Genomic DNA, 57,671 nt, shown 5'->3' on the forward strand with positions numbered 1-57,671 from the left:
AAATGATTTAACTTAAGCCAAAATACTACACGGTAAAGCAAATCAATAAACTTATAACCAAATAACTTAAGTAAACTTTTTATTTTCGTGCCAAACTAAGAAACTTAGACTCTGGATAATAGAGCGATCCCAAGCACCTATTGCCGGTAAATTCGCCTTGTTTTTATTAAAAATCCCAGACGAGTAAAATTTAATTATCATCATGATTTAACACGTTAGTAAATCACTCAATCAGAGTTCCGGTTAAGTAGTCAATTTAAAAAGTAAGAGTATGCGCCAGTTAAAAAATGAAACGTTAAAATGTAACCTTGTACAATTTAAGCAAACCACGCTTGGTCCTATCTATGTTTATGAAAACGCGCAATACCGTTGGTTAACACTTGACGAAAAACGTGAACAAGATGCTGTTATTCAGGGCGTAATGAGCAAAAGCAAATCAGAGCAAGTTTTGGTACCTGTAAATCAAAGCATGCTGCTGTTTTTATTAAAACCGGTAACCAATCTTAAAATGCTAAATTTAGGGTTGGGAACCGCGGGCGTAGAGCGAGTTATCTATTATCTTTTCAATAAAACAAAATTTTTAAATACTCTACACACCTTTAACACCGTTGAAATTAACCCAGATGTGGTTGAAATTGCACAAACACATTTTTATTTGCCAAAACCACACTCTGTATTTGTAGAGTCAGCAGAGCAATTTATTCAGCAATGTAAAATTAAATACGATGTGATCACCATCGACATATTCAGTGGAGAGTACCACCAACCATTTTTAAACAGCGCTCTTTTTTGGCAAAATATGACGCGCTGTTGCAATTCAAGCAGTCAAATAACACTCAACTTAAACCCTAAAACAGGTCAAGAGTTACAGCTGTTATTGGCCTTGTTAAGAAAGTACTTTAAAGCAATCGCACTTGTTGAATTTAATGAGTATAAAAACATTGTTATTGTTTTAAGCCCTAGCTCACTAAAACACATTAGCGTAGACAATATTCAAGATTCTGACGTTTTTAAACATCTTGCTCCTAATTTATATCAAGATATTAATCATATTTACCACATTGAATCTTTTTAATTAGCGACCGGGTTCATGCTTTTCATAGCAAGGCAAACTGGTTTCTAACTGTTCCCAATTCGCTTTTGATGTAACAAAATTATGAGATATAGGTTTTTCTGCAATATCTGAATCCAGTAAACCTAATCGAATACGAAAACGGCTTTTATCACTAGTATTTTCGCTATAAATAGGCGAACCACAGCAGGCACAAAAATACCGTGTTTTACCGGGTTTAAACGCGTATCCACTTAATGAGTCTTGCCCTTGAGTGATTAAAAACTCATCAGCGTTTACAAAACCATTTGTAGCAAACGCTGTTCCGCTATTTTTTCTACACAAAGAACAGTGACAGTGAATAATACTGGTAATATTGCCTGTAATTTTCACATTTACTTTTCCACACAAACAAGAGCCTAAATACATAACACTTCCTTATTAATTTCAAAAATAAGCACAGGCGTATGTTAACTATAAAGTTATTTGATATGAATAAGTTTTAGTTATTTACTGAGCGCGACTACAAAATTTATATAGCTTTTGCTTAAACTTAAGCGCGTTAAATTTTTTTGGTTTACAATAAATCAGTTATTGGTTATAAATAAACCGCAATTTGGTAATATAAAACTTAAGTCATTCAACAAAAAAATTATTACCAATAACCATTTTTTCCTGTTTATGCTATCAATAACAATTAAATAAAGAGCAAACAATGCGCTATAAAAACGTTCTTCTGCCAATGTGGTTAATCACGTTAGTAGCATGCAGCCAAAATCACCAACACCCTTCCACAAATCTATGGCTGTTAATCGATAATTTTGAAACGCAAACGCTAACATGGCAAAAAGCTGATACAGACAATCAAACCAATCCATACATAGCCAACCCACAAGTGACAAAAATTTCACGAGAGGCTGAATCCTCAAATCATTACTTATTAAAAAAACCAGCCGCCGAAGGCATTATTGGTAATCGAAAAGCACTCAGTTTTACTAAGCTACCAAAAGTAGTTGAAGTGGGAGAAACCTATACATTTTTTACGCGCATAAATGTAGAAACGTTTCCTAACAATCACGCTTTTGGCTTAAGTAACTTACAGCCCAATGAAATTAAAAAGCATGGTTACAATGCGTTTGAACCTACCTTACGTGTAACAGACAAAGCCGAGTCGAATGGATTTAAAAACGATGGCGCTTTAATGGTCAAAACAGATAAAGGTTACAGCAACATTCAAAACTACAACGCCGCCAAATCAGCAAAGCCCCTTAACACAAATCAATGGTACAGCATCTGGTATGTAGTGAATAACGCGCCTACAAAAATGCAAGGCCAACAATATAATGTGTATGTTCAAGGCGGTGAGTTTACAACACAAACACTCGTGTATAAAAATGCAAAATTTAGAATGAAACGTGAACAACCACTTATTTACTTTTTGGCAAACGCAAATACTGGTCCGGCTAAAAAGCCCTATGGTAACGGCGGTTTAAAATACGACGACTTATATATGAGCCGAGGCATCAATCTTTCAAACCCTGTTAGATAAAAAGCCTGTATAAGTAATAACTAACCTGAATTTTAGATATAGAATCTCTCAACTAAAGCTCATGTTAGTTAATACAAAACTGCATTTAAAAATACTTAAATGGTATGATACTTCACATTATTTGCTATTTAAGTTTTTAAAATGTATCGACTCTTTGAAAGAATGACCAACGCATTTCCTGAGGAAAAACCCATTCAGCCGCCTTCTACTTTATTTGCGTTTTGCCGCCATTACACCAAGGGCATGGAACTCTCGTTAGTGCTTATGTCGATAAGTGCTGCGCTGTTAGCTATTTTAGAAGTATCGTTGTTTAGTTATATGGGCCAATTGGTTGATTGGCTAAGTACCCATACCCCACAAACCCTATTTGTAGAGCAAAAAACTGAGCTGATAAAAATGGCTGTTATGCTGTTAGTCGTTTTGCCTATTGTGGTGTTTTTTCACGCCGCTATTTTGCATCAAGCCTTATTGGGTAATTACCCTATGTCGATTCGCTGGTCAGCGCATCGTTATTTACTACGCCAAAGTGTAAGCTTTTATCAAAATGAATTTGCAGGGCGCATTGCTACCAAAGTAATGCAAACGTCTTTAGCTGTTCGCGAGGCGGTAATGAAACTGCTTGATGTACTTATGTACATAGTGGTTTATTTTGGCGCTATGGTGTTTTTAGTTGCTGAAGCTGATTGGCGCTTGATGATCCCTTTGCTTGTATGGCTTGCTTTGTATGCTTCAATACAGGTTTACTTTGTGCCTAAACTTAAAAAAATTGCCAGCTCACAAGCCGATGCGCGATCAGAAATGACGGGCCGTATTGTTGATAGCTACACTAACATTTCAACTATTAAACTTTTTTCGTACACCCAACGCGAAGAGCAGTACGCCAAGCAAAGCATGGATGTATTTTTACAACCCGTATATAAACAAATGCGCTTAGTAACCAGCCTTAACTTTGCTATTAATACGCTTAACTATTTGTTGGTATTTAGTGTTGCCGCATTATCGCTTTATTTATGGTCAATGAGTGCAATTAGTGCTGGCGCTATAGCCGTTGCAGTTAGTTTATCGCTTAGGTTAAACGGTATGGCGCAGTGGATCATGTGGGAAATAAGCAGCCTGTTTGAAAATATTGGCACCGCAACCGATGGTATGAAAACATTATCAAACCCAATAAAAGTAGACGATAAACCAAACGCAAACACCCTTGAAGTAACCCAAGGCAGTATTGAGTTTAAAGATATACATTTTAATTATGGCAAAGCCGCCAACGAAACTAACCGTGGCCCGGTAATGAATGGGTTAAATCTTAATATTAAACCCGGTGAAAAAATAGGTTTAGTTGGCCGCTCTGGCGCAGGTAAATCAACGCTTGTTAACCTACTGCTGCGCTTTTATGATACCGACTCTGGCACAATTAAGATTGACGGGCAAAATATTACTGACGTAAGCCAAGAAAGTCTTCGCCGCTATATTGCTATGGTAACGCAAGACACTTCTCTGCTTCACCGCTCTGTTAAAGATAATATTTTATACGGTCGCCCCGACGCGACCGAAGCTGAAATGTTAAACGCCGCAAAACAAGCTAAAGCGCTCGATTTTATTAGCGATTTAGAAGACTCAAAAGGCAATAAAGGGTTTGAGGCACAGGTTGGCGAACGTGGTGTAACTTTATCAGGCGGTCAACGCCAACGTATTGCCATTGCACGTGTGTTGCTTAAAAATGCCCCTATTCTTATTTTAGACGAAGCGACCAGCGCACTTGATTCAGAAGTTGAAGCGGCTATTCAAGCAAGCCTTGATGATTTAATGACAGGAAAAACGGTTATCGCTATAGCGCATAGGCTGTCTACCATTGCACAAATGGATAGACTCATCGTGTTAGATAATGGTGACGTCGTTGAGCAAGGCTCACACGATGAACTCATTGCACAAGGGGGCATATATGCAGGCCTTTGGGCTCATCAAACAGGTGGATTTATTGGGGTAGAATAACACTTAATACAAAAAACCGACGTAGTAGTACTAACACTAAAACGTCGGTTTTTATTTATTAAGCTACTAAACGAAAACCTATTAGTACCAACATCACAATGTTGGCAATAAAGCTAATTAAAAAGAAATACGTACGCGGGCTTGGGTTTTTCTCTGTTGCAATAACATAGTATAAAATCATGTGAATTAAACGCGCAACGACATACACCCACACACACATTGCAAAAATTGCGCTTTGGTAATTAATTACAAATGCAAATAACACCGTGCCTATAAATAATGCGCTGTTTTCTAATGTATTTTGAAACGTACGGTGCGCTCTAAATATAAAGCTATCGTGCGATAAATCGTCGCTAATTTTACCCGGCACTGCACCGGGCTCCTTGGCTTTGCTAAAGGTCGCAACACCCCACTGCACCACCAGCATAATTAAGTAAAAATAAAATCCCAAATAAGCAGATAAAGACACGTCATTCATTGTTAAATCCTTTATTTTAAAACTAAGTAATTAAAGCTGCATTACTTGTGCAAATTAAATACCAAATAAAAGCTCTATCTATTCAGTAGCTTGCAATATGTTGGAAATTACTTTTGTAATAACTACATATTACCAAGTGCCATTTTACAACGGGCTTTTTAAGTTCTGAGGTTTAAAGTAATACACACAACGCCATGGTCAGTGGTTAAGTCGTCTCGCTCATATTCGGGGTTAATTAAATGCCTGTCGTACGTATTATGGTTACTTACTTCAAAAAAACTATCATCGTAGCTTGGGTCAAACTCGCACGACAGTAAAATATAATCAAGCACTGAGCTGCTTGTACCAAAGTAGTGAGTTGCTTTACGTGTTAGTGGTGCTGTTTGAGCAGTGTTTTCACCATCACTGTTACTCGCTTGCTGAGCATCATCAGCAGTAATTACTAGTTTTTCAAATAATGCCCACGAATCATACAAACAGTACTTAGCTAGGTAGGCTTTGGCATCCATTGCGGGCGCAAACCTTAATGTATTGGTTAGCAGGTGGTTAAGTACACCATCAGCAAGGTCGTTGTTAAAATCGCCCATTAATACCATGGGGTTTTGAGTCGCTTCTCGTCGGGTGATCATTTGTATCATGAGTAAAGTCGCTTCGCTGCCGCGTTGAATTGTTGAGCCCCAACTCCCTGCTACATTCGCTTTTAAAATATCGACAATGTTTTGCTCGGCTGTGACCGCTTTATTGTGCTCGTCTACCTCAAGCATGCCCCGCTTAGATTTAAAGTGTACAACATAGCAATCTGTATCTCCTAAGTGAGGTAACGTAACTGTGGCCCTGAGTACCTTACGACTAAATGAAAACGACTGTGTTAAACCAAGTGAGCATGCTAGTTCCTCATCATGCTCTACCGCTATTACATCAACAATCGGGTATTTAGAGGCAATACCAACAACAGGGTGCTTAAAAATAAAATCATCTATAACATGGGGTTTATCAACTACAGCAAAATGGTTATAACCTTGGTTTAGCATTAATTCTTTAAGTGACTCAATACTAAATATTTCCTGAAAACCAATTACATCGGGCTGCTGCTCGTTTATGTATTCGGTGATCCAGCGCTGTTTTCTTGCCCATTGCTCAGCGGTGTATATACGTTCAAATTCGTAGTAGGCGTTAGGTGGTTCAAGGTAGTTAAACAAATTAAAGGTCGCTATTTTAAGCTCGGTATTATTAATTACAGGCTCTGTGGGCAAGTTGACTGGGTCGTCGTTTATTTTATTTGGGTTATTGATAACTAAACACCTACATTTAATACTGCAACGATTATAACGCAGGAAGGCCGTATGTATAAGTCGTGAATTATTCTCATCTATAAATTTACTCCGTTTTTTTACGTTATACTCTTTGCCTAATTTATTAAATGTATTAGGTTTTATGAACTATTCACACTTTGGCAGCAAATTTACTCAACCCAATGGCATTACACAGCTAATGGAAGATCTTGGTAATGCTAAAAACAGTAACAACCCTAATTTAGTGATGCTTGGCGGAGGCAACCCCGCCTCTGTGCCACAAGTAAACACAGCGTTCATTAACGAGCTAAATCATTTAGTAAAAAATAATAAAATAGCGCAAATAATGGGCCTTTACGATGGCCCAACGGGTAACGATGAGTTTAGAGCAGCCCTTGCCAATCAGTTAACACAAGAATATGCGTGGAATTTAACAGCGAGCAATATTGCATTAGGAAATGGTAGCCAAGCTAACTTTTTTATTTTATTTAACCTATTTGCAGGCAAAATGGCTGATGGCAGCCATAAAAAAGTACTTTTTCCACTTGCGCCAGAATACGTAGGCTATGCCGACCAAGGTTTAACTGACGATATGTTTGTGGCCATTAAACCCGAAATAGAAATACTAAATACACCAAACGGCTCTAAACAGTTTAAATATGTAATTGATTTTGATGCGGCTAAGGCTGTACTTGCCAACGACAACAGCATAAGCGCATTATGTGTGTCGCGCCCTACCAACCCAACGGGTAACGTAATCACCGACGATGAAGTTCATCAACTAGACTTACTCGCAAAGCAATACAATATCCCACTTATTATTGATAACGCCTATGGCGACCCATTCCCTGGCTGTATTTATACCGATGCAAACCTAACCTGGAACTCAAACATTATATTGTGTATGTCACTTTCAAAACTGGGCTTGCCAGGCCTGCGCACCGGTATAGTGGTTGCCAATAACGAGATAATTAAAGCAATTAGCCGCGTTAATGGCGCTATGGTGTTATCACCTAATAGTTTTGGGCCAAGCATAGTCACCCGCTTAATCAAAGACAATGAACTACTGCCTCTGTGTAAAAATACCATTTTGCCTTTTTATAAAAATAAAGCACAGGTCGCTGTTAGCCTATTTGATGAAATATTTGCTGACTTACCGGTTTATATACATAAGGTAGAAGGCGCATTTTTTATGTGGCTATGGTTTAAAGATTTAAAAATAACTAGCGAACAGCTTTACCAAAAACTTAAAAAACAAGATGTGTATATAATTCCTGGCCACAACTTTTTTATAGGTATTGAAGATAGCTGGGAGCACAAACATCAATGCGTGCGTATTAATTACGCCACCGATGAAGCAACGCTCAAAAAAGGCCTAGAAGCAATTAAAACACTCATAATGTAAATACACATACAGTGTCATTATGAGTTTAATTGATGGCCTCATACTCGTTTAAAGTTTATGCAAACGCGTTCTATCCCCTTTAAATTTATATATAAATTGGTATCCTACTCGACCTTTTTTAGCATATGCTTACATAAAAGCACCCGTAAATAAGCGTCTTTAGCTGCACCGCACTTATTTTAAGTTGCGGCAATACACAACAGGCTTCGCGTATAATTATTGGTTTTAAACGTTAGGTGTAACTTTAAATAGCAACATGCAATAACACTATTAAGGTAAATTATGCGATTAGGTCCAGGATTACTCGTCACTGCTGCCTTTATTGGGCCAGGTACAATCACCACAGCCAGTGTGGCAGGCGCAAACTTTGGTTTTGCGCTTATTTGGACATTACTATTTTCAGTTATTGCCACTATATTACTGCAATCAATGGCGGCACGCCTTGGCGTTGCAACAGGCCAAGACTTAGCGCAAGCACTTAGGGCAAATATTCAAACCCCGCTATTTAAATCGTTAGCCATATTTTTGGTGATCAGCGCCATAGGTGTTGGCAGTGCAGCATACGAAGCGGGTAATTTAAGTGGCGCGAGTATGGGATTAATTGGCATATTTCCAAACGTTAATCCACAAATATGGACCCCTCTAATTGCTTTTTTAAGTGCTGGTTTACTTTATAGCGGCAAACATAAAGTGGTAGAAAACGCACTTATAGTATTAGTGATTTTAATGAGCTTGGTGTTTATATCTACATTGATCATGGCTTCACCATCACTGGGTGATATATTGTCAGGCTTTACGCCAAGCTTGCCTGAAGGCTCAATAACAACTGTTTTAGCGTTGGTTGGTACAACCATAGTGCCGTACAACCTATTTTTGCACTCTGGTGTTTTAGCAGCTAAGCACGACAGCAAAAGTGACTTACAAAAAGTAATTAAGCAAACCAATGTTGATACTGGCCTTTCAATTACTTTGGGCGGTGTAATCACATTAGCTATTTTATCTACCGCGTCGGTCGCTTTTTATGGAACAAACGCAGGGCAAATTAGCGCAGCAAACATGGCAGTACAACTAGAGCCCTTGCTCGGTGATGCAGCCCATTACTTTTTTGCTATAGGGTTGTTTGCCGCAGGGCTAACTAGCGCAATAACCGCGCCGCTTGCTGGGGCTTATGCCGTATGTGGTATGTTAGGTTGGTCAAATGATATGGCAAGCACTCGCTTTAAAAGCGTTGCTATTATCATCTTATTATTTGGTGCTGCGGTAGCATCTCTTGGGTTAGACCCTGTCGCGGTTATAATATTTGCCCAAGCGGCTAATGGTTTATTACTTCCTGTTATCACTATTTACTTAGTGTGGTTAGTAAATCAAAAATCAGTCATGGGGAAATTTACCAACTCGTTTATTTTAAACCTAGTTACTCTACCTGTGTTAATGCTTATTTTTGGCTTAAGTAGTTACAAACTCATTGGTTTAATTTTTTAATAAAGTATAAAAAGGGTTTTAAAAAGCCGCTGTTTACATTAAACAGCGGCTTTAGCTAAGTAACTAACCTTAAAAAACACTTAGTTTAACTTTGTGTTTTCAACTACTTTGATTAGTTGTGCAAATGCGTAACCGCCAATAGCGCCTGCAACCAACTGTAAATAAAAACCCCACCCTCTTGCGCCAGCAATAATGGTTATATTCATAATAGACTCAATCGCAATGAGCGCCGCCGCAAAGGCGGCTATACCCGCTAAAACAAACAGCCCAGTACTATGTGCTTTTAATTTTTTATTAATAAACCAAGTCACTAAAAAAGCAATAGTGAGTGCAAAAGCAATAATAGCGCCATAAGTAGGAAATAAACCTAACCAATCGTCGAGTGTTAAATTAACACGGTCAGCAAACTCTACCACTACACCTACATTAACTAATTGATTGACAACGTATTGACTATGAAACAAGCTAGCAAGCGTAAACGTTAGTAACCAAGCAACTAAAAATGAAGGGAGTATGCGTGTTAAAAACAACATGGTTTTCTCAATTTAAACTAAATAATTTTTCATACAGTAACAAAGGCTTGCGCGGTAAACAATGCATCTCGCTTTTTATACTATTCCTGCTCTTCTCGTTTAACGTCAATGCAAACAATGCATTACCTAAAAAACAATATACAACGCAAACACTCGCTACACAGCTAAACTCGCCTTGGAGTATGGTGCAACTGCCCGATGGTACATGGTTAATAACCGAACGCGACGGCCACGTAGTGGTTATTAAAAATAACGAGCAAAGTAGAATAAAATTACCACTTGAAGGTTTATACGTTGCAGGTCAAGGTGGTTTACTTGATATAGTACTCACACCGAATTTTGCTAAGTCCAAAGAAATTATTTTTACCTACGCCCAAGGCGATCTTGATGCAAACAGGCTCGTAATAGCTAAAGCCACCTTCAACGGTACACGTTTTACAACGCCAACCATCATTTACAACGTAGCCACAGATAAAGACACACCACAACATTACTCTGGTCGCGCCCTTATTCTCCCTGATAACACTTTACTGTTTTCAAGTGGCGATGGTTTTGACTACCGAGAGCAAGCACAAGTAGTAACCAGCCAGCTAGGCAAAACACTGCGCATTACAGCCAATGGCAAAACACCCAAAAATAACCCTTTTATTGACCACAAAAACTCAACAGCTCATGCGGTGTATTCGTATGGGCACCGTAACCTTCAAGGTTTAGTGTACGACTATGACACACAACAAATTGTAAGCCACGAACACGGACCCGCAGGTGGCGACGAGCTAAACTACTTAACGGCTGGAAATAATTACGGGTGGCCAGTCATTACAAACGGTGACGATTACTCGCAAGCGCGCATATCTCCATTTAGAGACTACCCGGGCATGCAAAAACCAAGCGTAGATTGGACGCCATCAATCGCCCCATCGGGTATGGCGTATTATGGCTCTAAACACGCCGCATTCCCTTCGCTTCAAAAACATGTGCTCATTACCACGCTTGTAGATAAAAAACTCTACAGCGTTAATTTAGCGAATGGTAAATTCACCCAGTCGCATGTATTTCCAGAAGCAACGGGACGATTAAGAGATGTATTTGTAACTACGCAAGGTAATGTAGCCATATTAACTGATGGGAAAGATGCTAAGCTGATGTTGTTTAAAGCCAATTAATTCACAAAGAGGATTTGAGGCGCTTCGCTTTTAGAGAAATATAATGGGTTATATTAGGACGCTTTTGCTATTTGCAGTTTGATGTCTGAAGTCAAGATTTGACCCCTTTATTTCTCCACTGTTATACGGCAGATTAAGCTTGGTTATACTAGCGAAGAATGAGCGCCAGCCAAGTATTAATGCGTCCATTCCATAAACAGCTTGTTATATTTTATTTGCTGCGCACTTTGTCTTTAAAAATGTTTTCAACATGCTCTACAGCACGTTTTATTTTTAATGAAAATTCATCATCTTCAGAGATATAGTACACAATTTTATCGTTTTCTATTTTGCGCTCTGCACTATTATCCACGGTTGCACCTGGACCAGCATATGCACCATTCATCCAGAAATGAAGCCAGATACCACCTCTTAATTTTCCAATAATATCTCTTATTTCATTGAAACTTTCAGCTGCGGCATTACCCCAAATAACCTTAGATTCAAGTTTTATAGTTTGTAGTTCAGCCCATTTATTCTCTAGAACGATGAAGCGATCTGAATATATTTGTTGTTCGGCTTCTAGCCGACGACCAGCTTCAACTTCTTCTTTTGGAAGGTGTAACATAGGATTTCGTACACCTTGGATGGCTTGTTCAACTTCATATGTAAGTAATATAGCTTTCTTAGCTACTTCATATTCACTTGTGCCTTTCAATTGTCTACGCCAAGTGGTTAATCCGATTATCCCAATAACAATCGCTGAAATTGTTCCAATAATCGTAAACACATCCTTAGTTATTGCCCAGTCAATTTTTGAAATAGTTAGACAAATACTCACAGTTTCTCCATAAAATATAACGCCCGCCTAACACGCAATGTGTTGGCATAGCTTTTTGCGTTGTTTGCCAAAAACATGACAACGTAACATTGTCGGAGTTTAGGCGCTTGTTATATAACCTTACTTTGTTTTATTTCTTGTTTCCATTAACGTGATACGAGCATTAACTTTTTTAATCGCATGAGCAACATAATAATAAAGAACAAAAAATGCTGATATACCTGTTATTAAAGCGGCTGGTATAGGCGGAATAGTTAGAGTAAGGATGAGCGCGATTGTGGAAATTCCAATGACAATAAGCCATGTGTGGGTTGCACTGAAAAGTTTTCGATTTTGTTGCTCGATAATTTTTATACTTTGATCTATATCCATAAACACAAACTCCTTGGGGTATATAACACCTACTTAAGCGGAAAAATATAGTTGGCTAAAATGTTGAACGGAGTGAAAACAGCCAACTGTATTTTCCGTTTGAAGTTCTTGTATGGATAATAACTCCATAAATTAATTATTATTCTAACCTAGTTCGGATAATGTGAGGCCCAAGCTTTGGCTGCAACCAAAGCCTTTTATACAGTAGTTCGATTGAGCGTAGGCTCCTCTATTGAGAGACCGGTAACAAGTTAGAACGCTGTATAAACTCCAAGCATTAAACTCGGATAGTCAACGGGGCCTCGAGCCCGAATAGCAAGGCAGAGTCAGCTTATTATGAATACAAACAATAATCAAAATGAAATTAACGTCGGTGTCGATACAGGTAAAACACAACTCGATATTTATATCAGGCCTTTAGACATTTATTTTACTGTAGAAAATAACCAAAGTGGCATTAAACACGCCATTCAAATCTTAAAAAAACACCCAGTAACGCGTGTTACTATTGAGGCGACTGGTCGTCTTGAACAGCCTTTTATTATAGCCTGCGCTGAGGCGAATATTCCCTTCGTTGTTGCTAATCCCGTGAACATAAAACGCTTCGCAGGCGCTATCGGACAAAAAGCTAAAACTGATAAACTTGATGCACAACTTATCGCTCACTTTGGTGAAGCAATTAAACCGCCTTTATCATCTTTAAAGCCAGAGCAAATGCGCTTGATGAGTGATTTACTCTCGAGAAGACGCCAGTTAATGGATATGCAAACGATGGAGAAAAATCGTTCTCAAATAATGCCAAAAACACTATCATCACTCATAAAACCTATCTTAACTGCACTGAAAAACAAATTAGATAAAGTCGATTTAAAACTTCAAAAACTGATTGAGGAATGTGACGAATACAAAGCAAAAAATGCCATTATCCAAAGTGTGCCTGGTGTTGGCAATGTGGTCGCATTTAACTTGCTTAGTGATATGCCTGAGTTAGGTTATGTGAACAACAAAGAGGCAGCTTCTTTAGTGGGTGTAGCCCCATTTAATCGTGAAAGTGGTGTGTATCAAGGTAAGCGAATGACACGCGGCGGCCGACCTAAAATTAGAACTGCCATGTATATGGCAATGATGTCAGCCATTCAGTGCAATTCTAAATTTAAAGACCTTTATCAACGGATGGTCAAAGCAGGAAAGCCTAAAAAAGTAGCTATAATTGCGTGCATACGAAAGCTGGTAGAAATCATAAATTCAATGGTGCGAGATGGTGTCATGTGGGATCCTAAATTGGTTTAAAATTAGGAATTGACACCATAGTCACTTGTTAGGCATTTATTTGCCAGCATTACCGCCTCTAATAACACCTTGGTTAATAATTTTTACTTTTACACCCTCAGAAACATGGAACGCATCTCCGCCATTACCTCCTGTACCACCTTCTCCAGCAGATATTTCACCTTCATTAAACACTTCAATATCTGAGTTTTTTCCACCAACGATAGCATTACCACCTTTACCTTCTAGTTCTTTTTTATCATTCATAAAAGTTCCCAATAAAGCAATTAAAGATACAAAAAATACAATTATAGGCTCCCATGTAAAATCATAAATAGCCCAACCCAAAGATAGCAAAGCAACGAGGATACTTAACCCTTTTATAATTACCGATTTCATAATCGAAGCTCCATGGATGCCTAACAACTTTGTATCCGACATTTGTCGCTTTATAAACCGACAAATGTCCAATTATTACTAATCATCTAATTTAACCAGCGAATAGACACATGTAAACAACTAGTTAACTATCATCTAAATATACTGGATGCGAGAAAACACCAAAATAGAAGAGAACAGTAATATTGGACAAGAAGTAATGGCCTAAAAAAAGGGGGAATCTCTATTATTAATCAGATAACTTAAACAAAAAAGCCGCTGTTTATTACAAACAGCGGCTTTCGAATTAAGATTTACAAACTTAAACTTGAATTTTATTGTTTACCAATCACTTCAAGTCCACCCATGTATGGGCGTAATACTTCTGGCACGACTACTGAACCATCGGCTTGTTGGTAGTTTTCTAGTATGGCTACGAGTGTACGGCCAACGGCTAAACCGGAACCATTTAGTGTATGTAGTAACTCTGGCTTTTTAGCACCTTCACGGCGAAAACGAGCTTGCATACGGCGCGCTTGGAAATCGACCATATTTGAACAAGACGAAATTTCGCGGTAGGTATCTTGCGCTGGTAACCATACTTCTAAGTCGTATGTTTTAGCTGCGCCAAAGCCCATGTCGCCCATACATAAAATTACTTTACGGTATGGTAGTTCTAATGCTTGTAAAATTTGCTCTGCGTGGCCTGTTAGCTCTTCAAGCGCTTGCATTGAATCTTCTGGTTTAACTAGTTGTACTAGTTCAACTTTATCAAACTGGTGCTGGCGAATTAAGCCGCGTGTATCGCGACCGTAGCTGCCCGCTTCACTTCTAAAACATGGTGTGTGCGCAGTTAAGCGAATCGGTAAATCGCTTTCGTCGTAAATCTCGTCGCGTGCGCTGTTAGTCAACGGTACTTCTGCTGTTGGGATTAAGCTAAAGCCAGCTTGTTGTTCACCGTCGTCGTTTACTAGGCCTAATGTATGGAATAAGTCGCCTGCAAACTTAGGTAATTGGCTTGTGCCGTATAGGCTTGCGCTGTTTACTAAGTACGGTACATACATTTCTGTATAGCCGTTTGTGTCTGTGTGGGTGTCTAGCATGTATTGCGTTAGTGCACGGTGCATACGTGCTACTTGGCCGCGCATTACTGTAAAACGTGCGCCACTAATTTTAACGCCCATTTCAAAATCTAGGCCGTTTAGGTCTTGCCCTACGTCCACGTGATCTTTTACTTCAAAGTCGTACTTTTTAGGCGTGCCCCAGGTAAGTATTTCAACGTTGTCGTCTTCATCAGCGCCTTCTGGTACTGATTCGTCTGGTAAATTTGGAATTGCTAAAGCAATGTCGTTAATCGCGTTGAGTACTTCGTCTTGCGCTTTTTTAGTTGCGTCTAATTCGCTGCCTAAGTTTGCCACTGCGTCTAATAGCGGCTGTGCGTCTTCGCCTTTCGCTTTTGCTTGGCCAATGGCTTTAGCACTGGCGTTACGTTGACTTTGAAGCTCTTGCGTTTTTACTTGTAATGTTTTGCGTTGCTCTTCAAGTTCTGTCACTTTTGCAACATCAAGCTCGTAGCCACGAGCCGCTAAGCGTGCTGCAGTTTGCTCAACGTCTTGTCGTAAATATTTAGAATCTAACATGTTAGTTTTTTAACCTTTTTGCATTACCAGCTGAAGGCCCAGCCAAGCCATAAAAATACAGACCATCACATTTAAGATGATATTGAGGGCCATTTTAATAAAGTGACCTTGTTGTAACAACAACAACGAGTCCATTGAGAATGTTGAAAAGGTGGTTAATGCACCTAAAAAGCCAATACCGATAAGGGTTTTAGCGGGGCTTACAGTGATAATTTGTTTATCTATCAAACCGTATAAAACGCCCATTAACAATGAACCCAGAATATTAACCGCCAACGTACCAAAAGGGAATCCCCTACCAAGGAGTTTTAGCATGGTTTCGCTAATAAAAAATCGTAAACAAGCCCCTGAGGCACCGCCAAGGGCGATCATCATATAAAGTTTAATCATTTTCGTATCGTTTAAGTGGGCTTTGCGCGTCGCGCTCTTTTAAGTAATCAAGTTTTTGTTTAATTTTTTGCTCAAGGCCGCGATCGGTTGGTAGGTAATATTCCTTGCCGTCCATTTCTGGCGGTAAGTATTTTTCACCGGCGGCAAAGGCGCCCTCTTCGTTATGCGCGTAGCGGTATTCGGCGCCATAACCTAAGTCTTTCATTAAGTTGGTTGGTGCATTGCGTAAATGCTCAGGCACTGGGTAACTTGGCTCATTTTTGGCATCAGCTTTTGCTTGATTAAACGCCATATAAACTGCATTACTTTTGGGTGCGCTGGCTAAATACAAAGTGGCTTGTGCAATGGCGCGTTCGCCCTCACTTGGGCCTACACGCTGAAATATATCCCATGCGTTTAACGCCACTTCCATCGCACGTGGGTCGGCGTTACCTATGTCTTCTGTGGCAATGGCAAGTAAGCGCCTTGCTACATAAAGTGGGTCGCCGCCACCGGCTAAAATACGGCAATACCAATACAGCGCACCATCCGGTGAGCTGCCTCGTACCGATTTATGAAAAGCCGAGATTAAATCGTAAAATTCATCGCCGCCTTTATCGTATTTAGCTAAATGGGTTGGCAATACTTGGCTTAATACGTGCTCATCTACGTTGTATTTACCGTTTTGCTCACTCGTTAAATCAACCGCTTGCTCAAGTAGGTTCAATACTTTACGGGCATCGCCGCCGCTTGCTTGGCAAAGCGCCTTTTTGGCGTTATCGGCAATCACAATGTTTTTTTGGTTTAGTTGCTCATCTTGCTCAAGTGCGCGCTCTATTACTGTGTATAAGTCGGTATCGGCAAGCGACTTTAAAACATACACGCGTGCGCGCGATAAAATCGCATTATTAAGTGCAAACGAGGGGTTTTCGGTTGTCGCGCCTACAAATATAAACGTGCCGTCTTCTATGTGAGGTAAAAATGCATCTTGCTGCGATTTGTTAAAGCGGTGTACTTCATCCACAAACATTAAGGTGCGTTGCCCGCGGCTTTGTAGGTTATCGTGCGCTTGCGTTACGCTGTCGCGAATATCTTTTACGCCTGCAGTCACAGCCGACATTTGTATAAGCTCGGCATCGGCGTGGTTTGCAATAATTTGCGCCAAGGTTGTTTTACCCACCCCTGGCGGCCCCCACAAAATTAAGCTATGGCAGCGCCCTGCAACAATAGCTTGATGCAAAGGTTTGTCGTCACTCAGTAAATGCTGCTGACCTATGTATTCATCAAGCGTTGTAGGGCGCATTCGCGCCGCAAGTGGGCGTACATCGGGTCCAAAGTTAAAGCCTAAATTACTCACCGTGGCTTTGATCGTCTATTTCAACGCCCTCTGGCGGTGTAAATTCAAATACTGTGGCGTCAAGCTCGGTGTTTACTTTAGCATCGTTAAAAGTAAACGATGAAAGTTGGCCCGAGTTATCTGTCACTACTAATGTTGCAAGGCCTGCTTGGTTATCCACAAACGTAATATCTAACTGCTCTACTTGGCTTTCTACGCCTTTATTTGGCGTAACACTATAGCCAGAGTCTGTTGCTTGAACACTGTATTTTTCCCATTGTGCAGGGTCTTTTGAGGTAAGTAATACAAACGGCGTTGAGTCAATTAAGCTGTGAGTATCCATTATGGTTACTTGCTCAGCAAAACTGTCGAAGTAATAGGTTTTATCACCATTAGATACAAATAAGGTATCGTCTGGGTTGGTTTGTTCCCAGCGTATCATCATAGGTTGTTTAAGGGCGATAGTACCCTCGCCTTGCATTACAGCTTGGCCTTCTTTGTCTGTTACTTTTTGTGCAAACTGGGCTTTAAAGCTTTTAAGTGTTGCCAGTTTGTCTTGCAGTGCTTGGCTGTCGTCTGCAAAACTCGGTGCGGCAATTAAGCCACTTAATACTAATAATAAACTGTTTAATTTTTTCATTGGTTTGCTCCATTAGGTACTAATACATCGCGAGCACCATTATGACCTGGTGAACTTACGATACCTGATGTTTCCATTTGTTCTACTAAGCGTGCTGCACGGTTATAGCCAACACGTAATTTACGTTGTACTGATGAAACCGATACCTTGCCTGTCTCAATTACAAATGCGACCGCTTCGTCGTAAAGTGGGTCTGACTCTTCATCTGCACTTTCACTTGCTTCACCGGGTAGTAAAATATCTTCAGTGGCATCGCCATTAAGAATTTCATCTATGTAATTAGGCTTAGCACGCGCTTTCCAATCGTTAACGACTGCGTGTACTTCGTGGTCATCTACAAATGCGCCATGCACACGCTCTGGCACGCTTGTGCCTGGCGGTAAATAAAGCATGTCACCCATACCTAGTAAGTTTTCGGCTCCTTGCTGGTCAAGTATGGTGCGCGAGTCTATTTTACTTGATACCTGAAACGCCATGCGCGTTGGTATATTCGCTTTAATTAAGCCTGTAATTACATCAACCGACGGGCGCTGTGTTGCAAGTACTAAGTGAATCCCTGCTGCACGTGCTTTTTGTGCAATACGTGCAATAAGTTCTTCTACTTTTTTACCAACAATCATCATCATGTCGGCAAACTCATCAATTACCACAACAATGCTTGGTAGTTTTTCAAGCTCGTCGGGGCCGTCCTTCATGCCGTCTGTGTCTTTAAAAAGTGGATCCATAATGGGGTAGCCCGCTTCTTTGGCATCAAGTACTTTTTGGTTGTAACCTTTTAAATTACGTACACCCAACGCCGACATTAATTTATAACGGCGTTCCATTTCACCTACACACCAACGCAGCGCGTTAGCCGCTTCTTTCATGTCGGTAACAACTTCACATAATAAATGCGGTATACCCTCGTAAACCGAAAGTTCAAGCATTTTAGGGTCAATCATGATCATACGTACATCATCTGGGCCCGATTTATACAGTAAGCTTAATATCATTACATTAACGCCCACTGACTTACCCGAGCCCGTTGTACCAGCTACCAATAAATGCGGCATTTTACCAAGGTCAGCACACACTGGCTGACCTGCAATATCTTTACCTAGCACCATGGTAAGCGGCGATGGGTTTTGCTCAAACTTAGGCGCATTTATTACTTCCGATAAACGCACTATTTCACGGTGTTTGTTAGGCAGCTCTATGCCTATGTAAGTTTTACCCGGAATAACTTCAACAACACGTACACTAATAGCTGAAAGCGAACGGGCTAAATCTTTTGATAAACCGGTAATTTTAGACACCTTAATACCTGGTGCTAAATCAAGCTCAAAACGTGTAACAACAGGGCCTGGATATACACCAACGACAGTGGCTTGTACGTTAAAGTCGAGAAGTTTTGTCTCTACAAGGCGTGATACAACATCGAGCTCTTCTTGCGAAATTGGGTTTTTAGCTTTATCGGGTCTGTCGAGTAAATCAAGCGACGGTAATGGGCCTGGTGGCGGCTCTTGGTCAAGCAGTTGTTCAAACTTTTCTTTTGCTGTTGGTGGTGGCTGATACGCAGGCTTTGCTTTAGGCATAGGCCTTGCTGGCGATACCACTGTTGTAACTGGTTTTTCAGGTTCTACAACTTGGCTTTGATCAAGCGCGTTTAGTGCCGCTGCCGTATCCATTGGTTCATCATCTATTGCACTGAAGCCAATTTCTTGATCGAGTATATCGTCAAGCTCATCAAATGGGCTGTAGTCGTCACTGATTTGTGGCTCTGCAAAAGGTGTTTGCGGTTTATTAATGGCTTTTTGAGGTGCGTTGTTTTTCGCCTCTACTGGCGCTTCAAGCTGCTCTGTGAGATCGTCGTTAAACTGAGCATCTGCATTGTCATTATTTGTGTTTGCAGCAATTCGTTCTCTGTTTATCCAACCTTTTATGTACGAAGTAATAAAGCGATACAACCTAACCATTAAATCGCCTAGGTAATCTACAAAATCAACCCACGACACGCCCGTTAAAAGGGTTAATCCTGCAAAAAAGAAACACAATAGCAAAATTGATGTGCCGGTAAAATTAAACGCCGGCATCATGGCAGTCGCAATGACATCTCCCACTACCCCGCCTGATGAAAAATTATAAATATCGTCGAAGTTGATACTGCTAATTGCCGTAGCTGAGGTCACAAACAGGGCTAAGCCTATAATGCGAAGGGCTAATGTTGTGTAATCAAGCTGTAAAATACGGTGCGGCTGTTTAAACAATAAATAGCCGAATAACTGAATCGCCGCCGGAACTAAATACGCAAGCCATCCAAAAGTAAGCAGCAGTATATCGGCAACCCACGCACCGGCTGTGCCTGTAATATTTTTTACGTTTCTAAATTCGCCGGTTTGTGACCACGAAGGATCTGCCGGATCAAAACTGATTAAGGCACATAAAATAAATATTGCAGCAAAGGTACTGATAATCAGCCCTGTTTCTAATAGTCTTTGCACACCGTTTAGGCGCATAACTTCCTATCCCTCTTATTATTCTATTTATTACACTTCAACAGCAGTCAAATACCTTAGCAGGAAATGCAATTTGATGCACTTTATCTTAATGTGTATGGCCTGATTATGAACACGTTTTTATAAATTTGAGTCTGTTTACCTTTAACAGTTAAACTTATGCAATATAAGGGCGAATAATTACGCCGTCTTCACCTTTTACTTCTTCCATAACTACATAGGTGCGACTTTCACTCACGTTTGGCAATTTTAAAAGAATGTCTCCTAATACACCACGGTATTCTGACATATCATTAACACGCGTTTTAAGTAAGAAATCAAAATTACCCGACACTAGGTGACATTCTATTATTTCTTCGTGCTTTTTCACGGCTGCACTAAACTCGTCAAATACGTCTGGCGAGGTTTTGGTAATCGTAACTTCTACATACACAGATAACCCCTGCCCTAACTTAGCCGGATCGACCACCGCTTTGTATCCGAGTATGTAACCTTCTCGCTCAAGCTTTTTTACGCGCTCTAGGCAGGGCGTGGCGCTCAGGCCAACTCGTCGGGCCAGTTCAACATTTGAAAGACGCCCATCATGTTGTAATTCCATCAAAATTTTACGGTCTATTCTGTCTAATAACTGATGCATAAGGCTCACTAGTTTTTTATTCTGTTTTTTTTTATTATTTAGATAATAACACTAGCTTGGTATTTAAAAAAGGTGAGACACACTGGCTTGTCATGAATATAATAGTGAAAAATTTCAATCCGTTCTTAATAAGGCAAATGTTATGATTATTGGTGTACCTAAAGAAATCAAAAACCATGAATACCGTGTAGGTATGGTTCCTGCTAGTGTTCGTGAATTAGTTAATCACGGCCACCAAGTGATTGTAGAAACGAATGCAGGTATGGGCATTGGTTTTACAGATGAAGATTACACCCAAGCAGGTGCAAACATTTTAGCAACTGCGGCTGACGTTTTTGCAAACGCAGACATGATTGTAAAAGTAAAAGAACCACAAGCAGTTGAACGTGCAATGCTTCGTGAAGACCAAATTCTTTTCACTTACCTTCACCTTGCACCGGATCTTCCACAAACTGAAGACCTTGTTAAGAGCAAAGCCATTTGTATTGCTTATGAAACAGTAACTGACTCTCGTGGTGGTTTACCACTTTTAGCGCCAATGAGTGAAGTAGCTGGCCGTATGTCTATCCAAGCCGGTGCACAAGCCCTTGAAAAATCTAACCACGGTCGTGGTATGTTACTAGGCGGTGTACCTGGTGTTGAGCCGGCTAAAGTTGTAGTTATCGGCGGCGGCATGGTTGGTCGTAGCGCTGCACAAATGGCTGTAGGCCTAGGTGCTGATGTTGTAGTACTTGATCGTAATATCGATGTACTACGTGCACTAGACGCGCAATTTGGTAATAAAGTAAAAGCAATTTACTCAACGGCTGATGCACTAGAAAAACACGTACTAGAAGCAGACCTAGTAATTGGTGGCGTACTAATCCCTGGTGCTGCTGCTCCTAAGCTTGTAACAGCAGAGCACATCAAAGCAATGAAGCCTGGCGCTGCTATTGTTGACGTTGCTATTGACCAAGGCGGTTGTATTGCAACATCTAAAGCAACCACACACGCTGATCCTACTTTCATCGTTGATGAAGTTGTTCACTACTGTGTTGCTAACATGCCGGGTGCTGTTCCACGTACGTCTACATTTGCACTTAACAATGCAACATTGCCGTTTATCATTAACCTTGCAAACAAAGGTTACAAAAAGGCATTGCTAGACGACGCTAACTTCCTAAAAGGCTTAAATGTAATTAAAGGCCAAGTAACGTACAAAGAAGTTGCTGAAGCATTTAACATGGATTACGTTGACCCACGTACAGCGGTTGAAAACGCTTAATTAAGCGTTTGTACCAACAAAAAAAGCAGCTATAAAGCTGCTTTTTTTATGTCTAATTTAAATTCAATCTAAATAAACCGTTTAATAATAAAGTCTACTTTTACCCGTTTTGCTTGGCCAAGTAACTTTTTAACTGGCTGAGGGTAATCTTCCATGGTTTCTAAATCGTCTGGCCCTGTTAGTCGGCGACAGTGCTTAAGAATTTCATGCTTTTCGTTATCAATTGCTTGCATTATAGTTTGCTCAGGATCTTCAATTAATATACCGTTTTCTATGTCTAAGCCCCATGCACGTGGGTTTAGGTTATGCCCACTCAATAAATGCTTTGATCTATCTGCACATATTCCTTTTAAATGGAAAGAGTTATTGTCGTGTTTCCAAAGGTATACATTTAAGTTACCGTTATCTATATGGCGTTTTTGTGTTTTAACAAATTTATGCAAAATAGTTTCGTATAAATAAGGCAACGCACCAATTTTACTAAACGGCTCACTAGGTGGCATATAAAAATCATTAGCGGTTTTATCACCCACAACAATTGTAATATGTTTGCCTTGTTTCAAAAGCCTGCGTAACGAACGCATAAGCGGCGCAGGAAAATTGAAGTACGGTGTATAAAGTACTAACTCACGCTCTGTTGTATCAAAAAGGGCTTTGATCATACGATTAAGTTCGTTATGACGACGCCCAAGCCCTAAAAACAAGCGAATATTTAACGCATTATTGCTTGCTTGCTCAGCCGACTTATAACTTGCTGCTTTTAGATCACGCATTAATTGCTTTTGTTCAAGTTTAAAGTCAATTAATCGCTTGAGCGGACGCGTGTCGATACGAGGCACTGCCACTGAACTCAATAGCTTTGATTCAATAAAGTCTATTACAGAGTCACACAGGCCTTTTTGCGTAATTAAAAAGTAACGGTCAAGCCTGTAGCGGTCACTGTGCTGTAAATACACATTATTTAAGCTAGCACCGCTGTAAAGCAACGTGTCGTCTATAACAAAGCCTTTTAGGTGTAATACACCAAACAGCTCTTTCGCTTTTACCGGCACACCAAATACTTGGACATTTGATTTAAATTTTTCTAGATAGTCACAGTATAAACTTGCGTTCCCGTCTGATTTCTCAGCACCAATAAGCCCACGCTGGGCACGATGAAAATCGACCAGTACTTTTACTTCAAGTGCAGGGTTGGCTAAAGACGCATTGTGTAATGCCTCTAAAACTTCGCGGCCTGCTTCATCATCTTGCAAATAAAGCGCAGTAATATAAATGCGCGTTTTTGCGTTAGCGATTAAATTAAGTAATTGTGTGCGGTAATCTTGCGCATTGGTTAAGACGTTAACGTCTTTTGAAGTCAACCCAAATGCGGGTTTTTCCTGCCAAAATAACATAGTTGCCTATTCATTTAGGTCACATAATCTATCAGTGACAAATCAAAATTAGGTAAAACATAACAAAAAAAATCAAAGTGGTCATGAATTAACGACGTTTTGTTGCTTGTTAGTCTATTTATTGAGCTAGTTTACCCTGTAAGGCGTAAAAGTGTGATTGTTTAGTACATAAAAATGAACAGCTTTTCGATTTACTAAAAAAAATAATCTCAGATTTTGTTTACTTCTGCCTTGTTTTTCTTAGAATCGAGCGCATTAATGACCGTATAGAATCGTTTAGGAAAATATCATGACTGAAGCAAAACATAGCAAGCTACTAATTTTAGGCTCTGGCCCAGCTGGTTACACGGCAGCAGTATATGCAGCCCGTGCAAATTTAAACCCTGTTTTAATTACAGGTATGCAACAAGGTGGTCAATTAACTACTACCACTGAAGTTGAAAACTGGCCGGGTGATGCACACGGTTTAACAGGCCCTGCATTAATGGATCGTATGAAAGAGCATGCTGAACGCTTTGAAACCGAAATTGTGTTTGACCACATAAATAAAGTTGATGTTTCTAAACGCCCTTTCACACTGACTGGTGATCAAGGTACATACACATGTGATGCGCTGATCATTGCCACTGGCGCATCTGCTAAATACTTAGGCTTAGAGTCTGAAACAAACTTCCAAGGTCGTGGTGTATCGGCGTGTGCAACATGTGATGGCTTTTTCTATAAAGGTCAAAAAGTAGCAGTAGTCGGTGGTGGTAATACCGCAGTTGAAGAAGCACTATACTTATCTAACATTGCTGATGAAGTCCATGTAATTCACCGTCGTGATAGTTTCCGTAGTGAAAAAATTCTTGCTGATCGTCTTACTGAAAAAGCGGCAAACGGCAACGTGGTAATGCACTACAACCGTACACTAGACGAAGTTTTGGGCGACCAAATGGGTGTAACAGGCATTCGCATTAAAGATGTAGCATCTGATGCTACTGAAGATTTAGATTTGGCGGGTGTATTTATAGCAATTGGCCACAAACCAAACACAGATATGTTTGAAGGCCAGCTAGAAATGAAAGACGGCTACCTAGTTGTTGAGTCAGGTCTTAACGGTAACGCAACGCAAACAAGCGTACCAGGTGTTTTTGCTGCAGGTGACGTGTCTGACCATATTTACCGCCAAGCGATTACATCTGCTGGGACAGGCTGTATGGCTGCCCTTGATGCAGAGCGCTATTTAGATAACCTATAACGTTTATTTTTTACAAAAGGGGCTGAGCAATCAGCCCCTTTTTTTACGCCTAAAATATAGTTACACTTTTAAAACAAATTATAAAAAGTAAACACGTTATGACAAACCAGCTATACCAACTAAGTGATACAGATATAGCATTTCCCAATCCAGAATATGCATTAGTTTCTCCAGACGGCCTACTAGCTGTGGGTGGTGACTTGAGCCTACCTCGCCTTTGCAATGCTTATAGTAATGGTATATTTCCTTGGTTTAGCGATAACGAACCCATTATGTGGTGGTCACCAAGTGAGCGTGGCATTGTGGAGTTAAATGAGTTTCATATTAGTAAAAGTTTACGTAAACACCTAAAAAAATACCCCGTAACAGTTACAGTTAATAACGCCTTTGTTGAAGTCATTGAAGCATGCCGCGACCAACGCATTGATACCGACGGTACTTGGATCACTAATGATATGCTAAGTGCTTACATAAATGCTCATCATGCAGGCATAGCGCACAGCTTAGAAGTGTGGCGCAACGGAGAGCTTGCAGGTGGACTGTATGGAATTATGCAAAATGGTGTGTTTTGTGGCGAATCGATGTTTCATCATCAAACTAATTGTTCTAAATTAGCCATGTGGGCGCTTGTGAATTGGTTAAAAAACCATGATGCTCATTTTATTGATTGCCAACTCGAAAACCCATATTTGATGAGTTTGGGAGCAAAAGTTATTCCTCGAACTGATTTTTTAGCTAAACTTAGCAATGCACTTACCTATAAAGTTAATCCTACTATGTGGAAACCACAGGAACTTATTGCAATCTATGAATGAAAACCTGACAGCCCGTGTTGGTTTAAGCCAAGAATTTGCGTGTAGTTATCTGCCCAACAGGCGCGAACAACTATTAGTTATATTAGATCCCACTTATTATTGCTCAGAAAAGTTCGAATCTTTGTTAGCAGTCGGCTTTAGGCGCAGTGGTAACCAAATATACCGCCCTCACTGCCCCGTTTGCAGTGCATGTAATTCTGTTCGTGTTTTAGCGCAAGAATTTATGCCATCAAAATCACAAAAACGTAAACTAAACAAAGCAAAAACTCAGTTTACGGTCACTTACTCTACTAGCGAACGAGCAGAGTATTATCCGCTGTACAGTAAATATATAACTATGCGCCATCAAGACGGCAGCATGTACCCACCACAGCCTGAACAATTTCAAAGCTTTTTATTTTGCAGTTGGCTTGAAATCACATTTATCGAACTTTGGCATCAAGACACTTTAGTAGGTGTAGCCGTAACCGATTGTATGGACAACGCTATTTCTGCTATTTACACGTTTTTTGACCCTGACTTTGAACACTATAGCTTAGGGTCAATTATGATATTAGAGCAGCTAAAATTTGCTAAAGAACAAAATAAACAATTTGTGTATTTGGGCTATCAAATTGATGAGTGCACCAAAATGAAGTATAAAACTCAGTTTTTACCCGCACAAAAACAGCTTAATGATGAGTGGGTGGCTATTTAATTTGCAAATATAGCCCCTGCGCCTTTACTTATTGGTGTATTTTGGGCAAAATCTGCAGCGTTTAACTATTAAAGAGGTGTTACGCTAAACATGGCGAAAGAAGACGTAATCGAAATGCAAGGGACCGTCCTTGATACTTTACCAAATACAATGTTCCGAGTTGAGCTAGAAAATGGTCACGTAGTTGTGGCTCATATTTCAGGTAAAATGCGCAAAAACTATATCCGTATTTTAACCGGCGATAAAGTAACGGTAGAAATGACTCCTTACGATTTATCGAAAGGTCGTATCGTATTCCGTGCTCGCTAAGTAAGTGCGTAAACGAGATTTAGTTTTTGGCTAGTTTGTAACTAGCTTTAGACGTTTATTAAATGTAATTGATGGACTTTGACTAGCAATTACATTTAATAAACAAAAAACCCAGCTTTTGCTGGGTTTTTTGTTGCATAAAATAAAACATGGCCCGGTATTACAAGCGAGCCATTTAGAGTCTTATACCGTTTACGCTGGTGTTAAACTACTTTCGTAATCAAAACGGATTTTCTTGTCTTTTACCGACACCTTCACTGTGCCGCCATCAGCCAACTTACCAAACAGTATTTCGTTTGCGAGTGGCTTTTTGAGCTCTTCTTGAATAACACGCGCCATTGGACGTGCACCCATCGCTTTATCGTAGCCTTTTTCAGCTAACCATTCACGTGCCTTAGAGGTCAATTCAAAATTAACCGACTTCTTATCAAGCTGTGCCTGTAGTTCAACAATAAACTTATCAACCACCAACAAAATAACTTCACGTTCAAGATGGTTAAACCAAATAATGTTATCTAAGCGGTTTCTAAACTCTGGCGAAAATGTTTTATTAATTTCACCCATTGCATCGTGTGTATGATCCTGCTCACTAAAGCCAATTGACTTGCGAGTTGTTTCTTGCACGCCTGCATTAGTGGTCATGACTAACACAACATTTCTAAAGTCAGCTTTACGGCCATTGTTGTCGGTTAATGTACCGTGATCCATTACCTGCAATAAAATGTTGTAAATATCTGGATGCGCTTTTTCAATCTCATCGAGTAAAACCACCGCATGAGGATTTTTAATAACAGCCTCGGTCAGCAAACCGCCCTGCTCAAAACCAACATAACCTGGCGGTGCACCAATTAAGCGGCTAATAGCATGACGCTCAACATATTCAGACATATCAAAACGAATAAACTCAACACCCATGCACTTAGCAAGCTGCTTAGTTACCTCTGTTTTACCAACACCGGTAGGACCAGCAAATAAGAAAGAACCCACAGGCTTTTCTTCACTTGTTAGCCCTGAACGTGACAAACGGATTGCCGATGTAAGTGCATCAATTGATTGATCTTGGCCAAACACCAACATTTTAAGATTACGGTCAATATTTTTAAGCGTTTCTTTATCCGATGACGATACATTTTGTGGTGGAATGCGCGCCATTTTGGATATGATCATTTCAATGTCTGACACACCAATGGTTTTTTTACGTTTAGAGCTAGGCTGCAAACGCTGGTTTGCACCGGCTTCATCTATTACGTCAATGGCTTTATCAGGTAAGTGACGCTCGTTAATGTATTTAGCACTCAGCTCCGCCGCGGCTTTGAGCGCCTTTTGGGTGTAACGAATACCATGGTGTTCTTCATAACGATCTTTCAAACCATTCAGAATTTTAGTGGTATCGGCAACACTTGGCTCAAGTACATCAATTTTTTGAAAACGACGAACCAGTGCACGGTCTTTCTCAAAAATATTTTTATACTCGTTGTAAGTTGTTGACCCCATACAACGAAGCTTACCACTTGAAAGTAATGGCTTAAGCAAGTTAGAGGCATCCATAACCCCACCTGATGCAGCGCCTGCCCCAATGATGGTATGAATTTCATCAATGAACAAAATAGAGCCAGGTTTTGCTTGTAGCTCTTTTAATAAACTTTTAAAACGTTTTTCAAAATCGCCACGGTATTTTGTACCAGCAAGTAATGCACCCATGTCTAAAGAGTAAACGACTGCATCTGCAATCACTTCAGGAACTTGCTCGTTTACAATACGATAAGCTAACCCTTCAGCAATCGCTGTTTTACCCACTCCCGCTTCACCTACAAGCAATGGGTTATTCTTTTTACGACGACACAACACTTGTACCGCACGTTCAACTTCACTGTCACGGCCAATCAATGGATCAATATTGCCATCGCGTGCTTGCGCATTTAAGTTTGTAGTGAAGCTGTCTAGCTTGCTGGCCTCTTCATTTTGAACTTCTTGCACTTCTTCGTTTATGTCGTCCGTGTCGTCTCCTAAATCATCATCGGTTTTTGAAATCCCATGAGAAATAAAATTAACAATGTCTAAACGCGAAACATCATTTTTCTTTAGCAGATAAACGGCTTGGCTTTCTTGCTCAGAAAAAATAGCAACCAACACATTTACGCCGGTAACTTCGTTTTTACCTGATGATTGAACATGAAACACCGCACGCTGTAATACTCGTTGAAAACCAAGCGTGGGTTGTGTTTCACGCTCTTCTTCTAAATCGGGGATAACCGGTGTCGTTTCATCAATAAATTCAAGCAATTCGTATTTCAAGCCTGAAATGTTAACACCACACGCATTTAGTGCTTCTGAAGCAGAAGGGTTATCTAATAGCGCAAGTAAAAGGTGCTCGACAGTCATAAACTCATGACGGCGAGTGCGCGCTTCACGAAACGCGGCATTTAATGTAAGTTCTAAGTCTTTGTTTAGCATTGGCAACCCCTTACTGAGATAATAATGTATACCACAACAAACAGGTGTGTGATCACCCTAGTTGGGATTTATTCCTGCTCACAACTACAAAGCAGCGGATGCTCGTTATCACGCGAGTAGCGGTTAACTTGTTCAACTTTGGTATAAGCTACATCAGCGCTGTAAACGCCACAAATACCTTTACCTTTTTCGTGAACTTGAAGCATCACATCGGTTGCTCTATCGCTATCCATGTTAAAAAACGTCGTTAAAACTTCTATTACAAAGTCCATCGGCGTGTAATCGTCATTATTTAAAACAACTTTGTATTTCCGCGGCGGCTGTAGCTTTTGCTTTTCGCTGTCGCGAACTGTATCGATAACACCTGAATCTTTCATACCACTCATAATTAAATATAGTCTTGTCTTAGGAACTCAAGCAAACTTGAATAAAAAATAAATAAAATATTAAAAAATAGCTCAAAAAGCTTGACTGATTGATTAAATAAACTACAGTCAAACATAGATTGATTAATCCTTAATCAGTCTAGCAAATAATACGATTTAGAATAACTAAATTAGTCAACTTATTGAAGGACGTAGAAGTATGGCTTGTGGTAAAGTTAAATGGTTTAACAATGCTAAAGGTTTTGGTTTCATCGTTGAAGACGGCTGCGAGAATGATATTTTCGCCCATTACTCTACAATTGTAATGGACGGTTATAAAACACTCAAAGCTGGACAAGATGTAACATTCGAATTAGAACAAGGCCCCAAAGGCTTGCACGCTAAAAATATTGCCTTAGACGGCGACATTTTAGAGTGACGATTGTTTATTCGACTAAAGCGAGCGACCTTTTAGGCTCCTCGCTTAATTCCCCACACTTCTATTTACCCACATCGATATAAATTGTTTCTTTTTCTTTATTTTCAACCCTCATCCTTGATTTTATTTCATATACCCCAATATTCTAAGAGTTGACCGTTTAACTGCTTGTGAGCAGGCTCAAACTCTAGCCCTTTGTATTCAAGCTTGTTACACTCTTGATGCTAAAAATTTACGCAAAATATAGCAACTAGCTCAACTTGCTGAGCACACAAAATATACTAGTCTAAAGGCTAATGTATTTTTATTATATTTTTAGCTATAAATATGACCACAGTTCGTCAGGTGTGACTATTCTGCTTTAACTGTAAAGCTACACGAGTACCAACACCTAACAAACTATTCATTATCTGAACGTATATATTAAAACACTATGATATGTACTCTCTCAGCTTTAATGATTTCTTTGCATTGTTGAATAAGGCCAATTGGCCGACTATCTAGGAATGATGATGACATCAAAAATTATCTATACAAAAACGGACGAAGCTCCGGCACTAGCAACTTACTCGTTGCTACCGATCATCCAAGCATATACAAATGCAGCAGGTGTTGAAGTTGAAACTCGCGATATCTCATTAGCAGGTCGTGTAATTGCTAGCTTCCCTGATTATTTAACAGAAGAACAACGTATTGGTGATGCACTTGCTGAACTAGGTGAGCTTGCAAAAACACCTGAAGCTAATATCATCAAACTTCCAAACATTAGTGCTTCAGTTCCACAGTTACGCGCTGTGATAAAAGAGCTTCAAGCAAAAGGTTATGCCCTTCCAGATTACCCTGTTGAGCCTAAAAACGACGAAGAAAAAGCAATCCAAGCTGCATACGACAAAGTTAAAGGTAGTGCGGTAAACCCTGTATTACGCGAAGGTAATTCTGACCGTCGTGCACCTGGTTCTGTAAAAGAGTACGCACGCAATAACCCACATTCAATGGGCGCGTGGAGCAAAGACTCTGCCTCTTACGTTGCAAGCATGAGCGAAGGCGATTTCTTTGGTTCAGAGCAATCAACAACTATTGAAGAAGCAACTGACGTGCGCATTGAGCATGTTGCTACAAACGGGGATATAACTGTTCTTAAGCAAAGCACACCACTACTAGCTGGTGAGGTAATTGATGCTTCACGCATTAGTGCTGCTAAGCTACAGGCTTTTTTAGCTGCTGAAATTGATGCTGCTAAAGAAAAAGGCGTTTTATTCTCGCTTCACATGAAAGCGACAATGATGAAAGTGTCTGATCCAATCATATTTGGTCACGCTGTTAAAGTATTCTATAAAGACGTATTTGCAAAACACGGTGAACTTTTTGAAGAGCTAGGTGTTGATGTTAATAACGGTTTAGGCGATGTTTACTCTAAAATTCAAACGTTAGATGATGCTAAACGCGCTGAAATCGAAGCCGATATTCAAGCTGTATATGCTGACCGCCCTGCTATTGCTATGGTTGATTCTGACCGTGGTATCACAAACTTACACGTGCCAAGTGATGTGATAATTGATGCATCTATGCCTGCTGCAATTCGTTCAAGCGGTCAAATGTGGAACAACGACGGTAAATTACAAGACACAAGTTTTGTAATTCCTGATCGTTGTTACTCTGGCGTTTATCAAGCAACTATTGATTTTTGTAAAGAACACGGTGCGTTTGATCCAACGACAATGGGTAGCGTTCCAAACGTTGGCCTTATGGCTCAAAAAGCAGAAGAGTACGGTTCACACGACAAAACGTTTGAAGCAAAAGCAGCGGGTACTATTCGTGTAGTAGATACCGCGGGTAATACACTACTTGAGCACAGTGTTGAGCAAGGTGATATCTGGCGTATGTGCCAGGTTAAAGATGCACCAATCCAAGATTGGGTTAAACTTGCTGTTAATCGTGCACGTGCTACTGGCGTTCCTGCTATTTTTTGGTTAGACGAAAACCGTGCACACGATGCTCAGCTAATCAAAAAAGTAAATAAATACCTACCTGATCACGACACAGCTGGCTTAGACATTCAAATTTTAGCGCCACTTGAAGCCACTTTATTCTCTTTAGCTCGCATTAAAGAAGGTAAAGACACTATTTCTGTAACAGGTAACGTACTACGTGATTACCTAACAGATTTGTTCCCAATTTTAGAGCTGGGTACAAGTGCTAAAATGCTTTCAATTGTACCACTTATGAACGGTGGTGGCTTATTTGAAACTGGCGCAGGTGGTTCGGCACCTAAGCACGTTCAGCAGTTTGAAAAAGAAAACCACTTACGTTGGGATTCTTTAGGTGAGTTCTTAGCACTTGCAGCATCACTAGAGCATTTAAGTGTAACTACAGGTAACAAAAAGGCTCAAGTACTTGCAGATACGCTTGATAAAGCGACGGGTACTTTCCTTGCTGAAAACAAATCGCCTTCACGTAAAGTTAAAGAAATTGATAACCGTGGTTCTCATTTCTTCTTATCTTTATTTTGGGCTCAAGAACTTGCTAAGCAAAATGACGATAGCGAACTTAAAGCACAGTTCACTCAAATTGCGAGCGATTTAGAGGCAAATAAAGACGTGATCGTAAACGAATTAAACGATGCTCAAGGCCCAGCTGTTGAATTAGGTGGTTACTTCCAGCCTAACGACGCAGCCGCTTTTGAAGCAATGCGTCCAAGCACTACATTTAACGATATCCTTGCTAAATTAGTGTAATAAATAGTAAAAATAAAACCGCTTACTTTTAAAAGTAAGCGGTTTTTTTATGCCTATAAAAAAGGCCGCTTAATGCGACCTTTTAAAGTTAATATCAACTCGCTTAATCAAATCCCTATTGTCGGGTTGATATAACGCTTACTAATTACTTAGTATAAGCTCTTGGCATGTTTGAATCAGTAGTATAACGGTCACGTAATTTATCTTGGCGAGACTGTGTAGACACCTCTGTGCCATTAATAAACATACGACTTACGTTGCTGCTTATTTCAAACGGATCATTAGTCCACATCACTACATCAGCGGCTTTACCCACCTCAATACTGCCCGCATTAATACCGAATACGTCAGCAACATTTGATGTAACAGCTTTCAGAGCACCTTGTTGGCTCATGCCATAAGATACAGCGTTACCTGCGTCAAAGCGAAGCTGATAAATATTGTGACTTGCATCTCCACCAACCGTTAAAAGTACTTTAACACCGGCTTTTTCAAGTAAACCTGCATTATTTAAGCTAGCGTGTAAAGAATCGAAGCTTCCTGGTAAGTTGTCCATAGCGCTAATAATTACGGGAATATTCGCTTTAGCAATTTGCTCTTTAACAACAACGGCATCTTGTGCTCCACTGAGTACTAAGTTAACACCAAATTGCTCTTTCACTTTAATAAGCTCAATAATATCAGCAGCACGCGAAACGCTTATAACCAATGGCATGTCGCCAGAAAGTACTTTAGCCATTACTTTGTCTTCAGTACTTGGTTTATCGTCGTCTTTTTTATCTTTTTTGCTCAATTTAGTTTGATGAGCATCTAGCTTATTAATCAATGTTTGAAGTGTAAAAGCACGCGAGCCTTTTCTTCGCTCACCTAAATGTACAACTAACGCTGCTTGTTTTTGAACGTCACTGTCAAGGCTACCGCTTAAATCAACCACACTAGCCAAACCTGCAAAAATACTATCGCCTCCATAAGGGGTAATTACATCTCGTGTAACGCCGCCTTTACGTGCATAAGGTATTAAGCTTGAATGTGCGTTATATGCAAGGCTCACATCAAAATCTATACCTGCTTTGTCGTCACCCGCATCGCGAGAGCCTGCAACCGCACCCACTTCAACTAAACCAAGTTGGTTATTGCTTGCAATGAATCCAGGAGTAACAATTTTACCATTGGCATCAATAATTTGATCAGCGCTTACTTCTGCTGGGTTAATCGCTGTAATTTTACCGTTATCCATGACAATGCTTGCGCCTTTTAGTACGCCTTGCTCTGTTGATGTATGGATAGTTGCATTAATAATAGCCAATGACTGTGCATTTACAGCACCAGAGGCTAGTAATCCGGCAGCAACCAGAGATAGCGAAAACGAACGTGATAAATTTTTCATTCTGGGTGCTCCTTATTTTTGACCTAACATAAAATCACTGGTTGCCTGATAAGTGCTATCGTTTCTATCGTAAACCTTTGCACCATCAACAAACACTTGTTCAGCTTTTGCGTAAACACTAAACGGGCTCTGGTTCCAAATAACCACATCGCCTTGTTTACCTGCCTCTAACGAGCCTGTTTTATCGTCAATACCTAATGATTTTGCTGCGTTAGTCGTGATCCACTTAATTGCATGCTCTTCTGAAATATCAAAGCCATTTTCATTAGCACGATACATTACTTTAGCCGCTTCTTGGTTTAAGCGTTGAATGGTTGTGTCTGAATCTGAGTGAACAACGGCACACGAGTTTTTAACCGCATCAACAATGGCAACGTTTTCTTGAACCATGTCGTAGGCTTCCATTTTAAAGCCCCACCAGTCTGGCCACAATGCAGCACACGAGCCATTGTCGGCTAACAAATCTGCAATTTTGTATGCTTCAATACCGTGATGGAACGTACCCGCGTGATAATTAAATTCTTTAGAAAGATCAATCATCATCGCCATTTCTTCGGCTTTATAACAATGATTGTGGATCATTACTTCGCCTTCAAGAACGCCGCGTAATGTATCGTACTTTATATCGCGATTCGGGGCTTCAGGGTTTTTACCTTCTGCGTATTCTGCATCGTACTTATCCCATGCTCGCTTATATTCTTGCGCGCCAATCCACGCAGTGCGGTAACCAGCCATATTACCCATACGTGTTGAAGGCAATACGCCTTTACGACCATATACTCGTTTTGGGTTTTCACCACATGCCATTTTTAATCCATACGGTGCATCAGGAAATTTCATTCCTTGCATTGTATGCGCAGGCACGTTTTTAAGTGTTACACCACGTCCGCCAAATAAATTAGCAGAGCCGGGTAAAATTTGTAACGAGGTAATACCGCCTTCGCGCGCACGGTTAAACCCTGGATCTTGCGGCCAAACAGAGTGCTCTACCCACACTTCGGCCGTATTTGGGCTGGTCATTTCGTTACCATCTTGATGTGATTCAACTGATGGATTTGGATAGGCACCCAAATGTGAATGAACATCAATAATACCTGGTGTTACCCATTTACCTTGTGCATCAATAGTTGTGTCTGCTTTTACAGTTAAGTCTTTACCTACTTGCTGTACTTTACCATCGACCAATAGTACATCAGCGTCATCTAAGCGTTCGCCAGTCCCTGTAAGAACAGTCGCGTTTGTGATGAGTGTGCTTGTTGTAGAGATTGGCGTGTAAGTACTTGGGTATGGGTTTTTGTTAATAGTAATCTTATCATCTTGCGGGCCATTTTCTTGGCAACCTACAAGTGCAGCGGCTAAGCCAACTGCTAATAAAGAGGGAGCAAATTTATTCATGTTGTTGGGTTCTCCTGTTTTTTTAATACTTTAGCGAAAGCTTGGGCATAAAGCTAAAAAAACAGGTGAAAACGCGGTAAATTAAGATGAATTTACGTGATTATTTTTTTATATAATTGTTATATAGCTTTTCTAGTGCGCCCTCTGTGGTGAGTGACGGATCTTTGCTGATAAAATGTTTGACCGTGCGGGTTACAAAATCTGAATTTTGCTTATGTAGCTTAGAAAAATCTTTAATAAGAGTATTACCATCTTTAGCCGCTGTTACCTTGTCGTGGCGATGACGGTACTGACTAAGGGCTTTGTTAAAATCGCCGTTGTAGTCTTCAACTAAAATTTTATAAAAGTCACTTTTTTGCACATTTAAAGAGGTAATGCAGTAATTCAGTGCGTCTTTAAAATCGGTAAAAACGTTACCTTCTACATCAAACTCTTTGGTTTTTTCGCGTACTGTGACACGTGCCTCTTCAGTGGCGTAACTAAAACCAGTAAATGCCAATCGCTCTGCGGCTTCTTTTCCTAATTTCATACCGGCCTGAATACTGTGAGCAAACTCATCACTCATGTCACTTAATTCGTTTTCTTCCCACATATTGTAGACACGCAGTGCTTTGGCATATTTATTAGACAGCTTTTTTTTAATTTTGGTAAAGCGCTCGTCAATCGTCATTAGTCGTTCGTTATGTAATAGCGCATAACATTCATAACAAGCAGGAATTGAAATAAAGTCGGCATCCTCGCCTAAATCAATAATACTTTGCAGCATATGAAGAGGCGGGCAATGATCGCGTTCAGTTGCTTCGCAGCCACAATAAAAACACTGATTAAAATGTTGTTGTTCGCAGGCATAGGCTTGTTGGTAATAACTGGCTAACGCTTTACTCACTGTTTATCCTAAAAATCTACACATCAATTTATGGGGCGATAATACCAGCCTAAAAAAATATGTCAGTATCAATAAATTATTTTTATGAAAGTGTGTCAAAAAACACACTTAAAAATATGCTTTTTCATGAGCCTATAAGTAAGTGTGTACATTAAACATACTTGCTTACAGCTTGTTGCGTTTGGTTAACAGCTTTTTTAATTAATTAGTTTAATAATTAGCTTGCAACCGCAAACAACGAGGAAAAGTAAAATGAATACATTTAAAACAGCATTATGTACAACACTTATAATTGGTAGTGCAGCATTAGCAGCACCTGTATCAGCAACACAATTTGTAGCAGCCGACTCAACGCCAGGCACACAAATTTGTATGGCTGTTGCGTCTAATAAAGCATATGTACTACGCAAAACACAGCAGTCATTGAACGTTAAAAAAAGCATTATTAGCAATAAACTAACGTGTAATAACTTACCTATGGGTGATTTTGTAGCGCGTTATAATTTAGATAAAAGTGCTAATTACTTAAATATTGAAAGCAGTACTCGCACTTCAATTAAAGATTTAGCAAAGGTGTCGTCACCTGAAATCATTGTTATTTCGTCTCCTCAATAACATGCTTAAACGTTATAGCTAAGCAGGCATAACTATAACCTGCTTAGTTTTATTTTTAACTTTATCGCTTAAAGAACACCCGCAATTAAACCAAATAAACCGCCAAATACTCCGCCCCAAACAACTAACCAACCTAAGTGCTCGCGTATCATTGTTTGAATAATTTCTTTCACCATTTTAGGGGTTAATTCATCAAGGCGTTCATCAACAAGTTTAAGTACTGTGCTGTGCAACCCTTGAGCGCTATTTCCTTGTGAAAGCGTTTGCGTTACTAACGCTTTAAAGTCCTCTGTTTGAGAAATTTGTGCCAACGAAAGTTGCATTTTTTCAATAAATTTTTCACGCATTGGCTCTATTGCAGCAGTGCCTCCAAACATACCCAACATGCTACCAAATTGTGATTGTTCTATAACCTCTAGTAAATTATCGAAAGCTGGATTTAAATCAACATTACTAATGATCGGTTCAAAGTCGATATTAGGCTGCGCCTTGTTGAGTAAATTATTAATTTTTTGTTCGGAGAAAAACTCAGTGAGTATTAGGTTTCGTATAGCAATTTTAAAGCTCTCAAACTTGAGCGCAATAACACCAGACCCATATAAAAACGGCACCTTTTCAAATAGCATATGAATAGCCAATAAATTGGTCACTGCGCCAGAAAGTGCAAATAACCCCACCGACAAAACTACTGGCTGATCAAACATCAATCCTGCAGCTACACAAATACTTGCTAGTAAATTGGTTATAAAACTTTTGTTCATTTTTACTCCATTACAGTTAGCGTCACTTTGTGCGACACATTCGCTAATTTTACAACGTTTAGTTTGTTAAATTAATCCCTTTTTGCCATAGTTTAAGTGTCTGTATAAAATACGAGCAACTATTATGTGGAAAGCAATTAACGAGCACATTAGCCAAGCTACAAATACTGACTTTAAACACACACAAAAGCGACAACTGCAAAGCACAACAACCGATAAATATTTTCATATAAGCAATGGCACACAAAGCTACTTTGTTAAAATTGCGCTCAAAAGCGAACTTGAGCGATTAGAAAGTGAATCTAGGGGCTTACAGATGCTTGCTAATAATAGTTATTTTAATGTTCCAACCTGCATTACATCAGGTGCTAACATTGAATTTTCATTTATCGTACTTACGTGGTTAGATCTTGATGAGCAGCCCTATTGCCAATGGCAAAAAATAGGCACTCAACTAGCGCAAATGCACCAAAAGCATGACCAGGCAATGTTTGGCTTTGATATAGATAATCACTTAGCAACCACAGTTCAACCAAATCGTTGGCACAAAAAGTGGGATGTATTCTTTGCCGAAGAACGCATAGGGTGGCAATTACAACTATTAGCCGAAAAAGGCATTAAATTTGCCAATCCCGAGCACATAATTAATGAAGTTAAAGCACAACTACATAGTCATGTTGTGAGCCCATCTTTGTTACATGGTGATTTTTGGCGAGGCAACTTGGGCTTTTTAAAAGGAACACCGACCGTATTCAATCCCGCTTGTTATTATGGTGATCGGGAAGTGGATATCGCAATGAGCGAGCTATTTGCGCCACTACCCGATGAATTTTATGTTGCCTATAATAAGCAATATCCTCTTCTACCAAGCTATCAAAAACGTAAACATATTTACCAACTATACCCTATTTTAAATCATGCAAATATTTTTGCTGGGCACTATCTTACTGAAGCTAAACAACATATAGATAAGCTTATGCAATAAGTGTAAATAAACTGTCATAACAGGCTAAACAGACTATATTTAAAGGGTTCTAAGGAGTTCAGTTTTACGTCATTAAGCCGTGGTTAGAATAAAAAACATTCCAAGCTCTGCTTAAGTTATTTGTATTTGGAGTGATTATGAAAGACTTTTTATCACAACGCATTAGCTGCCCGTTTTGCGGACACCACATTCATTTGGATTTAGATGCCAGCATGGGTGATCAGGACTACATTGAAGACTGCACTGCCTGTTGCAACCCAATCCATTTAAATATGCACATAGACCATGCAAACAATAAATTAGAGCTGCACGTAGACAGTGACGACGAACAAATTTTTTAATTTTGATGACGCAGGTAGTTTTCTACGGTGTTAACAATAGTGTAAGTTTGCTGATCGACCTCTATATTTAGCTCATCACCTACTTGCGCTTTACCTAAGTTTGTAATTGCTAATGTTTCTGGAATTAAATGCAACCAAAAGCCCTGCTCATCAATCTCGCCTACTGTTAAACTAGCACCATTAATGGCAACAAAACCTTTATACAATACATATTTTTGCCACTTTACCGGTAAGCTTACCTGAATTTTGCAGTTGCTTTGAGTATTAATTATTTGATTTATTTTAGCCGCACAGTGAATGTGTCCCGATACAATATGCCCACCCAGTTCTGTGCCAAAAGTAACAGAGCGCTCGTAATTTACTAAACTGCCCAGCTCAAGAAGCCCTAGATTAGTTAATTTAAGTGTTTCGTCAATAACGTCAAAGTGAACTTGCGCGACTACATCTTGGTTACTTAGCTCAACTTTTACTACCGTTAAACAACACCCATTAATCGCAATACTGGCTCCTAAATCTAGGTGTTTTACGTAGTCATCGCTCACCGACACCACTAAACGTAAAACACCCTCATTATGGGTTTTAGACACCACAGTAGCCTGAGTTTGCACTATACCTGTAAACATAAAATCTCGTTAAATTATGACAAAGTAATAGTTTAACGTATCGAATTATAAAATCATTCACTCCTTAGATTTTTATTTCAAAGACAATAGATTACAATTACAGCCTTACTCATTAAATAGCTGTTTTTATGACCTTTTGTAATTGGGAAGCTAAGCGTTTACTTTCTCTCGCGCTACCTGTTTTTTTAGCACAAGTTACCCTTATATTAATGTCGGTGGTCGATACAATAATGGCAGGTCAGGTCAGCCCAACCGATCTGGCAGCACTGTCCATTGCAACAGGTATTTGGAACCCACTACTTTTAGCGTTGCAAGGTATTTTGTTAGCACTCACTGGCATAATTGCACAATTTGCCGGCGCGAATGACAAAAAAGGCATAAGCCACTATTTTCAACAAGCTTTATATTTAACCGTTTTACTGTGCATTACAGGCTTTAGTATTGCCTACTTGGCAAACATTATAATATTACAGCTAGATACAAGCCCGGCTATTGCGAGCCTCGCTTACGACTATATTCAATTTGTTAAATGGGGAGTATTTGGGTTTTTATTTTTTACAACTTACCGAAACATGACCGAAGGCATGGGTATGACAAAACCGGCCTTTTATATTAGCTTACTCGGATTAGCCGTTAATATTCCTGCTAACTACATTTTCATAAATGGTTTATTTGGCCTTCCCGCCTATGGCGGAGCTGGCTGTGGTATAGCAACAGCTATTGTTTTAACAGTGATGGCATTAGCACAGGTCACTTATTGCCAAATGAGTAAAAAGATAGATGCCAAAGGGCTGCTCATACCGTTTGAAAAACCAAATATAACGACTATCGCCACTATTACAAAATTAGGTATTCCTATCTCTTTGGCTACTTTTTTTGAAGTGACACTTTTTGCGTGTATTCCACTCTTTATTGCCCATTTAGGCGCGGTTGCTGTTTCAGGGCATCAAATTGCAGCGAGTGTTACCGCGTTACTGTTTATGATGCCGCTGAGCCTCTCTATTGCTATTAGTATTCGGATTGGTAACTTGTATGGCCAAAACAAGTTTGAACAGTTAAAAATAGCCGTATCAACAAGTTATTTACTGGCTATATTAATCGCACTGTTTTTGGCGTTTATAACGTTTATAGGCCGTGATGTGATCAGCCAGCTATACACAGACAGCCCTGCTGTTATTACCCTTGCCACTTCAATTATGGTTTTAGCCTGTATTTACCAACTACCCGATGCCCTACAAGTTGCAGCAAATGGCATATTAAGAGGGTTAAAACACACGGCCCCTATTTCTTACATCACGTTTATTTCATATTGGTTAATCGGCTTTAGCTTAGGCTACGTATTGGCAAGAACGGACATCATAGCACCAGCAATGGGGCCGCACGGGTTTTGGATTGGTATAATTGTCGGGCTCACCGTCGCAGCGATACTCTTAATGTTAACTGTTAGTAAGCGCTTTAAACATGAACCATTTATTAGCTAACACACTTAATTTACATTATACAAAGCAGTTAGTATCAGTATGCATATTACTGATACTAGCCACTACTGTGCTTACAGCTTGTACAGAAGCTCCAAGTAGTATAAACAACACTTACATAGAACGCCTTGAAAATATAACCGATAAAAAATCTGAAGACCTGCCATCACTAAATTCACTAAAATTAAAGCCGTTAACCAAACTCAAAAACAGTAAAATAACACTGGGTATAGTAGAGCTTGCAGGAATAAGCAGTTGTAACTTAAATGTGGTAATAAGTGAGCACAACAACCAACTGGGTAAAACAGCAACCGCTGCAGGGCGTTTAAAATATCAAATAGACTTTATTCAACACGCTAACAGCTGCTTAGCCTCCCTCGATGAATCCTCAGTAACATATAAAAAAATACATGAAGCAAAAAATCAAAAACAAGCTGATTTACTGCATTACTTTAATACAGCTCTTTTGGAAGAGCCGGAGCTAAACCGCACGTGGTCGCTAACCGCTTCAGAATTAAGTAAAGAACCCGCAGGCTTTAGCGACACAATTGAGGCGATGCAAAAACTGACTGCAATTAAAGCGCAATTAGCACAGGCTCAATTTGATGAAATAAACGCAGATGCAATATATCAAGCACTCGAAACGCTTAACAAATACAGGTTTAATCAGTCCTTAATCAAATCTGTAAGGCAACAAATTCGACTAAATCAATCTGCCACTAATTTAGTTCAAAATATAAATTTGAATACTTTTTGCCCTAAAAATAAAAACAAAGATAAAGCGAAAATTATGAATAATATTTTTCAAAAATATTATTTGTCACAAATACAACCATATCAGGCACAACTTATTGGCTTTCTTGAAGTACTTCAGCCGTTATTAAACCAGGTTTGGTATAAAGAGCCAGTAACAACAGATACTATTAATGAGTTACTTGCCCCCCACTCTAAAACAAATTTATTAAATCAGTTAAAAAGCTCAGCTAAACAGCATGTTATTTGGTGGCAAGAATTTTATAAAACGTGTGAAATCAGCCCAATATGAATAAAAAAACGGCAAATAAACTTAAAAATACGAAACGTGCTTGATTCGACCTCCCCCACGCTATATATTAGCGACCGCTGGTGATTATTTTCATAAGCTTATTAAATGTAAAATACGACTGTAGCTCAGTTGGTTAGAGCACTACCTTGACATGGTAGGGGTCGGTGGTTCGAATCCACTCAGTCGTACCAACATTAATGAAACGTATAATTAAAGGAAAGAGCACTACCTACTCTAGGGCACCCGGCCCAAGGGTCAGTAACTTGAATCCACTCAGTCGTACCAACATTAATGAAACGTATAATTGAAGGAAAGAGCACTACCTACTCTTGGCAACCCGGCCCAAGGGTCAGTAACTCGAATGCACTCAGTCGTACTAACATTTAAGAACCCTAAAAGATTTTACGACTGTAGCTCAGTTGGTTAGAGCACTACCTTGACATGGTAGGGGTCGGTGGTTCGAATCCACTCAGTCGTACCAATTCAAAAAATATAAATGCAAGAAAAAGCACTACCCACTCTGAATAACCCGGTCCAAGGGTCGGTGGTTCGAATCCACTCAGTCGTACCAATTCAAAAATATAAACTCAAAAAAAAGCACTACCCACTCTTAATAACCCGGTCCAAGGGTCGGTGGTTCGAATCCACTCAGTCGTACCAATTCAAAAAATATAAATGCAAGAAAAAGCACTACCCACTCTTAATAACCCGGTCCAAGGGTCGGTGGTTCGAATCCACTCAGTCGTACCAATTCAAAAAATATAAATGCAAGAAAAAGCACTACCCACTCTGAATAACCCGGTCCAAGGGTCGGTGGTTCGAATCCACTCAGTCGTACCACTTCAAAAAAAATAAATGCAAGAAAAAGCACTAACCACTCTTAATAACCCGGTCCAAGGGTCGGTGGTTCGAATCCACTCAGTCGTACCAATTCAAAAAATATAAATGCAAAAAACTTCTCCCTACTTTTATAACGCTTTCCTTGGGTGAATAAATAGGATCAATTGAGTTGTGCAAATTAAAACTTATAAAGTTGCTATTCAGAGAGCGAACCAAGTACATAGACAAGTGGCGCATTCCAATTAATTGCAACCTCGTTTGTTGAAAAACTGCACCAATCGTCAATATATGATTTTGCGGGCTCATTGGATGAGTAGTTACAGTTATCTTGCTGGCCTGAATGAGGACCACCTACAAGCATTCCTGGAATAGGAGCAACCACACCATCACTGTGTGAAATTCGGTGATGTGGATACAAAGGTGTTTTAGTGCCAAACCCAGTAACAAAAGAGTAACCCGTAGGGTTTCGCCCTAATACATAATCGACAAGTCCATGAGCTGCATTTTTATAATCGTTATTTTTATTTATCTGAGCGGCTTGTAGCAAAACCATCGCTTTATTTAACGCGACTGAGTTGCTTCCCCATACAAAGTCAGATTTTTGCATAGCAACATTGTAGGGACTACTTTTATGTTGGTTTAAATATATATCAGCTAAGTGCTTTTGCTTTATTTGTAGGGCTGCGTATTCTTTTTCAGATAATAAATCCTTTGCTTTAAACAGCAAACTACTTAAAGAAAGGTACGATACATTTCGCCATGCTGGAGCCGTGTAATTGATGTTTATCTCTTTATAGATAGTGTAAAAGTGTTTATTTTTAGTTGTTATAAATAACTCTGCAGCGGCCCAAGCAAACTCATCCTTTAAGTACTGATCTCCATACTCACCGCTTTTAATATCAATTGGTTGCACATAATATTGCGTTTGGTTTAAAAGCGCCCAACGCCATGCTTTTATAGCTGCCATTAAATATTGCTTACTCTTATTAGGGTAGTAAGGTTCAATCACCCGGCTGGCCATGGAAAGCGTAGCTGCAAAGTTCAAACTTGCTGCTGTTGATTTGCCTATCATTAAGCGTAGGCGTTTATCCTCATGTGGCATTTCATAACCAGGCCAATCGCGTGTTGTTAATTTGTGGTATACACCGCCATCATTGCTTTGCATAGAGATTAGCCATTCAAGATTCCATAGGGCTTCATTTATAATATCAGGAACGCTATCTTCAGATTCAGGTATGTTTAAATTTTGTTTTTTATAAATATCAGGGTAATGTTCAAACGCTGCAAGTAATGTGTAAGTGCTAATGCCTGAGTTAACAACATACTTGCCATAGTCACCTGCATCATACCAGCCTTTGTTTGCTTTCGTTTTTTGAGTTTTATAGTTATCACTTGCCTCAGCAGAGGGGTGGTAACCAATATTGTCATCTTTATGACCCATTGGTCTTGCATAAACTCCCGCGTACTTTTCTTCAATAGCAATACTAGAACGGTTTAAATAATAATACTTTAAAGCCGCAGTGCTAAGTGAATCATAAACATCATTACCAATTGGAAATAATGAAGAATCTCTAACGCCGTTTACACGCAAAAAATAGTGACCCGAAGTAACAAATTCCGAAAAATCAGCAAGCTTGAACGTATCATTGCCAGAAAGAGACCATTTTTTAGCTGCGCCCAACTGAGAGGTATAAACTACCTTATTTGTTTTCGCATTAATTAAATCAAATTGGGTAGCCTTAACGTTAGGTATTGTGGCAAATTTGTCACCGTGGTTTAGGTAACCTAATTGGTTAATTGCTATTGGTTGGTTTGAAGTTAACTTACTTAATTTACTAGGGTTTGTTTTTACTGATACCGAACAAGCGGTTAGAGTAAACACACTCAGTAGTATTAACGATAAAATAAAATGTTTCATATAGCCCTTACGTATAAACTACATTAATGCAAAAAGGACTAAGAGCACTAACTATAAAATTACAATTAGTGCTCTTAGTGATTATTCACTGCACTTAATTGTGGCTACCTTTTGTGCTTGTGGCTCAAATTGAACATCAGCAATTCGTATTTTAGCCGCACCTTCACTCGTTAAAATAAACGGCGCACTCGAGCGTTGAAATTCAACACCTTTATTAGCAAAACACAATAGGTCTATCGATACTTTTTGCCATGTATTTAATTTAAATTCGTTAAGAGTTGGCGCTATATCAAACGAACCACACTTGCTTTTACCACAGCCCATTTGGACATTTATCGCTTTTTCTGGGTAGGCTTCTACACGCACATCAAATGTTAACGCACTTTTATTGATCAAGTATTGCGATAAATCTTCTCGATACCATGACGAGCTTATTAAAACTGAAGCAGTATTAGCACCACTCCAAGTAAATTCTTTTGCATCACCTTGAATGTTTTTATCGGCTTCAATCATCGTTAAGCCTTTAATACTTCCTGATGGTGTGTGGATGTCTTTTGTATCACCAAGCGCTTGCAATTGGTAATTCCAATCACCTTTCGCTCTTCCTTGCATTATTTGATAAGGAGTATTGGTAGGCGTTTCAAAAATAAAGTCATTCTCTGTGCTTAATTTATCAAGCATAACATTGTCTTTATAGGTTAATCCAAATCCATAAGGAAAAAGTGGGTCATAGTTTTCATCGTAACGATTCAATACAACTTGTGATGCATATTTAGGCCATGAAAAGGAAAGCTTACCTTTAAAGTCAAATTGAATATTGCCCTTATTATCTTTAAACAAAACATCAGCTACACCAACACCTTCACTACCTGGTAGCCAAGCTGCTACAAACGAATCTGATGCATTTATCTCTCTGTTTACCCATAAAGGTCTGCCCGATAAAAACACCGATACAACTTTTATACCTTGTGATTTTAATGACTCGATTAATTTGGCGTCACGGTGAGAATGAGCCTGATAAGCAATAGATTTTAAATCGCCAATCCACTCTGCATACGGATTTTCACCAAATACAACAATGGCAACATCTGGTTTTACATCAAAACTACCATCAGGGCTTAGCACTGCATTGCCGCCCGCTTTGTTTACCACTTGCTTTATACCATCAAAAATTGACGTTCCCCCTGGAAAATCAGATTTAATATTACCTTCGCCTGTCCAGTTAATTGTCCAACCACCCGTTTGCTTACTCATATTTTCAGCACCATCACCCGCAACTAATACCTTACTATTTGGGTTAAGTGGTAAAAGGTTAGTATTATTTTTAAGCAGCACTAACGATTCTCTAACGGCTTGCCTAGCAATTGCTTTATGTGCAGGTGCACCTAACAATTGCTTTTGGTTAGCATATTTGCGTGTTGATGGAAGTCCTTTATCGAATAGCCCCGAACGTATTTTCACGCGTAAAATACGCCTAACTGCATCGTCTATACGCTCAATAGGAATAATTCCATCTTTAACTTGCTCTACTGTATTGCCTATAAAAGCCTTCCAATCTTCTACAACCATAAACATGTCTAGCCCGGCATTAACAGCCTGAGGACAGCTATCATTGGTACACCCGGGTATTTTACTGTGCGAATTCCAATCACCCACTATAAAACCATCAAAACCAAGTCGCGTTTTTAAAACATCGGTAAGGAGGTATTTGCTGCCGTGTAAGCGCAAGCCATTCCACATATTATGAGAAGCCATAATACTTTGCACACCTGCTTTAAGTGCAGGAAAATATGCCGCTGCATGATTTTTAATTAAATCAATTTCTGTCTCACGGTTGTCGCCCTGATCAATTCCTTGGTAGGTGCCGCCATCACCAACCCAATGTTTTGCGGTAGAGTAAATATGATCGTCATCTAAAAAGTTAGCTGTATTTACTTTTCCCTGAAGGCCTTCAATCATCTCTTTAGCATAACTGGCAACTATCTCAGGATCTTCAGAATAACTTTCGTAAGTTCGACCCCATCGATCATCCCTAGCAACGGCAAGTGTTGGGGCAAATGTCCAGTCTATACCTGCAAGTAATACTTCTTTCGCTGTAGCTTCTCCAATTTTATAAATTAAATCTGGGTTACGTGTTGCACCTAATCCAATGTTATGTGGATATAGAGTAGCCCCAATAAATTTGTTATTGCCGTGTACTGCATCAATGCCATATGTAACTGGAATAGCTAAACCGCCTTCTGATGTATCCATTGATGCTAGATAAAGCTCGTCCATAAAAGACACCCAATCAGATACACTCGCATAACGGTTATTGTGTAAAAATGTTCCACCGCCATTCAAAACCGAACCTAAATGATATTTTTTTACATCTTGAGGCGTTACCCAGGTTATTTCTGCTTGAACCATTTGACCGACTTTTTGTTCTAGTGACATTTGGCTTATTAAATGGGTAATACGTGTTTCCAACTCTGCATTATTTTTTTTTATTGCTGGTTCAAGAGTTGGCCAAAGTGTTATATCGTTTTTAGCAACTGTGTTAACAGACGCAAGACTCATAAAAGAGCCAAGTAAAAATGAAGAATAAGTTAATTTCATTAATCTAATAACCTGATACTTTGTTAGTGTGGCAAACAGTTTTATATCAAATGTGGCATAATGTCGTTCAAATAGAGGTTTCAAGCGTATAAATGCACGCAATTTACTCTATTTGAACGTCCGGCTATTTCAAATATTAGAGATTATTAGATAACATACAACGACACTGAGAACACACGTGTACCAAAAAAAATTTTAATAAAGGTGTATTAAATTGTGAAAGAAGTTCTTTTTAACACTCACGATCTCGCTTTAATTTTTACCATTTTTATATGCTTATCATTTAGTGTATTTTTAGTAACATTAAAAAAGGGCAATAAACTTAGTAACTATTTACTTGCTTGCTTTTTATTAACTCAAGCTGCAATTCCTACGGATAACCTTATTAACTTTGGTGAGGCATTTCGAGCGTATGCGTTGAGTTTATCCCCAAATCTATTTTACACATTTGGATTAGCTTTTTGGTTGGAAGTCCCTTTGCTTCTGCTTTATATCAAATCGTTAGTTAACAAAAATTATCAGCTAAAAAAACACGATTCGCTATTATTCATACCATTCATTTTTTATGCCGCTTATTTCACTGTTGATTGGCTTATGATAGAAAATAGCATCAAATTAAATGTACTTAAAAATGATACAATTGAAACCACAGCATTTATTGACCGAGCTATTTATTTTTTTCGGGAGTGCTTTCGATTTTCAATTAGCGTTTTATGTTTTTTAGAGTTACAAAAATACCAAAAAAACATTAAAAATGAGTTTGCAGAGCTTGAGAGTGTCGACCTAACTTGGCTTAAATTCCTTGTGATTGGTTTTTTAGTTGTGCACCTAAATTCAATATTTGTCTCTTTGGGTATTATTATGTCTTACGAGATAGGTATTCTAGTTGACCATGAATTACTTGGGCTTACAGCTAATTATGCAATTCTCTTATTAATCACAAGTTTAATCTACTTTAGTGCAGGTCATTCAAGAATATTTCAGGGTATTGACGATGAACTAACAGCTGAACAACATAAAGCTCCAGATTCCTTTGAACCCGAAAAAATACAAAAAATTGAAACCTATTTGCTGCAAAATAAGCCTTATTTAAACCATTTACTTACACTTGATAATTTAGCGAGTCAGTTAAGTATGGGATCGAGAAACCTGTCATCTATAATTAATAGGCACTTTGGTAAAAACTTTTTTGAGTTTATAAACCACTATAGAATTGAAGAAAGTAAACGGCTGCTACTTCTAGAAGAAAATAAAACAGTAACGATGTTAGACATTATGGATAAGGCAGGATTTAACAGTAAAGCAACGTTTAATACATTTTTTAAAAAACTAGTGGGCGTAACACCCACTCAATTTAGAAAAGAGTATTGGGAAAACCAAAACAAAAGTGCGAATTAACCCCACTAAAATTAGTCATTTGGCGTGTAGTTTTTTAAAATATACGCCTCATGATCAGGCATAACATCAGCAGAGCGGCTAATAACCGACTCTATATTTTTAAGCCTACGCTTTATTTCATCTCGTGTTAGCCTATCAACGAGTGGATGATAGCTTTTAGGTTTAATCCCTTGACCATGCATGACTGCAAGCCAAGATGTTTCGTTAAACAGCTCATTATCATGTCTAAAAATACGCCCGTTTTCACTAAACATCTCTATTTTTTGCTTCAACGAATCAGGCATTTCTATGTTTTTGCAATAACGCCAAAACTCAGTGTCATCTCTATTTGTCAGTTTATAATGTAAAATAATAAAATCACGTATGCGATGATATTCAGTCTCAGTTTGCTGATTAAATAAATCGATATCGCACTGCGTAAAATCTTTACTAGGAAATAATGTCATTAACTTCGCTATCGCTGATTGAATTAAATGCAGACCAGTTGATTCTAGCGGCTCTACAAACCCTGCCGATAAACCAATTGCAATACAGTTTTTATTCCAGCTCTTTTTGCGCATACCTGTAACCCATTGCAGCTGATTAATGTCTGCTAAAGCTTCAGATTCAATTGTATTTAAAAGTAAAGCGTGTGCTTTATCATCGCTTATAAATTCACTTGAATATACATACCCATTACCTACTCGGTTTTGCAATGGTATTCGCCACGTCCAACCAACGCCTTGTGCTGTAGATTGAGTGTAAGGGTTAAGTGTTTTTTTTGATAAACAAGGCATTGCTATAGCTTTATTACATGGTAATAAATGAGTCCAATCCTCGTAGCCAGTTTTTAGAGCCTGCTCAATTAACAAGCCCTTAAAACCAGAGCAATCAATAAATAAATCGCCATTTAATACTGTATTATCGTTAAGTATTAACGACTCAATCATTCCTGAAACAGGGTTGAGTATCACTTCGTCAACCTTACCCTCAATACGTCTAACCCCCCTTCTTGTAGAATAATTTCTTAGAAATTTAGCATAAAGAGTTGCGTCAAAATGGTAGGCATAATTAATACCTGCCAATGGGCTATTTTGCTGAGTTGACGGATGCATAAATTTATTTGCGTACGCACCAACCGATGCAAGTGAGTAGTTAGATAAGTTTGAAAACGCTGGCTCATTTTGCATTTTCAACCAAAAATGATGAAAAGGCAGTGCCTCCATATTAGTGCCATAATTTCCAAATGGGTGAAAATAACGGTGTCCTTTTTCTTTCCAATCTATAAATTCTATACCTAATTTAAACGTAGCATTAGTAAAACGTATAAACTCAGATTCATCTATATCAAGTATGGTATTAAATAATTGAATTTGTGGAATTGTAGCCTCACCTACCGACACGGTGCCTATGTCTGCAGACTCCACTAAAGTGATTTGACAATTATCGCAGCCAATTACCTTCGCTAACGCAGAGGCGGTCATCCAACCTGCTGAACCACCACCTACAATAACAATCGATCTTATATTATTTGCATCATTCATAATGTTTACCTAAAAAAAGCAAAGCACGCGAAATTGAATAAATAACGCGTGCTTTTATTAAGAGGGTTAAAAATTACCTTTAAAAATAATGCTAAACCTACGCTCATTCGCGAACCAAGAGCGAGAAGCTCGATTGCCATCATTGTCTATTTGCATTGAAGTTCGAGCAACCTCGTTAGTTAGGTTAGTGGCTTGCAGACCTAATTGAAACGAGTCAGTAATGTTATAAAATACCGAACCATCAAGTTGACCGCCAGCTTCATTATAAATGGGAAGCTGCGTAATAACGTCTTTACTTGTCAATAAGTATTCAGAACGCCAGTTGTACGCTAAACGTGCATTAATACCGTCCTTTTCATACATAGCGACTAAATTTAAGTTATCTTTTGATAATCCCTCTAATGGTAAATTCTCAAAAGCAACATTGTCTGCTTGAGATGAATCTGGCTGATCTGGCGCTAAGCTCGAATTTGGTGAGCCCTCCTCTTCAATGTAGGTGTAGTTAAACTGCATTCCTAAACCACTAAAAGCACCGGGTAAAAAGTCAAAAAACTGCTGGTAAGCCAGTTCAACCCCTTGCACAGAGCCTTCATCACCATTTGTAGCACCGTTTACTTGTACCACCTGAGTAGCACCATTATTTGAAAATTCTCTATCCACTGAGCCATTGATAAAGTAGTTACTCATGTCTTTATAAAAGAATGATGTTGTAAGTGACCCCACTCCCTCAGAAAAATACCATTCAAGTGCTAAATCGTAGTTATAGGACTCCATTGGTTTCAAAAAAGGATTTCCTGAATTTGCCGTATAGCGAGAGTAACGTGCGTCTATAATTTGTCGATCATCTGAGCTTTCATCGTAAGTAATGACTAAATCTTCCGGTGTTATGCTTACAAAGTTTCTCAAGTTTCCTAAATCAGGTAATGCTATTGCTTCAGAAAAACCAAAACGCAAAATTAAATCATCTTTTAGATTAAGTTTAACGTTTAAGCTTGGCAAAATATTAGTATATTCACTGCTTGCTGTTTGTTCTGTAAATCCTGCATTACCAAATGCGGCTTGTTCAGGGGGTAAAAAGTTATCTGGGTCTGATGGGTCGTTAACGTCACCCACTGTATCTGGAAACGTTAAAAAGCCATCAGTTTCATTTTTAATTTTTACATAACGTAGCCCTACATTACCGCTGTAAAACATGCTGCCTAATTCACCTTCAAAATTACCCTTGATGTAAAAAGCATTATTTATTTCAGAGGTTTCATTAATCTCGTTATTTAAGAAGTTACCTATTGCGTCCCCACGACTTGATAAACGCTGCCAATTTGGCGACAGAGATGCAAACGCTGATTCAGCATTAGCGTAATCTCTAACTAATGATTCGCTAGGAAATAAAAAAGCGCCCTCAGATGCAACATTGAGTACCCCCCCTCTAGCAAAATTATCAAATGTAAATTGCTCATAGCTATTATTTAAGCTTGCACCTAGCTCATCACCTTCTGCATCAAACCATGCATTACCATTGCCAGCCCATGCTTCCGATAACCAACCCCAATTATAAGTAGATTGACGTGTTGTTTGGTCGCGTTTAGCATAACGAGCGCCTACTTTAACACTAGTGAAAAAGCCACTATCAAATGTATATTTTGTGTCAGCAGCAAAAGCAACTTCATCACCTTCGTTATCAGATATATGATCCATAGCACTGCGCCAAAAATAATTATTTGGATCAGTGAAAAAGCCAGTGTCGCCGCTATTGGCTGGGTCTAATAATGTAATATCGGGTAAATCATCACCGTTTTGCTCTATACCGACTACAGCTCTTGTTGCTCCCATAATCGAAAAATCAAAAATTTCAGAGGTAGATTCAACGTATTGGGCGTCAAAGTTGAACGACCATGAATCGTTTGGTCGATATTTAAGATTAAAGCCATAATCGTCAACTAAATTATCTTGCTCTCTAAAGCGAGTAACCATGGCATGCTGTGCACCAAACTCTCCAGATGGTTGTCGCTGCGCATCGTTTCCGCGCCAGCCCGCATTTGATGTAATGAAACCTGATTCAAATAAGCCTTGATCTGTTACTTCAAACTCAGTGCCTTCTAAGGCAACTAAGTCATTAATTACAGCATCATCCGCCATCTCAATTGCATGTTCAGTCCATGCTAACGATGAATCAGAACGAATAAATTGAGCAGTGGCCAAAAGGGTTTTGCTTTCGTTTTCAAACTGAAGCGCACCAGCAAAACCTTCCCTTTTTCTATCATCTTCTTTTCGTGTCAAACGCGTTGTACGAGGAGCAAAAATTGCTTGCCCATTAACTAACTCGTTTTGTGGCTCGTACCGACCTATTTGGGCGCCATCCGATCGCGCTTTTAACTCGGAGTTAGAGTAATTAACGAGTACACCGAATCTGCCAGCATCTAAATCAAATATATCGCTGTATAAGCCAGAAAATGACGGCGTTGTTTCGTCTGCAAATTCGCTATAACTAGCATCTAATGTAAAAGCAACCACACGTCCTTCAGCATCAAAGGGTTTTCGTGTCACTAAATTAACCGTGCCTGAAATTCCACCTTCAATCATATCTGCAGATTGGTTTTTAAAAAGCTCAACAGAGCCCATTAACTCAGGCGGTACATCCTGAAAGCTCAACCCTCGCCCTGAGTCAGCAGTAAATGTATCACGCCCATTAAACTCACTTCGTGTATGCGTTAATCCCCTAACAACAACACCACTGCCTTCAACACCGTAATGATCTGGGTCGTTTGCAGCAGCAAAACGTTCAATAGAAACGCCCGGTAAACGAACTATTGCTTCAAGAACGCTTCTATCAGGTAATGAACCAATATCTTTAGCAGAAATAGCATCAAGAACGGTTTCAGCTTCACGTTTCATATTTTGTGCATTAATTAAGTTTGATCGTGTTCCCTGGACTATGACTACCTCAATGTCTTCATCTTGCTCTTTTGATTTATCTTTTTCTTGAGCTGCGTATAGATTGCCAGATAAAGATGTTGCAATAATTGCAGATGCAATTATAGACAGCTTAAATGCACTGTTCTGTTTTTTTATCATTTTAATTTCCCTCATTGAAGTTCAAAAAGTACTGATCGTATTTTTTAAATTTCAACCCTTTTAGTGTGTGTGGTTATCATGCAAAGCTAGAATCAGATAAATAGCGGGTAAAATCGCCTAACTAACCACAAATACATCTATTTGAACGCCAATATTAGTTTTTATTTGAACATGACGCTGAGTTTAAATACTGTCATCTTGATATATTGACCATGAAAATCAATAGCTTATAAAAGAAAGCTTAAAATAAACAATATATTAACAAAATTAACTATTTTTTTCTTTGATGAATGTATAAATATACGTTAATACGTGTATCTATACGTTCAAATTCATATTTAGCCTGCACTTAGACGACGTTAATAATTCCCTTTGTTAATTTATATTTATCACATACAAATAAAGAGTTGATAACAATGATTAACATAAATATAAAAAACCTTTTTGTGCTTACGGCACTTGCTTCATTAGTAGGTTGCGCTAGTGATGAACAATCGACACTAACAACCCCACTCTATTTAGACGAATCAGTTTCCATTGATAAACGTGTAGATGATCTAGTAACACGTCTTACCTTAGAAGAAAAAGTTGCGCAGCTATTTGATAAATCCCCCGCAATTGAGCGTTTAAACATACCAGAATACAATTGGTGGAACGAAGCACTTCACGGTGTTGCACGGGCAGGTAAAGCAACTGTTTTTCCACAAGCAATTGGCCTAGCTGCTACATTTGATGAAAACTTAATGCTAAGAGTCGGCACCGCAATTTCTGATGAGGGCAGAGCTAAACATCATGCTTTTTTAGAAGAAAATAACCGTTCTATGTACACAGGGCTAACATATTGGTCGCCAAATATTAATATTTTTAGAGACCCTCGCTGGGGGCGCGGTCAAGAAACCTACGGTGAAGACCCATACTTAACAACACGTATTGCAGTTAATTTTATCAATGGTTTACAGGGTGATAACGCTCAATACTTAAAATCAGTTGCAACACTTAAACATTATGCAGTACATAGCGGTCCTGAAGTCTCAAGACACAGCGATGATTACACGGCTTCAAGTAAAGATTTAGCTGAAACCTACCTTCCTGCTTTCAAAGATGTAATAGCACAAACAAACGTGGCATCTGTAATGTGTGCTTACAATAGCGTAAATGGTACGCCAGCATGTGGAAACAATGAGCTAATTCAAAATAAACTAAGAGATGAATTTAATTTTGATGGCTATATTGTATCGGACTGTGGTGCTATTGCAGACTTTTACGATGTAAAGTCACATAACATCGTAAATACTGAGGCAAAAGCAGCAGCGATGGCGCTTAAAACCGGTACTGACTTAAATTGCGGTGACCACCATGGCAATACATACAGTTACTTAACGCAAGCAGTAAAAGAAGGTTTGGTAGAAGAAAAAGATGTTGATAAAGCCTTAAAACGGTTGATGCATGCCCGCTTTAAACTTGGCATGTTTGATAACCCCGAAAATGTACCATATTCAGACACTTCTATAGATGTTGTAGGCTCTAATAAACATTTAGCTTTAACACAAGAAGCAGCTCAAAAATCACTAGTACTTTTAAAAAATGAGCAAGTACTACCATTAAAGGGAAATGAAAAAATAGCCCTTATAGGTCCAAATGCTGATAACGAAGCTATTTTGTTAGGCAACTACAATGGCATGCCAATAGTTCCAATAACACCTAAACTAGCACTTGAACAACGTTTAGGCAAAAATAACCTTACGTATACTGCAGGCTCAAGTATTACCGGTGAAGTTTATACACATTACCAGCCTATTGAAGCAAAGCATTTTTTTCATCTAGATCATAATAATCAAATGCAACCGGGATTAATTGCTCAATACTATCCTTCAAGTAATTTTGACCGCCAACCTGTAAAGCGTCAAATAGAAAAAAACCTAGATTTTAGCTGGGAGCGCTCTCCTATTGACAACTCTATAGAACAAGAATTTGCTGTAAAATGGACCGGAATCATTAAACCCCAAGAAACTGCTGAGTATCATTTTAAATCAAACAACGTTGATTTCACACTTAATGGCCAGAGTGTTAATGGCGCTATAACACTTGAAAAAAATCAAAGTTACGAGCTAAACGCTGAATCTAAATTTAACCACTATTGGCATAGTAACGTTATTAATCCAACGGCTAGTCTTACTTGGTTGAAAAACCCTCAAGGGCTTACACAACAAGCACTCAGTAATGCTAATGAAGCGGATGTAATTGTATTTGTAGGAGGCATTAGTGCTAATCTTGAAGGTGAAGAAATGCCACTGCAAATAGACGGATTCTCTCATGGTGATCGCACCAATATTAATTTACCTAAAAGCCAACTTAATTTGCTTAAAAAGCTAAAGCAGACAGGAAAACCTATCGTACTTGTAAATATGAGTGGTAGTGCAATGGCATTAAATTGGGAAAACGAAAATATTGACGCAATTATCCAAGGTTTCTATCCAGGTGAAGCGGCCGGAAGTGCGCTAGTAAACCTACTTTACGGCGACTATAGCCCATCAGGTAAATTACCCATTACATTTTACAAGTCTGTATCTGATCTACCTGATTTCAAAGATTATTCAATGAAAAACCGTACCTATAAGTACTATGAAGGTGAGGTACTTTACCCGTTTGGTTTTGGCTTAAGTTATGCTGATTTTAAATACAAAAACACACGTTATTCAATAAACGCAGACTCAGGAGACTTAAACCTAACAACAACAATTGCCAACCAAAGCAGTTTTTCAGCTGACGATGTTGTTCAAGTTTATATATCTATGCCTGATGCACCGGTAAAAACACCAAATAAGCAATTAGTGGGCTTTAAACACATTACCGTAAAAAACGAATCGCAAAGCGAAATTAAATTTACTATTCCTAAAAATAAACTCTCTTTTATCAATGAGCAAGGCAATGCCGTTGCCTACAAAGGGCGTTTAATTGTAACAGTAGGCTCTGGACAGGGTATTAAAATACCAAAAGATAAATTTACAGTGACTAACATTGTTTTATAAAAATAATTAAAATTTTGGAAATATAAAATGGTAAATACAGAAACAGATCTCACACTCAGTGGAGCATCTATTAAATTAGAAAATAATGAAAATTTGATGCGTATATTTTTTATCGCGTGCGTAGCTGCGATTGGTGGGTTTTTATTTGGCTTTGATAGCGGTGTAATTAATGGCACAGTTGATGGGCTTAAAGGTGCTTTTAACTCAGACAGCGTAGTAACAGGATTTAATGTAGCAAGCATGCTTTTAGGCTGTGCTATTGGTGCGTTAATAGCAGGTAAAAGTGCTGACCATTTTGGTCGTAAAAAAGTATTACTTGCGACCGCTGTTCTTTTTATTATTAGTGCATGGGGTTCAGGCATTGCAGGGGCGTCGGGAGAATTTATACTTTACCGCTTAATTGGTGGGTTAGCAGTAGGAGCGGCCTCTATAATAACACCTGCTTATATAAGCGAAATTGCCCCAGCACGTTTACGTGGTACGCTTACTTCTATTCAGCAAATTGCTATTATTCTAGGACTATTTTTCTCTTTTTTAAGTAACTATTCATTAGTACAAATATCTGGTAACTCAATCGACGTACTTTGGTTAGGCTTTGATACGTGGCGATGGATGTTTTGGATAGAGCTAGCTCCTGCAACTATGTTTTTAGTCACTTTATTTTTTATTCCAGAAAGTCCGCGTTTTTTAGCAATGAAAAACAAGCAACACGCAGGCTTAAAAACATTATCACAGTTATTTGGTGCTAATAAAGCTAAATCAATGTGGGAAGAAATTAGGCTGTCAGTAGATACCAGTGAAAAAACAAAAATAACTGACTTATTTAAGGCAGGTACATTTAACCTAAAACCTGTAGTTTATGTTGCAATTGGGCTTGCCATACTGCAGCAGCTAGTAGGTATTAATGTGGTGTTTTACTACGGTGCAGTACTATGGCAAGCAGTTGGCTTTTCAGAATCAGATGCGCTTTTTATCAATATAATTAGTGGCGTAATCAGCCTAGCAGGTTGTTTTATTACCTTATCGTTTATAGATAAGATAGGCAGAAAGCCATTTTTACTGATTGGATCACTAGGCATGACCTTCTCACTTGTTGGTTTAGTTGTTGCATTTTCTAACGGCACGATAGACCCTCAAGGACAATTACAACTTGGCGACTGGGGC

Annotated in this window: 47 protein-coding genes and 2 tRNA genes (1 of these 49 running past the window's edge); 24 read left to right on the plus strand and 25 right to left on the minus strand. The window is 39.1% G+C overall.

Features of this window, described 5'->3' with window-relative positions; genetic code table 11:
* The first annotated feature begins 271 nt into the window (after positions 1-271).
* A complete protein-coding gene (locus ACFI34_RS00835) occupies positions 272-1,075 on the plus strand; it encodes a polyamine aminopropyltransferase (protein ID WP_462672050.1) in 804 nt (267 codons plus the stop codon).
* Here the strand turns inward: ACFI34_RS00835 and ACFI34_RS00840 are convergent, their stop codons facing one another.
* A complete protein-coding gene (locus tag ACFI34_RS00840; RefSeq protein WP_462672051.1) occupies positions 1,076-1,480 on the minus strand; it encodes a GFA family protein in 405 nt (134 codons plus the stop codon).
* Positions 1,481-1,766: 286 nt separating this feature from the next.
* Here ACFI34_RS00840 and ACFI34_RS00845 point away from each other — a divergent pair, with 286 nt between their 5' ends.
* Positions 1,767-2,600, plus strand: coding sequence for a hypothetical protein (locus tag ACFI34_RS00845; protein WP_462672052.1), 834 nt, complete (start codon positions 1,767-1,769; stop codon positions 2,598-2,600).
* A gap of 141 nt (positions 2,601-2,741) precedes the next feature.
* Positions 2,742-4,589, plus strand: coding sequence for an ABC transporter ATP-binding protein (locus ACFI34_RS00850; RefSeq protein ID WP_462672053.1), 1,848 nt, complete (start codon positions 2,742-2,744; stop codon positions 4,587-4,589).
* Between the two features lie 58 nt (positions 4,590-4,647).
* On the opposite strand, the gene ACFI34_RS00855 is transcribed toward ACFI34_RS00850, so the two are convergent.
* Both ACFI34_RS00855 and ACFI34_RS00860 read right to left on the minus strand, forming a co-directional pair.
* Entirely contained in the window at positions 4,648-5,067 is a 420-nt protein-coding gene (locus ACFI34_RS00855; RefSeq protein WP_243530687.1) for an MAPEG family protein, read from the minus strand.
* 158 nt (positions 5,068-5,225) lie between these two features.
* Positions 5,226-6,266, minus strand: a complete 1,041-nt coding sequence (locus ACFI34_RS00860) for an endonuclease/exonuclease/phosphatase family protein (protein WP_462672199.1) — start codon at positions 6,264-6,266, stop codon at positions 5,226-5,228.
* Positions 6,267-6,501: 235 nt separating this feature from the next.
* Between ACFI34_RS00860 and ACFI34_RS00865 the strand changes: the two genes are divergently transcribed.
* Together ACFI34_RS00865 and ACFI34_RS00870 are read left to right on the plus strand one after the other, a co-directional pair.
* Entirely contained in the window at positions 6,502-7,764 is a 1,263-nt protein-coding gene (locus ACFI34_RS00865) for a valine--pyruvate transaminase (protein ID WP_462672054.1), read from the plus strand.
* Between the two features lie 282 nt (positions 7,765-8,046).
* Positions 8,047-9,246 carry an Nramp family divalent metal transporter gene (locus ACFI34_RS00870; RefSeq protein ID WP_006792854.1) on the plus strand — a complete coding sequence of 400 codons (1,200 nt, stop codon included), beginning with the start codon at positions 8,047-8,049 and terminating at the stop codon, positions 9,244-9,246.
* 80 nt (positions 9,247-9,326) lie between these two features.
* Here ACFI34_RS00870 and ACFI34_RS00875 read toward each other — a convergent pair whose 3' ends face one another.
* Entirely contained in the window at positions 9,327-9,779 is a 453-nt protein-coding gene (locus ACFI34_RS00875) for a hypothetical protein (protein WP_462672055.1), read from the minus strand.
* On the opposite strand from ACFI34_RS00875, the gene ACFI34_RS00880 reads away from it, so the two are divergent.
* Complete coding sequence (locus ACFI34_RS00880; RefSeq protein WP_462672056.1) at positions 9,764-10,945, plus strand: PQQ-dependent sugar dehydrogenase; 1,182 nt, start codon at positions 9,764-9,766, stop codon at positions 10,943-10,945. The genes ACFI34_RS00875 and ACFI34_RS00880 overlap by 16 nt on opposite strands.
* Positions 10,946-11,156: 211 nt before the next feature.
* Here ACFI34_RS00880 and ACFI34_RS00885 read toward each other — a convergent pair whose 3' ends face one another.
* Positions 11,157-11,765: a hypothetical protein gene (locus ACFI34_RS00885; protein ID WP_462672057.1), complete on the minus strand. Its 609-nt coding sequence runs from the start codon at positions 11,763-11,765 to the stop codon at positions 11,157-11,159.
* Positions 11,766-11,885: 120 nt separating this feature from the next.
* On the minus strand, positions 11,886-12,137 hold the full coding sequence (locus ACFI34_RS00890) for a hypothetical protein (RefSeq protein WP_289107823.1): 252 nt from the start codon (positions 12,135-12,137) through the stop codon (positions 11,886-11,888).
* 336 nt (positions 12,138-12,473) lie between these two features.
* Between ACFI34_RS00890 and ACFI34_RS00895 the strand changes: the two genes are divergently transcribed.
* Complete coding sequence (locus ACFI34_RS00895; RefSeq protein ID WP_462672058.1) at positions 12,474-13,427, plus strand: IS110 family RNA-guided transposase; 954 nt, start codon at positions 12,474-12,476, stop codon at positions 13,425-13,427.
* A 36-nt stretch (positions 13,428-13,463) separates the two neighbouring features.
* Here the strand turns inward: ACFI34_RS00895 and ACFI34_RS00900 are convergent, their stop codons facing one another.
* From ACFI34_RS00900 to lrp, 7 genes are all read right to left on the minus strand, one after another.
* Positions 13,464-13,805, minus strand: coding sequence for a hypothetical protein (locus ACFI34_RS00900; protein WP_462672059.1), 342 nt, complete (start codon positions 13,803-13,805; stop codon positions 13,464-13,466).
* Positions 13,806-14,119: 314 nt separating this feature from the next.
* Positions 14,120-15,424 (minus strand): serine--tRNA ligase, encoded by a 1,305-nt coding sequence (gene serS / locus ACFI34_RS00905; RefSeq protein ID WP_462672060.1) that lies wholly within the window; start codon positions 15,422-15,424, stop codon positions 14,120-14,122.
* 9 nt (positions 15,425-15,433) lie between these two features.
* Entirely contained in the window at positions 15,434-15,814 is a 381-nt protein-coding gene (crcB, locus tag ACFI34_RS00910; RefSeq protein WP_010556384.1) for a fluoride efflux transporter CrcB, read from the minus strand.
* A complete protein-coding gene (locus ACFI34_RS00915; protein ID WP_462672061.1) occupies positions 15,807-17,150 on the minus strand; it encodes a replication-associated recombination protein A in 1,344 nt (447 codons plus the stop codon). Before ACFI34_RS00915 ends, crcB begins: the two co-directional genes overlap by 8 nt.
* Entirely contained in the window at positions 17,143-17,769 is a 627-nt protein-coding gene (gene lolA, locus ACFI34_RS00920; RefSeq protein ID WP_462672062.1) for an outer membrane lipoprotein periplasmic chaperone LolA, read from the minus strand. The genes ACFI34_RS00915 and lolA overlap by 8 nt, the downstream gene beginning before the upstream one ends.
* Positions 17,766-20,264, minus strand: a complete 2,499-nt coding sequence (locus tag ACFI34_RS00925; RefSeq protein ID WP_058428806.1) for a DNA translocase FtsK — start codon at positions 20,262-20,264, stop codon at positions 17,766-17,768. Before ACFI34_RS00925 ends, lolA begins: the two co-directional genes overlap by 4 nt.
* Positions 20,265-20,421: 157 nt before the next feature.
* The gene (lrp, locus tag ACFI34_RS00930; protein ID WP_006792871.1) at positions 20,422-20,901 is read right to left on the minus strand and encodes a leucine-responsive transcriptional regulator Lrp; all 480 of its coding nucleotides are present in this window, start codon (positions 20,899-20,901) and stop codon (positions 20,422-20,424) included.
* Positions 20,902-21,043: 142 nt separating this feature from the next.
* Here lrp and ald point away from each other — a divergent pair, with 142 nt between their 5' ends.
* Complete coding sequence (gene ald / locus ACFI34_RS00935; RefSeq protein WP_462672063.1) at positions 21,044-22,165, plus strand: alanine dehydrogenase; 1,122 nt, start codon at positions 21,044-21,046, stop codon at positions 22,163-22,165.
* Between the two features lie 68 nt (positions 22,166-22,233).
* On the opposite strand, the gene pssA is transcribed toward ald, so the two are convergent.
* A complete protein-coding gene (pssA, locus tag ACFI34_RS00940; RefSeq protein WP_276755220.1) occupies positions 22,234-23,559 on the minus strand; it encodes a CDP-diacylglycerol--serine O-phosphatidyltransferase in 1,326 nt (441 codons plus the stop codon).
* 289 nt (positions 23,560-23,848) lie between these two features.
* On the opposite strand from pssA, the gene trxB reads away from it, so the two are divergent.
* The 4 genes from trxB to infA all read left to right on the plus strand — a co-directional run bounded on the left by trxB (position 23,849) and on the right by infA (position 26,620).
* Positions 23,849-24,799 (plus strand): thioredoxin-disulfide reductase, encoded by a 951-nt coding sequence (gene trxB, locus ACFI34_RS00945; protein WP_006792874.1) that lies wholly within the window; start codon positions 23,849-23,851, stop codon positions 24,797-24,799.
* A 98-nt stretch (positions 24,800-24,897) separates the two neighbouring features.
* Positions 24,898-25,614 carry a leucyl/phenylalanyl-tRNA--protein transferase gene (gene aat / locus ACFI34_RS00950; RefSeq protein ID WP_462672064.1) on the plus strand — a complete coding sequence of 239 codons (717 nt, stop codon included), beginning with the start codon at positions 24,898-24,900 and terminating at the stop codon, positions 25,612-25,614.
* Positions 25,607-26,311: an arginyltransferase gene (locus tag ACFI34_RS00955; RefSeq protein WP_462672200.1), complete on the plus strand. Its 705-nt coding sequence runs from the start codon at positions 25,607-25,609 to the stop codon at positions 26,309-26,311. Before aat ends, ACFI34_RS00955 begins: the two co-directional genes overlap by 8 nt.
* A 90-nt stretch (positions 26,312-26,401) precedes the next feature.
* Positions 26,402-26,620, plus strand: coding sequence for a translation initiation factor IF-1 (infA, locus tag ACFI34_RS00960; protein ID WP_002962494.1), 219 nt, complete (start codon positions 26,402-26,404; stop codon positions 26,618-26,620).
* A 192-nt stretch (positions 26,621-26,812) separates the two neighbouring features.
* Here the strand turns inward: infA and clpA are convergent, their stop codons facing one another.
* Positions 26,813-29,074 carry an ATP-dependent Clp protease ATP-binding subunit ClpA gene (clpA, locus tag ACFI34_RS00965; RefSeq protein ID WP_410900601.1) on the minus strand — a complete coding sequence of 754 codons (2,262 nt, stop codon included), beginning with the start codon at positions 29,072-29,074 and terminating at the stop codon, positions 26,813-26,815.
* Between the two features lie 68 nt (positions 29,075-29,142).
* Positions 29,143-29,451, minus strand: coding sequence for an ATP-dependent Clp protease adapter ClpS (clpS, locus tag ACFI34_RS00970; protein ID WP_021032429.1), 309 nt, complete (start codon positions 29,449-29,451; stop codon positions 29,143-29,145).
* 208 nt (positions 29,452-29,659) lie between these two features.
* On the opposite strand from clpS, the gene cspD reads away from it, so the two are divergent.
* A complete protein-coding gene (gene cspD, locus ACFI34_RS00975; protein WP_006792879.1) occupies positions 29,660-29,878 on the plus strand; it encodes a cold shock domain-containing protein CspD in 219 nt (72 codons plus the stop codon).
* Between the two features lie 512 nt (positions 29,879-30,390).
* Positions 30,391-32,613, plus strand: a complete 2,223-nt coding sequence (locus tag ACFI34_RS00980) for an NADP-dependent isocitrate dehydrogenase (RefSeq protein ID WP_462672065.1) — start codon at positions 30,391-30,393, stop codon at positions 32,611-32,613.
* 145 nt (positions 32,614-32,758) lie between these two features.
* Here ACFI34_RS00980 and ACFI34_RS00985 read toward each other — a convergent pair whose 3' ends face one another.
* The 3 genes from ACFI34_RS00985 to ACFI34_RS00995 form a co-directional block, all read right to left on the minus strand.
* On the minus strand, positions 32,759-34,000 hold the full coding sequence (locus tag ACFI34_RS00985; protein WP_462672066.1) for an amidohydrolase family protein: 1,242 nt from the start codon (positions 33,998-34,000) through the stop codon (positions 32,759-32,761).
* Between the two features lie 12 nt (positions 34,001-34,012).
* The gene (locus tag ACFI34_RS00990) at positions 34,013-35,395 is read right to left on the minus strand and encodes an amidohydrolase (protein WP_138740828.1); all 1,383 of its coding nucleotides are present in this window, start codon (positions 35,393-35,395) and stop codon (positions 34,013-34,015) included.
* A 100-nt stretch (positions 35,396-35,495) separates the two neighbouring features.
* Positions 35,496-36,281 (minus strand): hypothetical protein, encoded by a 786-nt coding sequence (locus ACFI34_RS00995; protein ID WP_008128423.1) that lies wholly within the window; start codon positions 36,279-36,281, stop codon positions 35,496-35,498.
* A gap of 252 nt (positions 36,282-36,533) precedes the next feature.
* On the opposite strand from ACFI34_RS00995, the gene ACFI34_RS01000 reads away from it, so the two are divergent.
* Positions 36,534-36,896 (plus strand): DUF3718 domain-containing protein, encoded by a 363-nt coding sequence (locus ACFI34_RS01000; protein WP_462672067.1) that lies wholly within the window; start codon positions 36,534-36,536, stop codon positions 36,894-36,896.
* Positions 36,897-36,964: 68 nt separating this feature from the next.
* On the opposite strand, the gene ACFI34_RS01005 is transcribed toward ACFI34_RS01000, so the two are convergent.
* On the minus strand, positions 36,965-37,657 hold the full coding sequence (locus ACFI34_RS01005) for a DUF445 domain-containing protein (protein ID WP_410900607.1): 693 nt from the start codon (positions 37,655-37,657) through the stop codon (positions 36,965-36,967).
* A 124-nt stretch (positions 37,658-37,781) separates the two neighbouring features.
* Between ACFI34_RS01005 and ACFI34_RS01010 the strand changes: the two genes are divergently transcribed.
* Positions 37,782-38,642, plus strand: a complete 861-nt coding sequence (locus ACFI34_RS01010; protein ID WP_462672068.1) for a fructosamine kinase family protein — start codon at positions 37,782-37,784, stop codon at positions 38,640-38,642.
* 137 nt (positions 38,643-38,779) lie between these two features.
* Positions 38,780-38,983, plus strand: a complete 204-nt coding sequence (locus ACFI34_RS01015) for a CPXCG motif-containing cysteine-rich protein (protein ID WP_008128431.1) — start codon at positions 38,780-38,782, stop codon at positions 38,981-38,983.
* On the opposite strand, the gene ACFI34_RS01020 is transcribed toward ACFI34_RS01015, so the two are convergent.
* A complete protein-coding gene (locus ACFI34_RS01020) occupies positions 38,980-39,606 on the minus strand; it encodes a riboflavin synthase subunit alpha (RefSeq protein ID WP_410900609.1) in 627 nt (208 codons plus the stop codon). The two genes, ACFI34_RS01015 and ACFI34_RS01020, sit on opposite strands and share 4 nt — an antisense overlap.
* Before the next feature lie 128 nt (positions 39,607-39,734).
* Here ACFI34_RS01020 and ACFI34_RS01025 point away from each other — a divergent pair, with 128 nt between their 5' ends.
* The 4 genes from ACFI34_RS01025 (at position 39,735) to ACFI34_RS01040 (ending at position 42,610) form a co-directional block, all read left to right on the plus strand.
* A complete protein-coding gene (locus ACFI34_RS01025; RefSeq protein WP_462672069.1) occupies positions 39,735-41,087 on the plus strand; it encodes an MATE family efflux transporter in 1,353 nt (450 codons plus the stop codon).
* Complete coding sequence (locus ACFI34_RS01030) at positions 41,068-42,129, plus strand: DUF3080 family protein (RefSeq protein ID WP_462672070.1); 1,062 nt, start codon at positions 41,068-41,070, stop codon at positions 42,127-42,129. Before ACFI34_RS01025 ends, ACFI34_RS01030 begins: the two co-directional genes overlap by 20 nt.
* A 114-nt stretch (positions 42,130-42,243) precedes the next feature.
* Positions 42,244-42,320 (plus strand) — tRNA-Val (locus ACFI34_RS01035).
* A gap of 213 nt (positions 42,321-42,533) precedes the next feature.
* Positions 42,534-42,610 (plus strand) — tRNA-Val (locus tag ACFI34_RS01040).
* A 555-nt stretch (positions 42,611-43,165) separates the two neighbouring features.
* Here ACFI34_RS01040 and ACFI34_RS01045 read toward each other — a convergent pair.
* On the minus strand, positions 43,166-44,887 hold the full coding sequence (locus ACFI34_RS01045) for a glycoside hydrolase family 9 protein (protein WP_462672071.1): 1,722 nt from the start codon (positions 44,885-44,887) through the stop codon (positions 43,166-43,168).
* 81 nt (positions 44,888-44,968) lie between these two features.
* The gene (locus ACFI34_RS01050) at positions 44,969-47,485 is read right to left on the minus strand and encodes a glycoside hydrolase family 3 protein (RefSeq protein WP_462672072.1); all 2,517 of its coding nucleotides are present in this window, start codon (positions 47,483-47,485) and stop codon (positions 44,969-44,971) included.
* A gap of 417 nt (positions 47,486-47,902) precedes the next feature.
* On the opposite strand from ACFI34_RS01050, the gene ACFI34_RS01055 reads away from it, so the two are divergent.
* Positions 47,903-48,883: a helix-turn-helix domain-containing protein gene (locus ACFI34_RS01055; protein ID WP_462672073.1), complete on the plus strand. Its 981-nt coding sequence runs from the start codon at positions 47,903-47,905 to the stop codon at positions 48,881-48,883.
* 11 nt (positions 48,884-48,894) lie between these two features.
* Here ACFI34_RS01055 and ACFI34_RS01060 read toward each other — a convergent pair whose 3' ends face one another.
* Positions 48,895-50,406, minus strand: coding sequence for a tryptophan halogenase family protein (locus tag ACFI34_RS01060; protein WP_462672074.1), 1,512 nt, complete (start codon positions 50,404-50,406; stop codon positions 48,895-48,897).
* A 66-nt stretch (positions 50,407-50,472) separates the two neighbouring features.
* Positions 50,473-53,478, minus strand: coding sequence for a TonB-dependent receptor (locus tag ACFI34_RS01065; RefSeq protein ID WP_462672075.1), 3,006 nt, complete (start codon positions 53,476-53,478; stop codon positions 50,473-50,475).
* Between the two features lie 416 nt (positions 53,479-53,894).
* On the opposite strand from ACFI34_RS01065, the gene ACFI34_RS01070 reads away from it, so the two are divergent.
* Entirely contained in the window at positions 53,895-56,507 is a 2,613-nt protein-coding gene (locus tag ACFI34_RS01070; RefSeq protein WP_462672076.1) for a glycoside hydrolase family 3 C-terminal domain-containing protein, read from the plus strand.
* A 27-nt stretch (positions 56,508-56,534) separates the two neighbouring features.
* Positions 56,535-57,671, plus strand: the 5' portion of a protein-coding gene (locus ACFI34_RS01075; protein ID WP_462672077.1) for a sugar porter family MFS transporter. Its footprint extends 300 nt past the window's final position; 1,137 of the gene's 1,437 nt are visible here — the first part of the coding sequence; its start codon is at positions 56,535-56,537; its stop codon lies off the right edge, out of view.

The organism is Pseudoalteromonas sp. PSi26, assembly GCF_054960575.1.

Excerpts from the sequence above, each read along its gene's own strand:
- ACFI34_RS00835 (WP_462672050.1), top strand. The coding sequence starts at position 272 with ATGCGCCAGTTAAAAAATGAAACGTTAAAATGTAACCTTGTACAATTT.
- ACFI34_RS00840 (WP_462672051.1), bottom strand. The coding sequence starts at position 1,480 with ATGTATTTAGGCTCTTGTTTGTGTGGAAAAGTAAATGTGAAAATTACA.
- ACFI34_RS00845 (WP_462672052.1), top strand. The coding sequence starts at position 1,767 with ATGCGCTATAAAAACGTTCTTCTGCCAATGTGGTTAATCACGTTAGTA.
- ACFI34_RS00850 (WP_462672053.1), top strand. The coding sequence starts at position 2,742 with ATGTATCGACTCTTTGAAAGAATGACCAACGCATTTCCTGAGGAAAAA.
- ACFI34_RS00855 (WP_243530687.1), bottom strand. The coding sequence starts at position 5,067 with ATGAATGACGTGTCTTTATCTGCTTATTTGGGATTTTATTTTTACTTA.
- ACFI34_RS00865 (WP_462672054.1), top strand. The coding sequence starts at position 6,502 with ATGAACTATTCACACTTTGGCAGCAAATTTACTCAACCCAATGGCATT.
- ACFI34_RS00870 (WP_006792854.1), top strand. The coding sequence starts at position 8,047 with ATGCGATTAGGTCCAGGATTACTCGTCACTGCTGCCTTTATTGGGCCA.
- ACFI34_RS00875 (WP_462672055.1), bottom strand. The coding sequence starts at position 9,779 with ATGTTGTTTTTAACACGCATACTCCCTTCATTTTTAGTTGCTTGGTTA.
- ACFI34_RS00890 (WP_289107823.1), bottom strand. The coding sequence starts at position 12,137 with ATGGATATAGATCAAAGTATAAAAATTATCGAGCAACAAAATCGAAAA.
- ACFI34_RS00895 (WP_462672058.1), top strand. The coding sequence starts at position 12,474 with ATGAATACAAACAATAATCAAAATGAAATTAACGTCGGTGTCGATACA.
- ACFI34_RS00900 (WP_462672059.1), bottom strand. The coding sequence starts at position 13,805 with ATGAAATCGGTAATTATAAAAGGGTTAAGTATCCTCGTTGCTTTGCTA.
- serS (WP_462672060.1), bottom strand. The coding sequence starts at position 15,424 with ATGTTAGATTCTAAATATTTACGACAAGACGTTGAGCAAACTGCAGCA.
- crcB (WP_010556384.1), bottom strand. The coding sequence starts at position 15,814 with ATGATTAAACTTTATATGATGATCGCCCTTGGCGGTGCCTCAGGGGCT.
- lolA (WP_462672062.1), bottom strand. The coding sequence starts at position 17,769 with ATGAAAAAATTAAACAGTTTATTATTAGTATTAAGTGGCTTAATTGCC.
- ACFI34_RS00925 (WP_058428806.1), bottom strand. The coding sequence starts at position 20,264 with ATGCGCCTAAACGGTGTGCAAAGACTATTAGAAACAGGGCTGATTATC.
- lrp (WP_006792871.1), bottom strand. The coding sequence starts at position 20,901 with ATGCATCAGTTATTAGACAGAATAGACCGTAAAATTTTGATGGAATTA.
- ald (WP_462672063.1), top strand. The coding sequence starts at position 21,044 with ATGATTATTGGTGTACCTAAAGAAATCAAAAACCATGAATACCGTGTA.
- pssA (WP_276755220.1), bottom strand. The coding sequence starts at position 23,559 with ATGTTATTTTGGCAGGAAAAACCCGCATTTGGGTTGACTTCAAAAGAC.
- trxB (WP_006792874.1), top strand. The coding sequence starts at position 23,849 with ATGACTGAAGCAAAACATAGCAAGCTACTAATTTTAGGCTCTGGCCCA.
- aat (WP_462672064.1), top strand. The coding sequence starts at position 24,898 with ATGACAAACCAGCTATACCAACTAAGTGATACAGATATAGCATTTCCC.
- ACFI34_RS00955 (WP_462672200.1), top strand. The coding sequence starts at position 25,607 with ATGAATGAAAACCTGACAGCCCGTGTTGGTTTAAGCCAAGAATTTGCG.
- infA (WP_002962494.1), top strand. The coding sequence starts at position 26,402 with ATGGCGAAAGAAGACGTAATCGAAATGCAAGGGACCGTCCTTGATACT.
- clpA (WP_410900601.1), bottom strand. The coding sequence starts at position 29,074 with ATGCTAAACAAAGACTTAGAACTTACATTAAATGCCGCGTTTCGTGAA.
- clpS (WP_021032429.1), bottom strand. The coding sequence starts at position 29,451 with ATGAAAGATTCAGGTGTTATCGATACAGTTCGCGACAGCGAAAAGCAA.
- cspD (WP_006792879.1), top strand. The coding sequence starts at position 29,660 with ATGGCTTGTGGTAAAGTTAAATGGTTTAACAATGCTAAAGGTTTTGGT.
- ACFI34_RS00980 (WP_462672065.1), top strand. The coding sequence starts at position 30,391 with ATGACATCAAAAATTATCTATACAAAAACGGACGAAGCTCCGGCACTA.
- ACFI34_RS00985 (WP_462672066.1), bottom strand. The coding sequence starts at position 34,000 with ATGAAAAATTTATCACGTTCGTTTTCGCTATCTCTGGTTGCTGCCGGA.
- ACFI34_RS00990 (WP_138740828.1), bottom strand. The coding sequence starts at position 35,395 with ATGAATAAATTTGCTCCCTCTTTATTAGCAGTTGGCTTAGCCGCTGCA.
- ACFI34_RS01000 (WP_462672067.1), top strand. The coding sequence starts at position 36,534 with ATGAATACATTTAAAACAGCATTATGTACAACACTTATAATTGGTAGT.
- ACFI34_RS01005 (WP_410900607.1), bottom strand. The coding sequence starts at position 37,657 with ATGAACAAAAGTTTTATAACCAATTTACTAGCAAGTATTTGTGTAGCT.
- ACFI34_RS01010 (WP_462672068.1), top strand. The coding sequence starts at position 37,782 with ATGTGGAAAGCAATTAACGAGCACATTAGCCAAGCTACAAATACTGAC.
- ACFI34_RS01015 (WP_008128431.1), top strand. The coding sequence starts at position 38,780 with ATGAAAGACTTTTTATCACAACGCATTAGCTGCCCGTTTTGCGGACAC.
- ACFI34_RS01020 (WP_410900609.1), bottom strand. The coding sequence starts at position 39,606 with ATGTTTACAGGTATAGTGCAAACTCAGGCTACTGTGGTGTCTAAAACC.
- ACFI34_RS01025 (WP_462672069.1), top strand. The coding sequence starts at position 39,735 with ATGACCTTTTGTAATTGGGAAGCTAAGCGTTTACTTTCTCTCGCGCTA.
- ACFI34_RS01030 (WP_462672070.1), top strand. The coding sequence starts at position 41,068 with ATGAACCATTTATTAGCTAACACACTTAATTTACATTATACAAAGCAG.
- ACFI34_RS01045 (WP_462672071.1), bottom strand. The coding sequence starts at position 44,887 with ATGAAACATTTTATTTTATCGTTAATACTACTGAGTGTGTTTACTCTA.
- ACFI34_RS01050 (WP_462672072.1), bottom strand. The coding sequence starts at position 47,485 with ATGAAATTAACTTATTCTTCATTTTTACTTGGCTCTTTTATGAGTCTT.
- ACFI34_RS01060 (WP_462672074.1), bottom strand. The coding sequence starts at position 50,406 with ATGAATGATGCAAATAATATAAGATCGATTGTTATTGTAGGTGGTGGT.
- ACFI34_RS01065 (WP_462672075.1), bottom strand. The coding sequence starts at position 53,478 with ATGATAAAAAAACAGAACAGTGCATTTAAGCTGTCTATAATTGCATCT.
- ACFI34_RS01070 (WP_462672076.1), top strand. The coding sequence starts at position 53,895 with ATGATTAACATAAATATAAAAAACCTTTTTGTGCTTACGGCACTTGCT.